This is a genomic window from Nostoc sp. (assembly GCF_036918245.1).
Taxonomy (GTDB): Bacteria; Cyanobacteriota; Cyanobacteriia; order Cyanobacteriales; family Nostocaceae; genus Nostoc.
Genome location: NZ_JBALEF010000001.1, coordinates 115,344 through 161,899, shown reverse-complemented (window position 1 = coordinate 161,899; position 46,556 = coordinate 115,344). Strand labels below are relative to the sequence as shown.

Below are 46,556 nucleotides of genomic sequence, written 5' to 3'. Positions count from 1 at the left end.
GCAAGAGCACAGGATGGAGCGCCACTCTCAACCTCTCTAACCTCAACGGCGCTAACGGCTTCGCTATCAACGGCATCAAGGAAGGTGACTACTCAAGCTCTGTCAGCAGTGCCGGAGATGTTAACTCAGACGGCATCGACGACCTGATTATCGGGGCAGAAGGTGCCGACCCCAACGGCGACTATTCTGGGCAGAGCTACGTGGTGTTTGGCAAGAGCACAGGATGGAGCGCCACTCTCAACCTCTCTAACCTCAACGGCGCTAACGGCTTCGCTATCAACGGCATCAAGGAAGGTGACTACTCAGGCCGCGTTTCTAGCAGTGCCGGAGATGTCAACTCAGACGGCATCGACGACCTGATTATCGGGGCAGAAGGTGCCTCCCCCAATGGCATCGCGTCAGGGCAGAGCTACGTGGTATTTGGCAAGAGCACAGAATGGAGCGCCACTCTCAACCTCTCTAACCTCAACGGTGCTAACGGCTTCGCTATCAACGGCATCAAGGAGTATGACTACTCAGGCTCCTCTGTCAGCAGTGCGGGAGATGTCAACTCAGACGGCATCGACGACCTGATTATCGGGGCAGAAGGTGCCGACCCCAACGCCTACTCTTCTGGGCAAAGCTATGTGTTGTTTGGCGGGACGAATATCGGCGGCACTCCTAAGCTCACAGGAACTCCCGGTGCAGACACTCTCCTCGGCACAATTGGCAACAATATCATCGACGGTAAAGCTGGTAACGATACCCTAACAGGCAACGGTGATTTAGATAAGTTTGTGATTCGCCCTGGCGATGGCAATGACATCATCACCGATTTTGATGGCGTAGGTAAAAGCAAAAAACCATCGCCAGATGGGATTGTTAACCCAGTCACAATTGTGATTCCTCAAGTAGACACGCTGAACTTTACAGGTAGTGGATTGACTGCTAAGAATCTGCAATTAACTCAAAATGCCAACAATCTAGAAGTCACTTTTGAAGATACAAGCAATACCAAAGTCATCCTGCAAAACTTTCAACTAGAAAACCTGGAAAATTTACCTGCGTCGGGTAGCGAACCAGCGCTCGGCAATATCCTGTTTGATAACCAGACCAACATCGTTGACAGTTTTGATGTCTTCGATGCCAACTCCACTCAAACTAACTTATTCAATAAAAACACAGTGACTTTCCTCAATGACCTTAACAATAACATCACAGGTTTTGACAACTCTGATGATGTGATTAATGGTCAGGGAGGTGATGACATCATCGATGGCAAGAGTGGCAACGATTATCTGCGTGGTGGCGCTGGCAATGATACCCTCATTGGTAGTGCAGGTAATAATACTCTTGTTGGCGGTGCTGGTGCTGATATATTCCTTTACAATACCAATGCTGCTTTTAACGGCTCTGTAATTGGTGTAGATATCATTAGTGACTTTAACAGTCTTGAAGGTGACAAGATTGTACTGGATAAGACTAGCTTTAATACAATTACTTCTGCTGCGGGAATAGGTTTTAGTAACACAAGTGATTTTGAAATCACTTCTTTTGCGGGGACTAGCATGGCGAAAATTGTCTATGACGCTGTGAGTGGACAATTGTTTTACAACCAAAATGGCAGCGCCGCTGGTTTTGGCAGTGGTGGTCTATTTGCAACTTTAACCAATGCGCCAACTCTGGCGGCATCTGATTTTGTGTTGCAAGCATAGTTCCGTTCAAAACACAAAACTACTAGCTCAGAACCTAGATATTGAATCCTTTACTAACACCTCTGGGCTATTTAGATAAACGAGTCATTTCAAACAATTGCTGGGCATTACTTCCTAAAAAAGCATCGAAAAGTACCTGCTTTCCAGATTCCACTTCTACTAGATAGCGCTGGGCAATTTCATAATAGGCGTAAGTCCAAGGGATTTGAATTTCTGCACCACTGTGATCATCTAACACTGTCACCATTTCCGTTACTGCTTGAGTTGCGGTTTGCCGCAAACCACAAGCAACATTTCCCTCTATCTCTGCTTTCATTGGTACACCCAGGTTAGCCAAAGCATTGGCGGTAGTATCAATATCTGGATATTCTGGGGTATTCTGTCCGTTAACGTAGCCTGTAAAGTGATTGACAGCATATCCGTGCAGCAATACCCAAGCCCCATACTGAGTAACCTGATTCACCTCTTCGACAACCGAACGCTGGGGAGGTAGCCAAGGGCGGGTGAAGACTTGCTGGAGTTGTTTGGCAATAGTTTCAAGGTTCCCGTCTTTTTGTAGAAGAGTAAGGGGTGAGGTCAGTTCGTCTGGGATTGAAGATACTGTTTTAAAGATGAGTTGGGCAATATTAGTAGGCAATTCATCGACAATCAACTCGCTGATAAACAACTTGGGTAAGTTAAATTCCTCTTGCTGCGGATGACGATAATGACGGGCGTACAAATGAGTTTGAGCAAAAGTATACTCTCCAGCCGCCACGTAACCCAAAGCTTCTGCAAGTTGCCCCAGGTGGTCAATTCCCAAGTTAAGTTGACTTTGTGGAGTATCTACTAATAAACGCAAAGACCGAAAGGCGAGGTGGTCGTTGGCGACAGTCCCACCAGCAGCAGTAATCATTTGCTGGTAAGTACGGGCATGATTTACCCTGGCGCTGTATTCTTGCCAAAGTAATTTCCATAAATTAAGGGCTATTTCAGGTTTCATAAAGTATTAGGGATTGGGGATTGGGCATGGGGCATTGGGTATTGGGCATGGGGCATTGGTTATTTCCTTCTCCCTTACTCCCCACTCCCTATGATTTTTTAAGAACTTACAGCTAATTTCAGGTAAATAGACCACGCGGTAGGGGCGCAAGGCCTTGCGCCCCTACAACAGATGTGGTTCAAATACATGAAAACTGCTGTAAAATCTCGCTGATAATCTCAAGGGCTATCTGAATTTGGTCGCTGTCGATAACTAGAGGGGGACAGAAACGAATTGCTGCTTTACCGCAACCTAGTAATAATAAACCCCGTAAAAAAGCTTCTTGAATAATGTGATCGCGCAATTTATGATCGAGATTACCCTGTTCATCCAATAAATCTACCGCTACCATCAAACCCTTACCTCGTGGCAACGATACTCTCCGAAATCTTTGATGCAACTGGGTAAGACTAGCTTGTAATAATTCTCCCATTTGGGTAGCGTTGGTCATCAAACCACTTTCTAGCAATCGCAGTGTGGCAATACCAGCAGCACAAGCTACGGGATTACCACCAAATGTGGTGGCGTGAGAACCGGGAGGCCAAGTCATCAACTCTGGTCTGGCAAGTATCGCTCCTAATGGCATACCACTGGCGATACCTTTAGCAGTAGTAATGATATCAGGCATCACACCCCAATGCTCGATCGCAAATAAGCGACCAGTCCGCCCCATCCCTGCTTGTACTTCATCCACTACCATCAGAATACCGTGGCGATCGCATATCTCCCGAATCCGCTGCAAAAAACCATCTTCGGGTACGATATACCCACCCTCTCCTTGAATCGCTTCGACAACGATCGCCGCTACTTCTTGCGGTGGTAAAATCGTCGTAAATAGCTGTTGTTCCAAGTAATCTAAGCTAGCGTGAGTGCCGTAGGGGATATGAGTCACCCCAGGAACTAAAGGCCCAAAATTAGCTCGTTGCACTGCTTTGGAACCAGTCAGAGACATTGCCCCATAAGTGCGTCCGTGAAATGCGCCTAAGAATGCTACGATTAGCGATCGCTTGGTGTAATATCGAGCTAGTTTGATTGCTCCTTCGTTGGATTCTGCCCCGGAATTGGTGAAAAATATCTTTGCAGGAAACGCAGTATCACTCTGTGGGTGGGGAAAGGGAGCGCGAATCGCTAATTGTTCCGCTAGTTCCACCATCGGCTCATAATAAAAATCTGTCCCTGACATGTGCAACAGACGCGCCGACTGTTCTTGAATTGCCTTGACGACTTCCGGGTGAGCGTGTCCAGTAGCGGTAACGGCAATACCTGCGGTCATATCCAGAAATACATTGCCATCCACATCTTCTACCATGCAGCCCTGACCGCGAGACACAACTAACGGGTAATCGCGGGTATAAGAAGGGGAAGTTACAGCGCGATCGCGTTGTACAATTGCTTGAGCGCGAGGCCCAGGTAAAGAAGTTACTAAACGGGGTATACGAGGTAAATTTAGTTTAATAGGAATACTTAACATAATTTTTTTCTATTTTTTAAAGATTACTGATGATTAAACGCTAAAGCTTGATTGCTTACAGTAGCATTTGATTCCATTGCTGTAATAATTACGTATTTACCGAAAAATCAGAGTACACGTCAGCGCTCAGGAAAAATACAGCTAATTTTTCCTGAATCTTCAGAAGTATTTAACGAAAAAGCTTGATGGTAAGCCGTTTCGTATTGTTTAAGACTCTTGCCCGTTTTTATAACACAACTTTTAGAAAATGTTCCCTACTCCCTATTCCCTATTCCCTCTATGGGAATAACCAACTTCCGCTATTGCTGTAGAACTGAAAGCGTCCAAAGCCAAGAAATTGACCGTGAGACTTTTCACCCACAGGGAATGCTGTAACACCCAATAAGTAAACACCAGAAAAGCTTGGATTACTCACAGGGCGGAGGGCGATTGTAATTGTCTGTCCTGGAGTTACAGGCGGGTCAAAGTTTACAGAAACCGTGCGTGTGTCGCGCTCGTTTGTGACTGGGCCTAGTTTCAGTTGTGTTTCTTTGCGAGCGCGTGTTCCGACAAATGCACGGGTATCATCAAGATTGTAGCGGATGTTTTCTGCTCCCTCTTTTTGGGCGATCGTTACCTTCTGGAGGGATTCTCCAGCATTTTCCGGCACATTGATGGTGAAATAGTAAGTTGCGCTCAAAACATTAACATCTTTGTAAGTAGTTGTCGCTTCAACAAGTTTCGGCGGTTGGACGAAATAGACTAGGCCATCTCTAAGCTGCACAGCTTGAGTCACCGGAAGCGTAACTTCTGCAATGCCTATTGCTAACGAGAGTGTTATTCCAAATAAAGTTGCAAGGCGCATGATTCAGATATAAAAAAACGCACTTATTCTCATTCTAGTTCCTTGGGAATCATTGACTTAGGAATGATAGAAGCTTGTTTTTCCCCAAACGAAGACTTTGTATACCACCAAGCCCAAGCAATTAAAACGGCTTGAAAAGGAAGTCTAACTACGTGTACCCAAGGTGAGTTTGGTATATGTTCTAGCTGAATGTGATTAACCGCCATATTGATATTGGCAGGGAAAACCGCAATAAAAAGAGCAATAAGTCCCCAAGCAGCAGCTTGACTTACAGGCGGAACTAATAACCCAATACCACCCAAAATTTCATAAAAGCCACTGAGATAAACTAATCCTAAAGGGTAAGGAAGTTGGGGTGGCATAATTTTGACATAAGGTTCTGGAATCACAAAGTGTGTCACTCCAACCACAATGATGGATATAGCAAGGATGACACGTAATATTTCCTTATACTTCTTCATAGTTTTTGCCTCATTATATACTTGCTCTATTACTTCAGTTTGACTGACGAATCTTAATCTGCATTGAGTCAATAGGAGTAAAAATCGACAAAATTTTCCAAAGTACTTACAAAAGCGATCGCAAGTATAAGTATAACTATCGCGCTATACCGTTTCTCGGTTAAGTGAGGTACAAGAACCCCACACCCAACCCCCTCCCCGCTGTTTCGTAAGAGTGGGGTATGATGTAACTTGCTATAATAATGCCAATAATAGTATAGTTTCCCCTAGTTTTAACTATGGGGAAACTCAGCGCGGGTTAAACCTTAGCTATCCGCTAACAGCACTCCTGAAGTTAAATCTAATTTTTCTCGAACTATTCCCTCATCTCTAAAGCCAACCAGCACAGCTGTTCCATCTTTGACGAAAAGTGGACGTTTGAGCAGCATTGCGTCGTGAGTGAATGCATCAACCCACTGTTCATCAGCCCAAGTCTTCTTTTCATCTCCTAAAGCGCGGTAGGATTGACCGCAGGTGTTTCGCATGGGAGCAAAACCCAAAGACTTTACCCAGTTTTGAATCATCTCACGAGTCGGCGGAGTATCTTTGGTGTTGATAAACTCATGGTTAATGTTGTTGTGTTGGAGCCACGTCAAAGCTTTTTTGCAAGTGCTGCAATTGGGAATTCCGTAGACTTGAATAGACATAAAAGAATTAAGCAACAATCTCTATATATAGACATAGCAGGTGGAACTTCTACTACCAATGCTCTTGTTTTTGAATCTCTACGACAGAATTTTAAGGGTAGCGATCGCTTTTAGCAATCGGTAATTCCAAGCATGGAACTCGTTGATCCATGATTCGAGGGTTCTGAAATACCAAGGAGTACTTTTACTAAAACTTTTATTCATAAAAAATATGAGCGATGCCTTTAGCCGACTTGCACCCTTCATCCAAGAATATATTTATCATCACCAGTGGACTGAATTACGTCCAGTTCAAATTGCCGCTTGTCAAGTTATATTTGACACTGATGCTCACTTGCTAGTTACTGCTGCAACTGCTGCTGGTAAAACAGAAGCAGCCTTTCTACCAGTTTTGACTCTATTACATGCCAACCCTGCTGCCACAATTGGCGCATTATATATTAGTCCAATCAAAGCTTTAATTAACGATCAATTTGAGCGTCTCAACGACTTACTCAAAGAAGCAGATATTCCAGTTTGGCACTGGCACGGCGATGTTTCACAAACTCGAAAAAACAAGCTTTTAAAGAATCCTCAAGGCATTCTCCAAATTACCCCAGAATCTCTAGAAAGTCTGTTAATTAACAAAAATAACGACTTACTTCGCTTATTTGGTGATTTAAGATTTGTGATCATTGATGAAATTCACGCCTTTATGGGTTCAGAACGCGGTTGTCAAATTATTTGCCAATTACAACGTTTAGCAAAGTTGACGCAAAAACAACCGCGTCGTATTGGTTTGTCGGCAACTCTTGGTGATTACTCAATAGCTGAAAATTGGCTGCGATCGGGAACAGATAAGCCAGTAATTACACCAAAAATTGACGGTATAAAACGCCAAATCAAAATAGCTGTAGAACATTTTTATATTACTGATGAAGTAGATGAATCAGAGGCGACAGCTGATGAACAATATATTTTCAACCTTAGCAAGTCTCGCAAATGTCTGATATTTGCTAATAATCGCACACGAACCGAATCTGTAATTGCATCTTTGCGACAAATTGCCACAGAACAAGGATTACCAGATATATATCATGTGCATCATGGGAGCATATCTGCTAGCTTGCGGCAAGCTGCTGAAAATGCGATGCGTGAACCCAACAATCCAGCTGTTACTGCCGCCACTCTGACTCTAGAATTAGGCATAGATATCGGTTATCTAGAGCGAGTGATTCAATTAGAATCACCCTTATCTGTAGCTAGCTTTTTACAGCGCTTGGGACGCAGTGGTAGAAGAGGTGAAGCTGCTGATATGCGTTTTGTATGCGCTGAAGAGAAGCCATTACCAGAAGCTTCTCTGCCAGAACAAATCCCCTGGCAACTTTTACAGTGTATTGCGATAATTCAACTTTATTTAGAGGAACAATGGATTGAACCAATCAGACCAATTAAATATCCTTTGAGTTTGCTTTATCACCAAACAATGAGTATTTTAACAGCAGCAGGGGAAATTTCAGCTAATGCCTTAGCTAAACAAATTTTTAGTCTGCCACCTTTTGCTGCGATTTCCCAAGAGGATTTACAACTATTACTACGCTATTTAATTGATATTGGTCATATTCAGCATACTGAACAAGGTAAATTAATCCTGGGTTTGGCAGGAGAAAAGGTGGTGAGAAAATTTCAGTTTTATGCTGTCTTTGCTGAACAGCAAGAATACATTGTTAAGCAAGGTTCAACAGAAATTGGCAGTATCGTTACGCCACTTCCTGTTGGTAATCAATTTGCTTTAGCTGGCAGAACTTGGGAAGTCGTAGAAGTTGACTTTCAAAAGAAGGCTATTTTTGTTAAGCAAGCTGAGGGTAAATCTAGTATTTATTGGCGTGGTGGTGGTGGGACTATTCATACCAAAGTTTTGCAACGAATGCAGCAAGTATTATTGGAAAATATTGAGTACAGTTACTTGCAAACAAATGCTTTGCAACGTTTACATCAAGTTCGCCAATTGGTGCAGCAAGTTGAATTAGATAAGCGGAATATTTTGCAACTGGAAAAAGGTAAATGCTGTATTTTTCCTTGGATGGGTACGGTTGCTTATCGCACCTTAGAAAGATTACTCAACTCGTACTGCCGAGAATCGTTGGAAATTACAAGTATTAGTGGAGTAAATCCCTATTATTTGACAATTAAATTAGGCAAGTATAAATTGAAATATCTTTATCGGGAGATTACTTCCTTGTGCGAAAAAAGAATTACATCAGAAGATTTAGTTAGGACTTCAGAAGCACCGAAAATTCAAAAATATGATGGTTTTATTCCTCATCCACTTTTATGGAAAGCTTTTGTTAATGATTATTTGGATATGACAGAACTGAAACAGCAAGTGGCATTGTGGAGAGAATAAAAAGATAATTTGAAATTATTTAAAATAAGCTATTTTTTAATTAGTTCCTGGAGCGAGCGCAAATCATAATTTAAGATTTTTCCGGTATTCAAAAGTTGATATCCGGCAAAAAATAAAGCAGATGCTGTCACAACAACTAAAAGATTAACTGACGCGAACACATTCCCAGTAAAAGTTATGACTACAATTCCTAGCGCTATCAAAACCCATCCTAAGTTAGGGTTTATTCGCTGCTGACAAAGGACGAAAATACCGGAAATACATAGTAATAAACCAGGAATACCAAAAAATATACCAACACGAATATTTGCAGTTAAAATGATGATGCCTGCAACCATCAAAGCAAAGCCTATATACCTGGTTGTTTGATTCACCGGAGTTTGTTTACTGTTCAGAGCAATTTGAGCCTGCATTTTTGTATAACTTGCAAGAGGAAGAAGATTTTGTTGAGATTGGATCTTATCTTGAAATATAAATGTAACTTTTTCTCCTTGACCAAGGTCTATTTTATCTCCTATATTTATTTGGCAGGGTGTTCTAGGTTCTAATCTAGTGTTGTTGACAAATGTCCCATTATAACTTCTTAAATCTTCAATAAAGTAATTATTTATATGGATTTGAATTCGTGCATGAATGCGAGAAACTACATCTACATCTGGCAAGTTAGAAACATCAATATCCGGCGGAATTTGGTCATTGGGTTTACCGATATGAAACACCGCAGTATTTGGTGGTAACTCAAAAGCAGTGTTGGTTTGGACATGAAAAAGCTCTAAACTCAGTCCTATAGCGTTGGATGTACTTAAATTTTGCATAGCTTTTAGTCAATAATTTCTCTAGACTTTTGATTCTTGCAAATTAGTAGACAATTTAAATCCGTTATGGCTTACCGATTCCCCCATCTGATGCAAAGGAATCTCAATCCAAACAAAACTCTATAGTAACGAGCCACGGTGCTACTAAGCACTTGTTCATAAAATTCAATTTAAATTATAGATAAGTAAGTCGGTGAGAATAATTCAAACTATATTAACTAATGTAAAAAATATTCAAATTATTTTGTACTGAGGGCTTCAGTCCTCAAAGTAGGGCTAAAGCCCTCACTACAAACCTTTAATTATTTACGTCGTCCTACTTAGTTGATCTTAGAGTACCGAACGACTAACTCACCTTAGTCCACATGAGCAGACTAAGGTCAGTTATCAGTTACGCATAACATGTGAGCAGAGGGCTATTTACATATTTTTTCTTAAACAAATGTCAAAGTACAGCTTTGTGTAAAATCGTGGTGTTTTTAAATGTAGAGTATTTTAAATTGGAATGTGAATCCAGAATTCTGTGCCTTTTCCTGGTTCTGATACACAATTCAAAATTCCACCATGTTTTTCTACTACAATTTGGTAGCTAATTGACAATCCTAGACCTGTTCCCTTTCCTACCTCTTTTGTGGTAAAAAATGGATCAAATAACCGCTTTTTAATGTCTTCTACCATTCCTAATCCGTTGTCAGCAATTCGGATGACAACAAATTTGCTCTCTAAAATTTCAGTATGAATTATAATTTGCGGTTTATGATTTGTTTTTATCCTGACCATTGATTCTTCTAATGCATCGATAGCATTAGTTAAAATATTCATAAATACTTGATTAAGCTGCCCAGGATAGCAATCAACTAAAGGCAAATCACCATATTCTTTAACTATAGATATATTTAAACCAATTCCATTATTTTTCCAACGGTGATGCAAAATTAATAATGTATTTTCAATTCCTTCATGAATGTCAACTAGTTTTTTGTCTGCTTCATCATGACGAGAAAAATTTCGCAATCCCAAAACAATTTCACGAATACGATTAGTACCCATATTCATCGAGGATAGGAGTTTAGAAAGATCGCTAGTAATGAATTCCAAATCAATTTTTTCAGCGAAATCTTCAATTTCTAGTTTCGCTTGGGGATAATGTTGCTGATAAAGGTGCAAGAGAGTTAACATCTCTTGAAAGTATTCGTTAGCATAGGTTAAGTTACCATGAATAAAACTAACTGGATTGTTAATTTCATGGGCCACTCCAGCGACTAATTGTCCTAAGCTAGACATTTTTTCATTCTGGATCAGTTGAGATTGAGTTTGTTGCAATTTATGCAAGGTTTCGGTGAGTTTTTCAGCTTGAGTTTGAGCCTCTAAAGTAGCAGCGCGACTTTGGGTATAAAGTTGTGCATGATCGATGGCGATCGCTAGTTGATCGCAAACAGCTTGTAGCAGGCTAATTTCACTGTTATTCCAAACGCGATCGCCACTACAATGACTGCACACAATTGCCCCAATCTCACCGGAATTACTCTTAACTGGTAGCATTAGTTGAGATGTGATCCCAAACTCAGTTAAAAGTTCTTGCATATCATAATCAAGTGATGATTTGCTATTAATATTTTCTATACAAATTAGCTCTTGAGAGAGAAGAGTTTGGGTTAAAAAAGTACTTTTTTGCAGTGGAATACTGCCTAACATACTTGCCAAGTTAGGGTTTCGCGCTTCATAGCTAATAGTCAGGCTTGGTTGAGATGGATGCGGTAAATAAGAAAGAAAGTAGCAACGGTCAATTTGTAATAAGCTGCGAATTTCATTCACAGCAGTTTCTAGAATCATATCTAGGTTAAGAGAACTGCGGATTTGGCTAGCTAAACGCAGTAATAAGGCTTCCCGACGACTGAAGAGTTCTTCTCGCGCCCAGATTCGGTCAATAGCTACAGCAATATTATTAGCAATCCAATTTAATAGGTTATGAGTTGGTTCGCTAAATAATTGCTTGCTAAATAAAGCGATTATACCGATTATTTGCTGCTCTACTATCAGAGGATAAGCAGAAAATCGAGAAATTGAAGATGTCGAATCAATAAGTTTGTCTGAATGATGAATTGATAGTTCTTCGTTAAAAATAGCTTGATGATTTTGAATCATTAAGCCAATAATATTATTGACTAAAGCGATATGCTCTGGGAAATCTTGGGTATCGCTCAAAGCACTACAAGTAATATCTGTGCAATGAACGCCAGCTTGCAATTGTAGCTGCCTTGTCTGGCGTTCAAATGTCCAAATACAAACAAAGCCGATATCAAGGTATTGGGAAATAGTATTTGTACAATTTTGCAGAATTTCTGGAAGTGTGCCACTTTGAGATAAAGCTAAACTGACTTCTGCACTCAATGCCGACAAGCGCGATCGCTCCAATAAAGCTAACTCTGAAAGCTTGCGCTGTGTAATATCTGTACGAATTGATACATATTGATAGGGTTTTCCATCTTGTCCCAACATTGGAGCGATCAAAGTATCTACCCAATAAAAAGTTCCATCCTTAGCTTTATTTTGAATTTCTCCTTTCCAGATTTTCCCTTGGACGATAGTTTTCCATAAGGTTGTAAAAAATTCTTTTGTGTGGTATCCAGAATTGATGATTCGATGATCTTGTCCTAGAAGTTCTTCTGGAGAATATTGAGAAACTTCACAAAATAGGTCATTGACATAGGTTATTCTTCCAGCTCTATCAGTAATAGCTACCAGTGAATGGGCATTTAAGGCAAATTTAAAAGCTTCTAATTCTTGGATAGAATTTTTTAATGCTATCTCATTCTCTTTGTTAAGAGTTATGTCACGAGCTACTGCATAAATCAACTTTTCTTCACTGAAACCAGTCGCATTCCACGATAGCCATTTGTAAGAACCATCCTGACAAAGATAGCGATTTTCAAAGCTAACTGCATCTACAGATTGTGTAATTTTTTGGGCTGCTACAATAGTGGATTCACGGTCTTCAGGGTGAATAAATTCGATAAAGGGTTTAGCAACAAGTTCATGAATTGACCAACCTAGTGTTTTTGTCCATACCGGATTTAAATACTTAAAATAACCATCAAAGTTAGCAATACACAATAAATCTATAGAGAGGTAGAAAAATCGAGAGTATTTTTCTTCAGATTTTTTATACTCAGATTTAACTAGTTTCATCAGTTTTTTAGGTATGAATCTTTTTGGAGGAAGCTTAAATAAGTTAGTACGTTTTTTCTGAAGTTTCACAACCATTTTGATAGGATATATCAATATAGAGAATCACCTAATTATCAGTTATGACGAAGACTGTTTCGCTTACGAATTAAAACGTAGTTAACTTAATGTAGATCCAATAAGTATCTACTAGTTTCTACTAAGTAAACTAGCTAGCGATGGACTTATTTCTCTACTAAATAAAGGTTTCCCTAAAAAGCTGTAAAGTAAACATTTATATTTTAAATTTAAGATAAGAAGTGTTACGTAAACTGAATTAATCTGAATTTTTATCTGTAATTGTCCTTAAGTAGCTAAGGCATTAGTACCGCAAAGCGTAATTCGTAGTTAAGAATTCTATTACGAATTACGTTAGCGTTAGCGAAGCGGCAGCCAGGTACGAGCGTCCGTAGGAGCGTCATTACAAATTATTTTAAGCAATACTCCCACGCTTTCTGGCTTCTTTGTAGGAAGTTCCCACGTTTTTCAAACCAGCTTTAATCATTTGTTGTTCGAGAAGAGCAAAGAAACGCGCTCTATCGCCACCTTTGACTACTGCTTGATTATGCGCTTCAGCGATCGCTACAGGATAACCATACCCTTTTTGAACTTGTGCTAACATCAGTCCCAGTGCTTGATCTAACATGGTTGCATTCTCTGCTACCCATGCCGGAACTTCGATTCGGGCGATTTCAGTGCCAACGTGGACATAGCAAAAGTAAATTGTTTGATCGCCGTAGAGTTCGAGAATGGGGGAATTGCTGCGCCACAAGGTACTACGTTGTCCTGGTTTGAGTCTGGTTGCCCAAACAGAAGTATCTCGCAACTGTTCAAAAATTTTACAAGGTACTTTTTCTAGCTGATTTGGGCAATGACTTTTACAGTCTGGCGCTGGATGGGGACAAGCTAATAACCGTAAAAAGTTCATGGTTTCGATGCTGCGAGAGGCGCTAAGATAGCCCATTAAAGGAATTTTCGCCTCACGCATCTGCTGCCAAGCTTCTAGGATGGGGGGTAAAATGCGATCGCGTGCATCCATCGGCAATTGTTCTAAAAACCAGTAAATTAGCGAACCATCTACCATTGCTAGCGCTGGCGTTTCCCCTTGTGCTGCATCACACGCAAGTTCTGCTAACACCGTTGTTTCTGAAGCAGTGCGGCGAAAACTCATCCATTCCTCAGTTCTAATTCCCCACTGCCGAGACATATATAAATCTTCTGGGCGGTAAAATACTTCTGGCAAACTATCGAGTAGCGGATGGCGATTTTGTCCGTAGTGCAAGACGACTCTGCCAATATTTAGCAGATAACAGTAAGCAATTTCGTGATGATTGGGGGCAATTTGGGAACCATCGGTAGCGATGACAGTATGAATTTTTGGCGGAACAGGGATATTAATGCAGGTTTCTAGTGGTTCTATTGGGGTAGCATTAGCAAAGAGAATGCGATCGCGCCATTTTTCCTGGCGATCGATTAAATCTTGTTGACACTCGTAAGCATTTTTTAAATGTTGTTGTGCCAGTTCTAAACGCTGACGACTGGCAGCAGCTTCTAAGGTAAGATGCTGACTTAAACCCTGCATTTGTCGCGCCAGTTTTGTTAGGTCAAGCATAAAAGTAAGTGCGATGTGAGGAGTGAATACTTATGAGTTATTATTTCACCTAAATTTACAAAACACATAGTTTGATTTATATAGATACGTCAATAAATTAAATATGCGTTATTCAAAACCCTAGTAGAGACGTAGCACTGCTACGTCTCTCTTTAACTAGATATTTAATAGATTAAAGCCAAGCTGAGAAATCCTTGGCAAACTGAGAAAGTGATAATAACTGAATTCGCGGATCATTTTGGGCAACTTCCCTTTCTGCTTGGGTATTATAGCCCCAGTCTGCAAGGAAAAGTTTCATATCCGCAAGGTCTGCTTGCTGTTGGACTAACTGTAATGCCTTGAGTCTATCTTCTACAAACCAGAGACTAACTGGCTTGTCTCCTGCTGACTGGATTAATTCTCGCAAAATATCATATTTTGGACGCTTGACTTCTTTCCCAAAAATTGCTTTCGGTGGTAAATTCACCCCTTCTTGTTGCAGCAACTGCTGCACAAAACGCCCTTCTTTAGTTGTCACAATGAATAGCTTAACTCCACTGTCAACAGTTAATTTGATTTTTTCTACTACACCCGGATAAAATCTATGCAGACTCAGCCAACCACCTAAATCCGTGGTAATCCATTGATCTCGCTGTTGATCTAGTTTCGCAGCAATTTCTTTTGCTTGTAGCTTGTCATCTAACAAAACTTGTGGGGCGATACTTGCCCATTCATGAAGAATCTTCTCATCAGCAATTCCATCTAACAAAGCTTTAATTAAAACGGGCATTTCCCAACCAGTTTCAATAACAGGGCGTAGACGATAGAATCTTAAAGCTAAATCATCTGGTGGTGTGTCATTAGTAGGAGACCAAATTTCACAGTAGGTACGCCATGCTACCTCAAAATATTCAATTAATCCGTCGCAAATCACTCCATCAAAGTCCAGGGCTAAAATTTTGGGACTACTTGTGGTCATTGGTTTGAGAATGAAACTGCTGTTGTCAGCTTACCCGACAAATTTAAATCATGCAGTAATTTTTGTTAGTCTTTTATAATTCATAAATTTGCTGAAAAAGTATGGTGGCATTGTTAAATTTGATTTTTTACTCGTAGGTTAACGAGGATCTACAGCAGGTTTGCGATCAACTAAACGAATTTGGTTTTGCTTGACTACTACAGTGATTAGTGGTATAGAGCGTTTAGCCGGACCATGAACAACTCGACCCTGAGAATTGTATTGAGAACCATGACAAGGACAAATAAAGTGATTCTTCTCAAGATCCCACTCGACTGTACATCCTAAAGAGTTGGGTGCAGATTGGACTGATAGCGTACTCAGCAATCTGTGGCCCGTCTTGAATAATCAGATAATCAACGCTACGATCTGGCAAGCCTTTTACCAGAATTGGAATTCCTGACTTTGCGGTTGCTAATAGTGCATTAGCCTCAATTTGCTTGCCATCTTCAGCCAGTGCCACCGATCCTGGAAGATAATTTTGACTAGCGTGAATTCTTTGGATAAAGTGAGCAAAGGGTTTCTAGGTCTATCTCACGACTTTGGCTGACTTTGGGAATATAGATATCCGATAGCTACTGATACAACTGTAGTACCTGGCATATAGGTTAAAAAATCCCGGCGCGTTTTTATCCTCGTTGGATTTTTGCCATTAGTAGAATAATATTCCATGATGATTCGATTTACCAAGAAAGGTCTACTAATATACTACGGTGGGATCGCATTAATATTAATGTACGTTTGTGTTTGCTATGGGTTAATTTTCATAAAATTTGCTTTTTTTAAGAGTTGCGCCTGAACTGTAGTTTTTAATTATTATTTATTCCTGGAGTATGAGGTTATTTATAAGCCTCAGAGCTAGGCTATAACCTAAGATATGTTCCTCACAAAATCTCTTCAAAATATATTCACAAACTCTCTCCAGAGAAAGAACTCTTTATACCTTTAATTTTTTAAGCTGTTGTTAGTCGAGTTCCATATTTAATAACTGAAAGCGCCATGAGTGAGAAAAATCAAGAAAATCAAATTAATCAACCAGTAACTGAAGATCGGGATTCTCGTGAGTTAGACGTGAACAAAGAAAATTTAACCGCGAATCCAGGAGATAGAATTTCTGATAAGCCTCAATCAATTGAAGAGAAGGCTAAACAGGCAGCGGTTGATGATGTACCAGACATTACAGGCGAGAGAATTTCAGTCCCAACTTACTTCGTTGTAGATGAACCCGACGGCGAAAAAAAGGCACTTCACCATGTTAAAGATGCTGAAGAGATTTCCGACGTAATTCGGCAAATGCGACTTGACGAAAATGGAAATCGAATTTGGTAGTAGTTGTTTATGGAAGACGCAGAGAGACGGAGAAGTTATCAAATACTTTCTCCGTTTTTTTGCATCTCCTACTCACTGGATCTTCTTTGTGCTTGTACAAATTCCTAGTCTGGATAAGCTTCAGCAAATGCCCGCACATACTTGAAGTTGTGAACCGGAAATCCTTCATCTCTGGAAAAGCTTTCTGCGAGTCATCTGTCAGACGATTAATAACTTTTGTGCCCCAACCATGCTGCTGTTAGCGATTAAGAATATCTCGAAATCATGGTTTCCATACTCAATGCCAGTATTTACACAAAAGCGAGTGCCAAAACTTCAACGTATTTTCATGTAAAATATTTTTTTGCGCTCAAAGAGCGATCGCAAGTGTTGGGATAATCAACACAATCCCATGTTTTGAATGAAGATTGCACTCAGAAAGTATACAAATAATTAGAACAATTGCCTAATTTGACAAAATAGGCTAATAGTCTTGGAATCAGATAAAAATGGATCTGTAACGCCGTGTGTAACTTTTACTCAAACCTAACCTCCCAGCCCCTTTCATTTGCTGATTGCAAAATAATCATCATTATATGCAGTTATCGCATTAACACGGATTTACTATAGCTTCACAGATGCGATTCTAAATGAGGGAATAAAGATGGATACCCCTGGTAAACACCAGGGGCTTTTTATTTGGCAGCTACGCCTTAAACGTCAACACCGGACTCAATCGCGCCACAACGTCTACCATTTCTGCTTCAACCTGCACATCAATCACAGACTGAATCGGTTTGTAGGCAGCAGGTGCTTCCTCAATTCGGCGTTCTTCACGCAGGGTGATGCAGTCTACCCCAGTTAATCCCAGTTCTGCTTCACTTTGAGATGCACCTTTACGACTGAGATCGAAGCGAGAACGAATTCTTCCCGCCCCATGTGACGCCGAATTACAAAATGCTGCATTGCCTCTACCTACCATCAGATAAGAATAAGCACCCATTGAACCAGGGATAATCACTGCTTGACCTAGATGGGCAGGACAAGCGCCCTTGCGTGTTACCCATCCTTCACCTTCTGCCAAGGTGATGTTATGGGGCAAGTCATAAACTAGAGGTGCTTCTACATCTTTGTATACTTCCCGCAAACGCAGACGTAGCAATTCTGCTAATAGCAGGCGATTGACAAAAGCATAGTTAGCAGCAGTGGCCTCAGCTTGCAGGTAACTAGCAACTAGTTCGGGGTGCGAATAAGTAGAGAGAGGAAAAATCTGAGAATCAGGATACTTCAAACCTTTTTGCCAAGTCGCCTTAGCTTTATCTCGCCACATTCCCCCAATAAACTTCCCCACGTTTCGAGAACCAGAGTGAATCATAAAAGCTAGCTGTCCCTTACGCACTCCCCAAGCGTGGGCAAGTAGGCGATTTTCAAACTTTATCAACCCGTTGCACTTCGACAAAATGATTACCGCCGCCAATGGTTGCCAGTCCGCCATCGCGTACTAGTCCAGTATCAGGAACCAATTCTTCAGGCGCTAGTTTCCAGTTACCATCCATTGAACCACCTAAGAAGATGCGTTCGCTCCTGGCGTTGGCGGAGCCATCGCTCTCTTGGGCAAGTTGCTGCAAATCAGATTTGACTACACTGCCTGTAGCCCGATCTAGCATGGCATCCAGCCAACCGGGAACACCGTATTGAAATAGAGCTTGCATTGCGTGAGCAGTCATCGTCACATCACGTGTACCGAAGAAGTAATCGCCCTTCATCCGTTCTACGAATTGGTCGCGCTTTGCCAGGAATTCCTCAATTGTCAAATCAACAACATGGAGGCGCATCCCACAATTGATGTCAGAACCGACAGCACCAGGAATGACCTGACCTACAGTTTCTATGACTGAACCAATGGCAACACCCGCATCACCTGGGTGAAAGTCAGGCGTAGCAGAGGCACGGCAAACGCATCCGCCTGACGGGTGGCGGACGCTTGCTAAATTTGCTAACTGCTTCAATGCTTTAGCTTCTACGGGAAAGTCTTCCGGTAGTAGTACTTCTGCTACAGGGGCATCAGGAGAATTAACTAAACGCACAGAATAAGTGCGATTTTTATAAGTTACATCTAAACCTTGCTGCTCTAAAGCACGCAGGAGACGTTTGAGATTTTTTGGCTGCATGAAAACTCCAAATAAGGTCTTAAAAAAGACCCTTTGTTGTGAAAAGATGAGGAGACTTGGGTTCAGCAGCCGCATCTCAATTAGTTCAGAGGATCATTTTCCCAAAATTGTGGGGAAAACAACAGGTTAATTCTGACTAAGGTGGTTATATATCCTTAATAACACACACTTTCATCGAATGACAAGTGTTTTGTAGTACGTTGTATTTTTGATGAGCAACGGTTACTCAGGCAAACCAAAGTTATAAAAAAATTTGAAGTTTAACGAAAAACTTTTAAAAATCTCTAGACTCTCCAGCCGGCTGGAGAGTCTAGGATAAATTCAAGGCGACTCTCAACCAGAAATTTCTGATGTGTGAGGGATACGTCTCAGTCATCCAGCTCGATCTGGCTAAGTTGTTCATTTTATCCCGTAAATCTATGACTCTCCAACTCACAGTTCCCAACATGGCTTGTTCTGCTTGTGCAAGCACCATCACCAAAACACTTCAGGCAGTCGATGCCAATGCTAGTGTTCAGGCCGATCCAACAACCAAGCTTGTCAGTGTAGAAACTCAGGCATCAGAAACAGCAATTAAGGAAGCATTGGCTGCTGCAGGTTATCCAGTTGCTTAATCTTTAAAAAAGAAAGGCAGGAGGCAGAAGGAATAATGCTCTGGAGCCTCCTGCCGCCTTAAGTCCCAATCAAAATTTATGATTTGGTGGCTTGGAATTAGATGGAGTTGAGAACAACAGATAATATATCTGCCTCCTGCCTCTTGCCTCCTGGCTCCTTCACGCTCCTCTCACACCAATCACAGGGGTTCATCTATTTATGGATACTCTCACACTCAAACTTCGAGGCATGAGTTGCGCTGCTTGCGCCAACAATATCGAAAAGGCAATTCGCTCTGTTTCTGGGGTAATTGACTGCAACGTTAACTTTGGAGCCGAACAAGCTACCATCAAGTACGATCGCTCTCTAGCGAATTTAGAGAAAATCCAAGCTGCGATCGCTGCTGCGGGATACTCTTCTGACTCACTCCAGGAAGAATTGCTCTTTGAAGAAGATGATGCTGAAAAAGCGAGTAGGCAAGCATTACAACGCCAACTCTCTCTCAAAGTAGTGGTGGGAGGTGTAATCAGCACTTTCCTACTTTTAGGATCGTTGCCCATGATGACTGGGCTAAATTTACCCTTAATTCCAAGTTTTCTTCAGAATCCTTGGGTGCAGTTAGTGCTGACAACACCCGTAATCTTTTGGTGTGGTGGATCTTTTTACCGGAATGGCTGGAAATCCCTCAAGCGCCATACGGCAACGATGGACACGTTAATTGCTTTAGGTACAAGTGCAGCCTATCTATATTCTTTGTTTGTCACCATTTTCCCAAGATTTTTTATTACTCAGGGCTTGATACCTCATATTTATTATGAAGTCGCCGCCATTGTCATTACCTTAATTTTGCTGGGGCGGTTGTTAGAAAATCGCGCTAGGGGACAAACTTCTGAAGCTATCCGCAAACTCATCGGACTGCAAGCTAGAGATGCCAGAGTTATCCGTGATGGTAGAGAAATTGATGTTCCCATCGCCGAAGTCAGAATCAACGATGTGATTTTAGTGCGTCCTGGTGAAAAGATTCCGGTGGATGGCGAAGTGATTGCAGGCGCTTCGACAGTAGATGAAGCGATGGTGACGGGTGAAAGTTTGCCAGTCAAAAAGCAGCCAGGAGATGAGGTGATTGGGGCGACGATTAACGGTGCGGGTGCATTTCAGTTTCGGGTGACACGAGTCGGAAATGATACATTTTTGGCTCAAATTGTCAAACTAGTGCAACAAGCACAAGGTTCTAAAGCACCAATTCAGCGTTTGGCAGATCAAGTGACAGGATGGTTTGTACCAGCTGTAATTGCGATCGCGATCGCTACTTTCGTGATTTGGTTTAATTTCACTGGCAACCTTACCCTCGCAACAATGACAACGGTGGGTGTACTGATTATCGCTTGTCCTTGTGCTTTGGGTTTAGCTACCCCCACATCTGTAATGGTGGGGACGGGCAAAGGTGCGGAAAATGGCATCTTGATTAAGGGTGCGGATAGCTTAGAACTAGCGCACAAAATTAAAACCATCGTTTTAGATAAAACCGGTACTTTGACTCAGGGTAAACCTACGGTTACAGACTTTGCAACTGTCAACGGCACAGCTAATGGTAATGAAACCCAGCTTTTACAAATAGCAGCAACGGTGGAACGCAATTCTGAGCATCCTTTAGCTGAAGCGGTTGTAAAATACGCCCAGTCTCAAGAAGTGAGTTTAATAGATGCAAAGAACTTCGTGGCTAATGCAGGTAGTGGTGTGCAAGCAGTTGTTTCAAATCAGCTTGTGCAAATTGGTACACAACGCTGGTTAGCAGAACTTGGAATTAACACCATGAGTCTCCAGCAATATAAAGATGCTTGGGAAGCGGCTGGTAAAACAGTCATTTTGATTGCTGTAGATGGCGAACTACAAGGAATAATGGGTATTGCCGATGCCCTCAAACCTTCGTCAGCAGCAGTGGTGAAAGCCTTACGGAAGTTAGGTTTAGAAGTAGTAATGCTTACCGGAGATAATCGTAAAACTGCTGATGCGATCGCTCTACAAGTTGGCATCCAGCGAATCTTTGCCGAAGTGCGTCCAGATCAGAAGGCGGCGATTATTCAAGCTTTGCAAGGGGAAATAGGGTACAGAGGGTCACAAAGAAAGAATTCTCATAAATTCTCACTCTTGACTCCTCACTCCTCACTCCTCACTCAGCACGGGCTAAACTTTAGCTATCCGCTAACAGCACGGGCTAAACGCCCCGCTACCGCTAATAGCACTCAGCACTCAATTGTCGCAATGGTAGGTGATGGGATAAATGATGCACCAGCGCTAGCACAGGCTGATGTGGGAATTGCCATTGGTACAGGAACAGATGTAGCGATCGCAGCTAGCGATATCACCCTAATTTCTGGAGATTTGCAAGGAATTGTGACAGCAATTCAACTTAGTCGCGCTACCATCAACAATATTAAGCAAAATCTCTTCTTTGCCTTTATTTACAATGTCATTGGTATTCCTATTGCGGCGGGAATTCTGTTCCCTATCTTTGGTTGGTTACTCAATCCAATTATCGCCGGGGCGGCGATGGCTCTTTCTTCGCTGTCTGTTGTTAGCAATGCCCTCAGATTGCGTAACTTTCAACCAAAAATTAGCTCATAATTGCAGGGTAATTTAGGAAATGTTCAGTCAAAAAACGCTTTGGGGAAGCCTGATAGCTTTAGTGCTTCTCACTGGAACATCAGGTATAACATTGGCAGAAATGCCAGCCCATTCATCAGAACAAACCAGCCAATTTCAACGTATTGAGCAACCTTTGGGCTTGAAAGTTGGTGTTGCGATCGCAGGTTTAGCTTTAATTGGACTAGAGTTGTGGTGGTTTCTTCTCTATAAAAGTCCTGATTCCTGATTGGTGTCAGTCCTGAGAGGTGTTTTGAATAATCGGACAAATTGTCTTCTCATAATGGTCGCTGATGTTCTTCCAGCCTGAAAGTAATCCTTTTATTTCAGAGCGTAAAGTTAAGAGCTGATCGATTTGGCGATCAATCTGCAAAACCTTCTCTTCAAGCTTTTCTTTGATTTCACCACAGGGAGTTTGCCCTTGGTCGTAAACCTGAAGAATATTTCCAATCTCTTCTAGGCTAAGACCAAGATTTTGCGCCCTTTTAATGAATGCTAGACGAGTTAGCACATCCAATGAAAACTGGCGAAAGCCTCCCTCTGTTCGTCTCAATGAATTGATTAAACCTAAACTCTCGTAATAACGAATTGTCCTGATGGGTATTCCAGTTAAATCTGTTACCTGACCAATTAAAAGCAGTTTTTTATCTTGAGTTAACATGGTAGATTTTCCTAACTCTTGTAATTATTATTACACATTTTGCTAAAGATCAAGTGCTTTGAGAGTTAAGCCAAATATTAGCATCAGTATTGAAACTTTTTATCTAATTAGAGATTTTACTAAGTTGTAAATTTTCAAATATCTATTCTAAATGGATATTTGGAATTTAGCTGATATTAAATTGGCATAATTTTGACATCTTTAATAATATTTGTTCAATATTTTACCTGATGATTTTTATCCATTTATTGGGTAGCTGTTTCTCATGGTACTGAAAGTAACTGTTTTTTTGAAGTTCCCATGTTACTTCTAGATCAACTGCTTCACTTCAAGTGAAACCATAAAAATGAATCTCAACTCGCAGACTTCTAGCTCAATCCGTAAACCTAAAATTTTCAATAATCCAGAGCGTTTTATTGAGGGATGGTATTGGGTAATACCCTCTCAAAATCTGCGGGTGGGTGAAGTAAAACCTGTCACGATTTTGGGTAGAGAATTAGTAATTTACCGTGGTAAAGATAAAAGAGTAGTTACCTTAGATGCCTACTGTCCACACATGGGCGCTCACCTTGCTGAAGGGAAAGTTGAGGGTAATGCACTACGTTGTTTTTTCCACCATTGGAAGTTTGATGCTGAGGGGATGTGTATTGATATCCCATGTTTAGATGTGCCGCCTTCCGTAAAGTTACAAACTTGGCCCACTGCTGAGAAGTATGGGATGATTTGGGTTTGGACTGGAGAAATACCACAACAACCTCTACCATTTGTTCCAGAGTTGGAACAGAAAGAGTGTGATGTAGCCATTCATTCCCACTTCTTGCTGAACTGTCACCCCAATGTGGTGATGATTAATGCGATTGATGCTCAACACCTCAATACAGTTCACCAATTGCCACTAGAAATTATTTTTGAAAGACACGAACTCAACGAGAATGCGATTATCTTCAGTAATACTACACCCATCAAAGACAATTTCTTTTTCATTAAGCTCATCCGTCTTTTCTACAAAAATGTTATAACTTACAGCATTTGCTATTGGTACGGTAGCATTGGCATTGTGACACTTGGCCCTGATTTTTTCCAAGTCCACATGATGGTTGCAGTTCGCCTCCACGAAGGGGGGAAAACTGAAGGTCAAGTTGTGTTGATGACTAAAAAACGTAAAGGAATTTTTGGTTGGTTATGCAATCGAGTTGTGCTATGGCTGACTAAGATTGCAGCTAAGTACTTTCTCATGGGTGACATCAAGATTCTTCAAACAATTCAGTTTGATTTGAAAACTCCTATTAAAGCAGATCACTCAATTATGCAGTTTATTAACCATGTTGAAAAACAGCAATCCCTAATGTGGGAGACTTGGAAAGAAGCGCGATCGCGCGATGTGGAGAGTAAGCCTAAGCGTGAGAGATGGCAAGATACAATGGGTAATGACTAATATCATGTCTATATGACAAGAATTCCGTCAGACTGCTGGGCCAAATAAACGCACATGATATCATAACTATTGTCAACAATCTTTGCAACACATGAATCGTTTGTAGGGGCGTATAGATGTACGCCTCTAGCAATGAATGTCTAGCAGATATTTGGCGAAATGGTATAACAATTAATAAAGGTTAAAAGTTCAACAAAGTTACTTTTAACTTTTAATCGATTTTTTACTGGACTACCAGATAAATAAAAAGAAGTGGCAAAGCCACTTCCTAATTCCCAGGTAGAACCTAAGTTATGAGTATAACGACTACAAAGAATTTAAATAGTATAAACAAACACCAATTAACTGAATATCTCTATTTTCCTTGTCTCTAGGTGAGTAAATCCTGATTTCCATGTACTAAATAACTGTATATTTACATAAATCTGATGATTGCAATCCAGACTCAATTTTATCCAGTTCATCGCTAAGATGTGCCAGTTTTGTCTGTTCATCAAGAAGCTACTGTTCTAATTGAAACTTAACTGCTTTACCAGCCTCAAAGCCTCAGTATGAGAACGTTGTCTTCATAGTTACTCTACGCCCTAGCAAGCAAACTAATGTTTAGTATATTACTACTCACTTGGATTCAATACAACGATAATTTCTGTAAGGCTAATTCCTAAAGGTTTCCAGTGGGGATTGCTGGAAGAAAAAGTACCATCCCCAGACACCGCTTGGTAGTCATTGGGGAACTTTTCAGAAGCATTAGGAGCCGTATCTACTCGTAAAATGAGTTTGCCTTGATAACGGGATAATTTACTAGTATCCAACAAAATCGTGCCACCGTAATCCCACGCCAATCCATAAAGTTTAAAATCACCTAATTTTCTACGTAATTCGCTCAAAGGGGTTCCAACACCGATACCTTCGCGGGTTTTCCAAGCTGAACCCAGGTTACGCACATCTAGGGGTTTGGTACGAGTATTATCACTCCAAACTACTAGCAGAGAGCGTCCCTGATTTAGATTTAACTGAGTAGCTGCAAAACTACCTATTCCTTCTGCACCAGAGATAGTTTTATCAACGAGATGGGATGCACCAAACAGTTTGACTAAATCCTGCTTGGTAGTTGTGCGTGTTATCGGCCCCACCCGTTCCCCAGGAACAATTAAGGTATCTTTTAAGGGTTGCAATTTAGCAACAGTAACTGGATGATTGATTTTTTGGGGTAGTGCAAAGGCTTGGTTGGCTGAATAATTTAGTAGTAAAGCTAAAGTCACTGTAGCAATACCTTTGATTGATGAATTCATCGATTCTATTTTGGGTAGCAAAATATGAGTGATAAGTACTTATAGTTTAACTACTACAATTTCCCAATCATAGATTCCCGATTATCCAAAAATTTTATTTCATCGCTCTAGTTGCGTTTAAAATTGCCAGCATTGCTACTCCAACATCAGCAAATACAGCTTCCCACATTGTCGCTATCCCTAAAATACCCAATCCAATAAATACACCTTTAATTGCTAACGCAAACCCAATATTCTGCCAAACAATTTTGCGGGTTTTTCTGGCGATTTGGATTGCTTCTGCCACTTTGGATGGTGCATCTGTCACGATTACAATATCCGCGGTTTCGATCGCTGCATCTGAGCCTAACCCGCCCATTGCCATACCAACATCTGCTCTAGCAATCACTGGTGCATCATTAATTCCATCCCCAACAAAGGCAACTTTACCATGCTTGCCAGCGGTGCTGAGTAACTTCTCAATGGCATTAACTTTTTCTTCAGGTAATAACTCTGCTTCGTAAGTATCTATGCCTAGCTGTTCAGCAATTCGAGAAGCGATCGCTTGATTATCTCCTGTCAACATTACTGTTCTCTCTACACCCATTCGCTTGAGTGCTTGAATAGCTTGTCTAGCATCTTCTTTGAGTTCATCAGCAATGACAATATATCCAGCATAAATATTATCCACTGCTAGATGAATAACTGTTCCCTCTAACTGGCAATTATCGTGAGAAATCTTCTCTCTATGCAATAGGCGATCGCTTCCTGCTATCACTACCCTATTTTGAACCTTGGCTTTAATTCCATAGCCTGCTATTTCTTCATAATCTCTGATCTCAAATTCATCGATTTTTCCACCATAAGCCTTGCAGATAGATTGAGCGATGGGATGATTTGAATGCGATTCTACTTTGGCAGCTAATCGCAGCACTTCTTGTTCATTCCAGCCATTTAATGGGACTATTTCTACTACTTTGAATACCCCTTTCGTTAACGTTCCAGTTTTATCAAAAACAACTGTATTAACTGCATTTAAAGTATCTAAAAAAGTAGAGCCTTTAACCAAAATACCACGTTTAGCTGCACCTCCCACACCTCCAAAGTAACCTAATGGAATACTGATAACGAGTCCACAGGGACAGGAGATAACTAGTAAAATTAGGGCACGATAAATCCATTCAGAAGAAGTAGCACCCGAAATGAATAAAGGAGGTAATATTGCAACTGCTAGAGATGTAAAAACTACTATTGGTGTATAATATCGGGCAAATTTAGTAATAAACTTTTCTGTTGCTGCTTTTTTGCTTTTGGCATTTTGCACCAAGTCTAAAATTTTGGCAATGGAAGATTCATCAAATAGTTTTGTGACTTTAATGACGAGCGCACCTATTTTATTAATCGTCCCAGCAAAAACTGTTTCTCCAATTTTTACCGTTCGTGGTACAGATTCTCCAGTTAATGCAGATGTATCAACTTGCGAATTACCATCTACAATTTCGCCATCTAAGGGAATCTTTTCTCCAGGCTTTACAACGATAATATCCCCAATCTTTACTGTTTCTGGCGATACTTTTTTCAGTTCTCCCTCTATTTGGATATTTGCATAGTCTGGGCGTATTTCCAATAATGATTTGATCGAATTACGGGAGCGACTGATGGCAATATCTTGAAACAATTCTCCAATTTTGTAAAATAACATGACTCCGACAGCTTCGGGTAATTTATGAATTGCGATCGCACCTAATGTTGCTACTGTCATCAAAAACGTTTCATCAAATACTCTACCTCTGACTATATTGCGCCCAGCAGTTTTTAAAACACTCCATCCACTTAATAAGTAAGCAGGAATGAAAAGCAGATATTCTCCTATTGAGTAGAATGTATTGTGTAGTTGATTTTCAAAAATTACACCAGGCGCATATAAACTTAAAATTGCTACCAAAGGCAATATCTCATTTTTCAGATTGAACTCTTCCCCGTGTTCATGATTGTGGTCATGGTTATGATTCTCATCATGATTGTGATTATGAACATGGTTATGATTCTCGTGATGGTCATGTTCACAGCTGCAACAATCTGAAGATTCTGAATGTACTTTCTGCTTCATTTTTTCTATGTAGGCTAGTAAACTAATTGAGATATGAGCCTTTTTTTTAATGTAATGAAAAAAAGAAATTTTTACAAGTTGATATTTTAAGAACGAGAATCTATCTCAAATTTATTGTTAATTACATACACCATCTTTTGATTAAAATTAAGATTTATAATCTTGTAAAGATAGCTATAGCGGCTTTCAATTGTATAAAATTATGTAAGATCCACCTTTTGTTCGTAGTGAGCGATTTATTGCTCTATATAAGAATTTAAAGGGCTACAGCTGCTAATTACTAGCTCTAATTTAATTAAGCTCTTATACTTACATCAAGCAAATAATAACCGTCTTGGGAATATACAGCGGATTGAAATTTGCTGAATTACATAACGTTACGTCTAAAAGCTAGACATCAAGCCTGTTTGATTGCTGAATTATGATGTAGTAAATAATTTCCGATTAAACTGGTGAAGAGATGGAACTTTCTTGGGTAACAAGTGTCTATCTAGCTATTCTCAGGGAAAATTCACTTGAAGTTTGAAAGTTAATCGAATACCCTAATCTAGTAGACAATTTTCTCAAGGAAATCTATGAACAAAAAAATTCTCCTAAATTTACTTTCCACTTCCTCAATTTTTGTGTCGATGATGTCTACGCTGGTGGCATTTCATCCTGCCCATGCTAGTGGTAGCATTACACAGAGATTACTGCACACACAAGACGGTCGTACCTGTATCACTAACCCACATGGTGGACAAGATTTTGTGTGCATTCGAGATTCAGAGAGAAAACGTCCGTATACCTCTACAAGTTCCTCAACTATTGTCACATCAGTATCAGATCGGAATATTGCCATGTTGAACTTTACTGAAGAGGAAAGTGACGCTGCAATTAGGGTATTTGGCTGCGACTGTCCATTATGTATAAATTCTTTGCGTCAGTTGCAGGGTACTGGAAACTTGGTGTACTAAGATTGAATAGCGCTGATAGCGACTATAACTTTTGTTAGATACACGTGATTAATCACGTATAAAAGATATACAAAACCAAAAAAGCATTTTTAACTACGTACCACTACTATTATTTGGCCAAATGTAAATTGATTGTTGGGGCGATTTGTAGGGGCAATTCATGAATTGCCCCTACAGCGTCTTTTTTTGTGTAAGTGTTGAGAGAAAAAGACGCACAGAAATTGCCACGTCCTATTTATTCAACCACCTCATTCACAGGGAATCTATCAATCAACTGCATCGCCCGATAGGCATTACGCTGGAAAGAGTCTTGCAAATGGGGAATGTGGGGTATCTGCGACAATAAATCCAAAGTCCGGCGTAAAATTCTCACTACATCGCCTTCATCCAAGGTAGTGTTCTCGCAGAGTTCCGTCCACTCCATTCCCAGCGCCCATTGTTCGACTATGGCAATTAACTCAAATTCCAACCATATAGGCAGCGCTACGTTATATCGCCGTTGTCGTTGGAACATTTGGTGGCGAATTCCCCGCAATTTTTTCAAGGCTTCTGCCACTTCATTACTAAGCTCAAAGTTAACCTTGCTATCTGGACGGGGCGTTTCCATCACCAAAGCTGCTGCTGCTGCTGCTAAATGGTGCGGATCTAAGTTGTCCAATTCACCACTAGCGAATACTAAACCCAGCCACAATTCATTTTCCCCGCGAATGGCGGCAGCGATTTGCCCTAATTTTGTGGGGACTAAGTTATCCAAAGCGTCAAAATGTTGCAGAATGGCGATTAAATTGAGAAATTCTTCCCAATGACGTTGTGACTGTTGCTCTATTTGCCCTTGCAACTGTTCGAGTTCGGCTTCTAGTTCGACATAGCGGGACCGGCGTTTGAAAAGCGTTGCAGCATTGCCTGATTGATGTAGGGGATGAGCCTCTAATTGCTCTTGAACAGCGGTAACGTGACTGAGTTGTTCTGCTACTTCTGGTGCTAGATGCAAAGACTCTATCGGATTGGGAATACGCACAGCGATCGCAAAGCTTTCTTCGTTACCACGGCGTGACTGTCCTGGCTTCAAAGGCATCTCTGGCGGTGGTAGTACATCAGGCGGCACTTCAATTCGCGGCAGCTCGGCATACAAATCGACTACATCCCCTGTCGTTGCCACATACCAACGGTTATCGTGTCCCAAGCATACCAAGTAAGGAGCTTGACCAGAACCAGGTGATTTTCCCACTAAAACTGCCGTTACCGGGGAAGACACCATGATATTTTTGCCCTTGAGACTCAACAGAGTTCCTGACACTGCAAAGCCCAACATCATCACCAATTCCTCTTGGCGGTCTGACTGTGCTTGCTCTTGCAAGGTTTTCAATATCTGGCGTTCCACCTTCAGGCGTTGCCGCAATTTTTCATAAACAGCCAGTTCATTTTCATTAACTGCGGCGATTTGTTCATGAAGTTGAGCTAATTGGGTTTGCAATTCGGCAATCTCATCGTATTCTGGCCGTAAATGCAAGGTTGCCATGTACTGCCCAAAACTGCGCTCTATCAGTTCCCTGGTTTGCTCTAGGGTATGGGTTTGCAGCAAGTTGAGTACCATGCCGTAACTGGGCGTAAACTGGCTTACTAGAGGGTCTGGCTTGGATGTTCCCAAATACGCGGCTTCTTTGGCTCCTTCAAAGGGAGTTTGAACTGTCACCACATGACCTTGTTTATCCATCCCCCGGCGGCCTGCTCGTCCCGCCATTTGCAAAAATTCGGAAGCGTTTAACAGGCGGTGTCCGGTGTCAGTCCGCTTGGAAAGGGTAGAAATTACCGTTGTCCGGGCGGGCATATTAATTCCCGCTGCTAGTGTCTCGGTAGCAAATACGACTTTAATCAGCCCTTGCTGAAATAGTTCTTCTACCAGTGCTTTCCAAGCAGGTAAAATCCCAGCGTGGTGGGCAGCAATTCCCCGATACAGGGGTGCAATTTGTCCAGAACGCCCTGCTTCAGGATTGCGAGCTAAAAAGTCATCAATTTGTTCGCGTAAAATTTGGGACTCTTCATTATTTACCAGCCATAAATCACCAACTTCCGCCACTGCTTTATCACATCCCCGGCGGCTGAAGATAAAGTAAATTGCTGGGAGCATATCGCGTTGCTCTAACTGGCTCAAGGTATAAATTATGCCTGGAGCTTCAGGTCTGCCATTTCTCCCCCGATCCCTTTCTCCCCCTTTCCCCTTTTTCTTCTGAAGCCGGGGATTGATTTTGGTTTTGCTATCATTCAGTAGGGGAAATAACCCTTTAGGATTGCAAAAGTGAAATTCTAAGGGGACTGGGCGAAAATCGGAGTAAATCAGGTCTGTTGGGCCGTGAACGCGATTTAGCCAATCAGTAAGTTGATCGCTATTGGCAACCGTTGCTGAGAGGGCTGCCAGTTGCACTTCACGGGGACAATAGATGATTGATTCTTCCCAAACTGTACCGCGCTGGCGATCGTTCATGTAGTGACATTCATCAAGTATCACTGCTTCAACGTCTACTAATGAGATGCCGACTTGCCCAATCGGTGTGCCATAGAGCATATTTCGGAAAATTTCTGTGGTCATCACCAAAATCGGTGCATCCCTGTGAATGGAAGCATCTCCAGTTAACAGTCCGACTCGATCAAACCCGAATTTTTCTCGAAAGTCACGTAATTTTTGATTCGACAGCGCCTTCAAGGGAGTAGTATAAAACACACGTTTTCCTCGCGCTAGGGCGCGATAAATGGCGTATTCCCCGACTAATGTTTTGCCCGAACCTGTGGGGGCACATACGACTACGGAGCGCCCAGCGTTCAGGGACGCGATCGCTTCTTTTTGAAACTGATCCAGTTCAAAGGGAAATATAAACCCTAAGTCAAGTTCTGGAGACGGTGCAGGATAATTCACTCAATCACATTTGCAACCAGATTGTTTACTATACTAACGAGTCTTTTGTCAACTTCGTTATTGGTCATTTGTCATTGGTCATTAGTCATTAGTTTTTCACAATTGGACTTTGGACAAATAACAAAGGACTCTTGATTATTTTCCCAGCTCTTGCGATCGCTCTGTGGCAGCTTTGACTGCTTCAATTAAAGCGGAACGAAATCCTGCCTGTTCTAGCTTGGCAATTCCCGCAATGGTTGTACCGCCGGGACTGGTAACACGATCTTTGAGTTCTGCTGGGTGCATTTTGGTTTCCTGCAACAGTTTCGCTGTTCCCAGTACGGTTTGCAAGGCTAGTTGATTGGCAATTACTCTAGGTAAACCTGCGGCTACTCCGCCATCTGCAAGTGCTTCTACCACGAGCGCCACGTAAGCCGGGCCGCTACCAGATAGCCCTGTAACTGCATCCATCAGCGCTTCTGACACTTCCACTACTTCGCCCACAGCAGAAAAAACTTGCTGTGCTATTTGGTAATGCTTGGCATTGGTATATGCACCTAAACAAATCGCGGTAACTCCTGCTCCCACTGTTGCCGGGGTGTTGGGCATTGCTCTAATCACTGGCAATTGCATAAATGCTGCTTCTAGCTGACTTAAGGGCACACCCGCCAAAATAGAAATGATTAGAGGTGAATGTTCTCTATTAAGAATATCAATATCTGCTAATTCTTGAGCGATCGCACTAAATACCTGCGGTTTCACTGCCAAAAATAGAACTTCTTTTGCTTCGGTGAAAACCTGGCTATTATCTGTCGTCACAGCAACACCGTATTGCTGTTTTAAAAAATCTAAGCGTGAAGATAGCGGTTCGCTAACTATGACTTCTGATGATTGATAAATTCCACGCGCGATAAGGCGGGATAAGAGTGCTTCTCCCATTACCCCACCACCAATTAAGCCAAATTTTATAGTCATTGGTCATTAGTCATTGGTCATTAGTCATTAGTCGTTTGTCATTTGTCACTACGATCAAAACCCAGGACAAATGACAAAGGACAAACGACTAAAAACTAATTTAACTTTATTGTGCCATGCGGTTAGTTTCGTTGCCCCAGGTTTGATTTGGAGTACCTGTTGTCGGACGAGAAGGACGTACTGGTGGTTGTGGTACTTCATGAAGAACGCCACCTTGGGTACTAACTTGGACACAGCTTGGTGTAAACAAAAAGATGCTTTCACCAATGCGCTCTTGATGTCCATCTAGTGCGTAAGTACCACCTGCAACAAAATCTACTGCTCGTTGAGCTTGATCGGGGTCCATGATTGTCAGATTTAATACCACTGACTTGCGTTCTCGCAACGCTTGAATTGCCTGGGGCATTTCTTCAAAGGTGCGTGGTTCGAGTACTAAAACTTCCGAAATTCCGTTAATTGCTCCTGGCATACCAATCACATTCCCCATTGGCTTTTGACCTGCTGTCATATCATCTCCCATTGTAGGCACTGGTTCCCGCCAGCGTCGATTTTGAGCGGCTGTACTCTCTTGTGGTGCTGGTTGGGGATTTTCTTGTTGATACAGATTTTGGTAATTATTATCTGTTTCTGGTTCTTCTTCGTAATACTCGTATTCTACTTGCTCATTTAGACCCACAAAGTCTCTGAGTTTGGAAAAAATGTTGTTCATTGCGTGTGTACTCTCCTGGTGCGAATAGCCAGTATTGACTTGGCTGAGGATTGATTGAGCTAGGAGCGATGCCTATATCAGTGGATACTTCAGCAACTGTATTGCTAGTTGTAGCCCATACTACGGGTTTTGGCGATGAACCGACGCTTATTGGAAAGGTCTGTGCATCGCCTAAACATAATAATGAGTCAAGATTATATCCTACGGTTTATCCGAAGGAAACTTCTTTATACCCCATTTTCTCTTGGCGATTGCTCTTGTCAATACTATATCCTTTGTTTCAGATTGCACCAGTCTGTTACAAAATTCTTGTCATCAAATCCTTAGCTTCGATTAATACTGCCCTACAAGGCTGATGATTAATCGGTTAAGAGCGATCGCCAAACAAGATTGTTCCTAATCGCACCATCGTTGCGCCTGCTTGCACTGCCAGTTCGTAGTCGCCTGACATACCCATAGATAGGTGCTGCATTTTTATATTCGACCAGTTTTGCTCCTGGATTTCTTTGGCTAGCTGACAATTGAGATTAAACACATTGAGAATTTCGGAATCATTTAATCCTGAAGGCGGAATTGTCATCAAACCTTGAATTTGTAAATTTTTGTATTGATTGAGTATGGGTAAATCAGCCAAAAGTTCTGGCACACTCCAACCAGACTTATTGGGATCGGGGAGAATTTTCACTTGCAGGCAAGCCTGGGGACTCACTCCTAGCTGTTGCGCCAATTGGTCTAAGCGCTGTGCCAGCTTCAAATTATCCACGGAGTGAATCCAAGGGAAATGCTCGATGGCTTTTTTGGCTTTATTGCTTTGCAAATGTCCAATAAAGTGCCAGGTAATATCCGGTAAGTCTTGCAACTCGGCTTGTTTGCTGGCAGCTTCTTGGATACGACTTTCCCCAAAATCACGAATTCCTGCGTTGTATGCAGACCGAATGGCCTGGGCAGAAACTTGCTTGCTAACAGCAATCAATTTGACTGAAGTTGGCAGGGAGGAACGAATAGTAACAATACGTTCGGAAATCGAACTGTTCATTGGAAGGTGCGCTGGAAAACACTCTGAAGCTGATCGTACTCCTGAGAATGCCCACTGCGCCGCAGGGTACGTAAGCGATTTTCCAACATCATTCTCGCCTCAGTACGTCCTAGAGACTGGAATTTAACACCTTTAACGTCATTTGCCACCAAAAAAAATAAGCGCTGGGCATAAAGTGTGGTGAACAAATCCTGGTTCTCATCAACCATACAGATTTTGTAGAGTAAACCCCAAGTTGGATGGTTTATGTAAGTTTCTGCGTTTTCTGGATTCATTTAAGAGTCAAGGTGTAGTCAAGGTGGAAGTATATATATCTTTTCGCAGTGAATTCCAAACATTCAGACGATAATACCAACATTCGTCAGAATATTTGGTTAAGATGCGAAACTGCGGTTACGAAGACCTTGATCTAGTTCCTAATGGGCAGATGAAGCTAGTGGTAGTGAAGCGCAATGGTACAACAGAAGCCGCGAAGCGTAGATTCAAAGAGTAGAGGCTGTTCGACAAATATCACCATCTGCTTTGGTGACTTCAATTTACTAATCTGTAGGGACAAGGCACAAAATATTCCTGATCCTCTGGTTGAAAGTTCGACGTGGGAAGGAAAAACACCCTTTGAAGTTCCCAACAGCAACAGCGAATTTTTCAACTTCTTTCCATACTGCCACAACTGTCGCCCAATGGCACAAAATTGGGGACTGGGGGCTGGGTACTGGAAAGAAAACTATCTTTTATTATTAAACTTCTTACAAAAGTCCCTAACACCCTACCCCCAACTCCTCCTCGCAGGCCTGCGGTGTATTGCTCATTGGTGTCAACTTAAGCTAAAACTCCTTTAAAACCTCGTTTCCAGCCTCTGGCGGGAGATGCACCTCATTGCGGCTCTGCCGCAAGTCAAGAGGCAGAGCCTCTTATAGGCATTCCCAGTCGGAGACTGGGAACGAGACAGTTTTATGCAAAAGGTCTATTGATTATCTAGCATTTTCAGTGGTGCAATATTTATGCCTGAGCGTTGTGCAGAGATTCATAGGGGAATCGGTAAAAAATATTGAGATTAGTTTGTATTGTTCGCATAACCCTGGTTCATACCAAAAATCTACGCTAAATGGTAGGGGATCAATTTTATGGCTGGGTAGCTGTTTAATTTCCCACACCACATCGTTACATATCGCTCAATACGTTTCAATTAAGGCTTAACTCTCAAAGTCAATTTTTGAACGTAGACGCAAAGCTGCTTACCGCAAGCTACCACAGAGGCATAGAGAAAATCGAGAGAAGAAGAATGTTTTACTTCTGACTCCTGAATTCTAACCGGAGGCGGAGCATCTCCGCCTCCGCTCCTGAATTCTGCTGTATTACCTCTTACCATTTTCTCGGTGCAAAATTAAACCTGAGTTCCTATAGCTAGCCGTATTCCCCAGAATAAAATTAAAGTTGCGATCGCCAGCCAGTCACGCCCTTTTAATCGTAAGTCGTGCCACTGGACTCGATGCTCATTGGGACTGGTAAAACCCCGTACCATCATTGCATTCGCCATTTGATCGGCTCGTAAGAGCAGATTTTCCAAAAGTCTCTCTGCTACTGTCATCCAAACCTTGAATGCTCCTTTTAATCCCAGCTTTTTCCAATTAATTGCCCTTGTCATCACGGAGCGAAATAAATTTTGCACTTCTTCTAAAACCAGGGGAATAAAGCGCAAGGACAAGGTTAAAGTTAAAGTAATTTCTGTAACGGGCAACTTGAAGCGTCGCAAGGGTTGCATTAAGCTTTCTATCCCAGATGTGATTTCTTCTGGTGCGGTTGTCAGTAGATAGAGGTTGGTGCTGTAAATCACGGTAAAGATAAGTGTACTCAGGCGTACTGCCAAACTTAAGGAGTAACGAGTCACTTTAACCGGGCCTTTGTGAAATAGCACGTAGCTGTATTCTTTTTTCTCAGCTGCTGGCTCTTGAAGAAGATTATTGGAATTTGCTGGCTGGGTTAAGATTTGTTCATTAGCTGGCAGACGTGATTGATAATCTACACCCAGTCCATCAGGACTGATGGCTGCGATCGCTAAGACAAAAAACGATAGCATTAATAGCCAACCCATTTGCTGCTGCCATACTCGTCGAGGAATTCTCGCAATCAAGGTGGCAACAATCAATATTACCACCAACAGCACCCGCCAAAAGTTATTAGCCAAAACATAGCTTGTTAAAAAGCTCATCAACCAGGCGAACTTGACTCGCGGATCGATTTTATGCAGCCAAGTTTGGGGTTGTTCTAAATAAAGTCCAAGTGGCAGCGATCGCAATAAATCCATTTTAGAGTTACGAGTGAGGAATGAGGAGTTAGGAGTTTTGACTTTAACTCATAACTCTTGTACAGACGCGATTAATCGCGTCTCTACTCCTAACTTATTTTGACGCGAGTTGCTCTATTAAGATTACCACTTTCAGCATCACGAACTTTTTTGCTTCGCCACAGTAAAATAATTGGCGTGCCTTTAAATCCTAGCTGTTGACGAAATTGCCGTTCAATGTAGCGGCGGTAGTTGTCGTTGAAGCGTTTGGAGTCGTTGACAAATAGGGCGATCGTTGGTGGTTGGCTACTTACTTGTGTACCATAATAAATCTTACCCTGACGCCCACCACGAGACGCTGGGGGTGAATGCCAACTGACGGCATCTGTTAAAACTTCATTAATTACTGATGTGCTGACACGGCGTTTGTGTGATTCAGCGGCCGTTTTCACCAATTCTAAAATCTTTTCTACCCGTTGTCCTGACAAGGCACTCACAAAGATTGTTTCTGCCCATTCGGTAAAATGTAACCGTGATTGCAGAGTTTTTTCGTAGTCGTAGATTGTGTAAGAGTCTTTTTCGACAGCATCCCACTTATTAACGACAATGATGCAAGCTCGACCTTCTTCGATAATCCGCCCAGCTAATTTTTGGTCTTGCTCGGTGACTCCATCTACGGCATCTATTACTAATAAAACCACGTCAGCGCGGCGAATCGCTTTGAAAGCACGGTTAATACTAAAAAATTCTGTACCGTATTCGATGTGTTTCTTTTTGCGAATACCGGCGGTATCAATCAAACGGTAGGTTTGTCCGGCTCGTTCAATGACAGTATCAATAGCATCGCGGGTAGTGCCGGAAATGGGGCTGACAATTGCCCTTTCTTCCCCAACAAAAGAATTGAGTAAGCTCGATTTGCCCACATTTGGGCGTCCCACAATTGCTACTTTGATTTCATTAGTTTCTGGAATGTCTTCAATAGCAGGGATGTGATTAACTAACTCGTCGAGTAACTCTCCTGTGCCACTGCCATGAATCGCGGAGATAGGGTAAGGTTCGCCCAATCCCAATTCCCAAAATTCAGCAGCTTGCATTAAGCCTTGTTCTGGCGATTCACATTTATTTACAGCTAGTAGTACAGGTACGGTTTGTTGGCGCATCCATTCGGCGATTTCTAAATCTGCCGATGTGGGGCCTGTTTGACCATCGACGACAAAAATAGCGCCACACGCTTCTGCAAGGGCTGTCATTGCCTGTTGGCGAATCAGTGGTAAAAATTCGGTATCATCATTAAAAACTAAACCACCGGTGTCTACCACTAAAAATTCGCGGCCATTCCAGAAAGCTGGTAAATAAGTGCGATCGCGTGTCACTCCCGGTTCATCATGGACAATCGCCGTTTGTTCCCCGGCGAGTCGATTAACCAGGGTGGATTTGCCCACATTTGGGCGTCCGATAATTGCAACAATTGGCAGTGCCATAAAACCAGGGTAAGTGAGAGGTGTAGTATATCACGTCCTTACATTTTACTCACTTTAAACTTGAAGTTTTAATAATTTCCCAATCATCTGAAGCGATGTCTACGATGGGCTGTTTGCTAATGCCATACTTTTAAAAATAAAAAAGGTAGGATTTCCTACCTTTTACCCAAAAAAAGCATTTTGTAACCAAATACCAAATTAAATATCACACATGCTTTTGACGTGTCTATTGCAAACTTATGACGAAGGTGTGACGCTTAATTTGTAGCTGATTTCGCGATTACTCCCAGTTGCAATCCAGCCGGATAGCTACCTTCTTCCTTGATGCGCTTAATTTCAGCATCGCTTATCTGCAAATTTAACTTTTGTGCCAGCGATCGCACAATATCCCCCCGATCAATTACACCAGCTACGGCACCAGCGGGAGAAAGTACGGTAATTCTAGGTAACTGCTCATTTTCTAATTTGTTAATTACCTCAGCTATTGATGTTGATTCTGCAACGGTAGGTATTTCTGTCAGCGGATGCACTATCCTGTGTAAAGTTTCGGTTTCCCATTCACTCCTTTGGGTTAAACGAAAATCGTCAATGGAAACTAGACCCCGATAACGTCCATCAGAAGCAGCAAAATAAACCTGTGAGGGAGTAGTTTCTAAGAGGTATAAATCGGCAAAGGAACGCAATGTCTGGTCAGCATCAATTACACGAAAGTCACGAGTCATCGCATCGGCCGCCACCACCTTGAGTAGGCTTTCTTGCAATGTAGTCATGTTGTCATAGGTGTTAGCGTTGCGGACAGCAAACCAACCTAACAGCGCAATCCACAAACCAACTACTAACTCTTTGGTAACAAAATCTACAATAAATCCGAGAGCGATCGCACTATAACCCAATATTTGTCCTGCCTTTGCAGCCCAGTGTACGGCTTGAAAACGATTACCTGTGATTTGCCACAGTGCTGCTTTTAACACTTGCCCCCCATCTAGAGGTAAGCCGGGAATCAGGTTAAATAGAGCTACTACTAAGTTAATTCTCGCCAAATCTCCGACCATGACACTGAGGGGATTAGTATCAGGTATCGCAAAAGCTGCCAGACGGAGCAGGACAAATAGTATGATACTCACCAAAGGACCAGCGATCGCTACTTGAAAGGCTTTGAAAGGAGTTTTAGATTCTTCTTCAATGGCAGCAATCCCGCCAAACATAAATAGGGTAATTGAATTAACTCTAATGCCTTGCGATCGGGCTACCAAGCTATGACCCAACTCATGCAATAGCACCGAACCAAAAAGCAGCAGTGCCATAACTATTCCAGCACTCCAAGCTATAACACTTCCCCACTCCTGGTAAGCTACCCCAAAATTCAGGGTTGCTAACCCTAAAATCACAAACCATAAGGGGTCTAAAAACAGGGGAATTCCAAATAATGACCCAACTCTCCAATTTGTTTGCATTACACTGCCCTAAAACTAGATATCGCCAGTATTTTTTATACTTATTTACTACGCATATTCGTATACACATCTATATTGAGCATCAATTCGGTAGTAACAAGTGACGAAATGCTCTTATTTCTAGAATAGACAATTAATGCCTATGAGCAAAACTCTGGAATTGGGAATTGGGATGGGGCAAAACAGTTCAGTGTTCCGAGTGCTGAGTAGGAAATCTCACTTCTTTACTCAGCATTCAGCACTCAGTACTCATAACTGGGCACTATTGAGGGGAATTGGGCATGGGTCATAAGTTATTTCTTCCTACTCCCCCTGCCCAAAATCATTTTTAGGAGTTTTGCATTGATAGCAGGGTTACTTGTAACCCTTCTGTAATTACAAAACTACAGGCGACCGATGTTAGTCAATCCTAAAACGATGCCAACGCCAATAATATGACCAAAAGCCATCGCTGCAACGAATGTTGGAATACTAATCGGCAGGATGGGGAACTTGGGGCCAACTAGGGGTTTTTCAATCCTAGTACTTAGTAAAAGAACTACTAAGCTACTGATGCTGATGATGATGCCTACTATAGGATTCCACGCAGGTGTTGCGGGAACAGTTGCAGCTGCTGCTAATAAAATAGAGGAAATCAAGCTTTTATCTCCTGAATGGAAAAGTTAATGTAGACCTACAAGATTATAAAATTACAAGGCCCAAAAATTTTTTAGATAGTTTAGACTTTTCAGATGATTAGTTTAAATTTGTTAAATATTCATGCGCGTTAAGATTTGCGGCATTACTCAACCACAGCAGTCTATAGCGATCGCCTCTCTAGGCGCAACGGCACTAGGATTTATTTGTGTGCCAAATTCACCTCGTTACGTAACTACATCCCAAATTCGGGCAGCAGTGGCAGAACTCCCAGAAAATATTGACACAATTGGGGTTTTTGCCAACGCCAGTATCCTTGAAATCAGTCAGGTAGTTGCTGATTCTGGGTTGACTGGTGCGCAATTACACGGAGATGAATCACCAAATTTTTGCTACCAACTACGTCAAGCTTTACCCCACATCGAAATTATTAAAGCATTGAGAATTCGTAGTCTTGAGCATCTTGATACAGCGGTTGATTACACAAAATATGTAGATACGTTGCTACTTGACGCCTACCATCCGCAACAACTGGGTGGTACAGGCAAAACTTTAGATTGGACGATGCTAAAACAATTTAGCCCTAGTTGTCCTTGGCTTTTAGCAGGGGGACTAACAGCCGATAATATTGTGGAAGCCTTAAATCAGGTTAATCCTAACGGCGTTGATTTATCTAGTGGTGTGGAACGGACGCCAGGAGATAAGGATTTAGATAAAGTAGCCAAGTTGTTTGAGAAATTGGGGGGTAGGGGGTAGGGGAAGATGAGGCAGATGATGCAGTAAGTCTTTCCCCTCTGCCCCATGCCCCATGCCCCATGCCCCATGCCCCATGCCCCATGCCCCATGCCCTATGCCCCATGCCTTAAAAGAACGCTGGTTGGTGGCGAATTAAGTTAAAAAATTCTTCGCGGGTTTTGTGTTCCTCTTGGAACACACCAACCATTGCGCTAGTGACAGTCCAGGAACCTGGTTTCTGAACGCCACGCATTACCATGCACATGTGGCTAGCTTCCATCACTACAGCAACGCCTTGAGGTTCTAGAATGGTCTGGATTGCTTCGGCAATTTGACGAGTTAACCTCTCTTGTACTTGTAAGCGACGGGAATACATCTCAACAATCCGGGCCAGCTTACTCAGTCCGACAACTTTTTGGTTGGGAATATAAGCAACGTGCGCTCTACCCATAAATGGCAGCATGTGGTGTTCGCACAAACTAAAGAAATTAATATCTCTAACAAGTACCATCTCGCTATGCCCTTCATCAAAGATGGCATCGTTAACGAGTTCTTCAAGAGATTGGTTGTAGCCACTGGTAAGAAACCGCATTGCTTCGGCTACTCGTTTGGGTGTTTTCAGGAGTCCTTCGCGTTCGGGGTCTTCGCCAACTCCCAATATTAGTGTCCGCACGGCGTCCTTCATTTCCTCCATCTGTTCCTCTTTTGGCGGGAACACATCCGGTTGTCGCCCGTTATTAGTATTGCGATCGGGTCTGGGAGTTATGGCTTCTGCCAAGTCGGGAATCAGAGGCGATTGAGAGCAATTGGAACCGTTGGAACTAGCAATAGTCATGATTCAGTCTTGGTTATGGTTTAGTCATTAGTCATTAGTAATTAGTCATTAGTCATTTGTAAAAGACAAAGGACAAAAGATCAAGGACTAATTAGAGTGCCCCAGCGCTGGGCATCAGGGTCAATTCATCAATCACTGCCTGTTGTGGTAACAGAACTGTGTAGAGAATTGACTGAGCCACAATTTCCGGGGTTAACATTTTAGAACGGTCTAAGTTGACATGGACTGTTTCTGTATCCCAAAGTTCGGTATTGACTGCGCCAGGACAGATAGCTGTGACACGAATGCCGTGAGTGCGTTCTTCTTGTGCCAGGGTTTGAGAGAGGGCTATCAAACCAGCTTTACTGACGCTGTATGCTCCCCAACCGGGAAAGGGTTGCTTGGCGGCAATTGAGGCGACGTTGATAATTGTGCCTGTGCCTCGATCGCGCATTGAAGGTAAAATCCCCACAATGCACTGAAACACGCTGGTGAGATTCAAGTCAATTACGTGCTGCCAGCCCTCTAGGGGAATTTCGCTCAGAGTGCCTGTATAAGCGATGCCAGCATTGTTTACCAGAATGTTTAGATCACCAAAGTCAAGAGCGATCGCTTGGATCTTTTCTTTGACTTCGGAGATTCGCGCTAAATCTACAGCGTAAGCTTTCGCTTCCACCCCAGTATGCTCTACAGCTTCTCTTACCGCCTCCAACTTATCCAAAGAACGGCTGACTAAGGCGACATCTATTCCCGCTTTCGCAAAGGCTAAAGCCGTTGCTTTCCCAATTCCACTACTTGCCCCAGTAATCAGGGCGCGTCGTTTTTGCTCAACACTCATGGTGTCTCCCAATTTTTTGACAGTTCCCAAAACCTATTACCACCCCATTATTCACACTTCTCGGTTTGGATAGATTAAAGGAATCTAAAAATATGATGATTTTCATTAAGCAAATGCTATAATGCAGCACAATAGTGCCCATATTGTGGGAGCAGTAAATACAACAAATTGTTGCCTGGAAAACCACGCCGTACATTCAAATTAGATTATTTACATAATACAAAACCCACTCAATCAATCAAATTGAGTAGATTTGCTAAACATGCAAATGCCTATGGCTAGATTGTTAAAAATCTTTAAGCACATAGGCAATTATAGCATTGCTGATTTGCTAATAAATCATTATGCAATGTCGTTAGTGGGCAACTTCTGTAAAAACACCAATTTTGCGGAATTTTTCATAGCGCAGTTGGCGGCGTTCTGGAGCGGTTAAACGATTGAGTTCGTCTAAATTTTCCATCAGCACTTGCTTGAGAGTGGTAGCGGCTTTTAAGGGGTCGGAATGAGCGCCACCAGTAGGTTCAGGCAGTATTTGGTCGATAATTCCCAACTTTTTCAGGTCATGGGAAATAATTTTTAGCGCCACAGCGGCTTGGGGAGCCTTACCAGCATCTTTCCACAAAATGGCGGCGCAGGCTTCGGGAGTGGCGACGGTGTAAACGGAGTGTTCAAACATGAGTAGGCGATCGCCTACACCAATACCGAGTGCGCCACCGGAACCACCTTCACCAATGACTGTGCAGATAATTGGCACATCTAAGCAAAACATTTCCCGTAAGTTGTAAGCGATCGCTTCTCCTTGACCTTGGTGTTCTGCTTCTACCCCAGACCAAGCTCCGGGCGTGTCGATAAAGGTTAGTATCGGCATACTAAACTTGTTGGCGTGTTCCATCAACCGCATGGCTTTGCGATAGCCGCCAGGGTATGGCATTCCAAAGTTACGGGCAATATTGTCTTTAGTATCGCGTCCTTTTTGATGACCCAACATCACCACAGGTTGCCCACTCAGACGACCAACACCACCAACTAAAGCCGGATCGTCACCACCACAGCGATCGCCATGCAATTCCATCCATTCATCACTAATTGCCTGAATGTAATCGAGAGTACTGGGGCGACGCGGATGACGAGCAACTTGTAATCGCTGGGACGGGGATAGACTAGTGAAAATTTCCTCACGTAGTTGCATGGCGCGTGCTTCTAGTTGACGAATTTGACCAGAAACATCGACGCCATTTTCTTCTGCAAGTTGCCGAATTTGATCGATTCGGGTTGCAAGTTCTGCTAGGGGCTTTTCAAAATCTAACAGTAGCGGTTTACGCTCGGTAGTTGCCATCGTAGGGGTTATAAGTACGAGTTATAAGTTATCTATCCTTTGTTCTTTGTCCTTTCTTTGTCTTTTGTCCTTTGTCCTTTGCAAATAACTAATGACCAATGACTAATGACAAATGACCAATGACTAAACCAGTAGCGGTCTAAATCCATGCTTCACAGATACCTTACCAATCTGCTCCATTTTGTCTACGGTAATCTGATTCCGTCCCCACGAAAAGTTCGTGTATAACTTCTCAAATTCCAGCAGCATTGATTCGGCAAAACAAGCAAACAACTGGCGGGCTGGCACGTCCATATTGACGATTTTCATAATTTTCCAGTCAATATCCAGGGAATGCTCTACAATTCCACCATTTAACACATATACACCAGGATGCTGAACTTTTGTTGCTAAGTTTTTAGGATAGCCACCATCAATCAATAAACAGGGTTGTTTCAAAGTGGTGGGGTCAATTTCCACGCCTCTGGGCATACTAGCAACCCAAACTACAACGTCAGCTTCAGGCAATGCTTCTGTCAAACCCATGATTTTTCCTCGCCCCAGTTCGCCTTGCAGTTCTTTGAGGCGTTCTTGATCGCGGGCGATCAACAAAAGTTCTTTGACATCTGTTTTCGCATCTAGCCAGCGGGTAACTGCACTACCAATATCTCCAGTTGCCCCACATATAGCAACAGTCGCTTTTGACAGATCGATTCCCAGTTGTTTTGAGGCTTCTTCCACCTGTTTACAAATAATGTAGGCAGTATGTGTGTTTCCTGTGGTGAAACGTTCAAACTCTAGTTTAATGTTGCGGACTTGGCTAAACTGGTCTAACTTAAAGTTTTCAAAAATAATCGACGAAAATCCGCCTAAAGCTGTAATGTTAATGCCATGCTTTTGTGCGTGAGCCATCGCGTTGAGGATTTTGCGCGTTGCGGCTTTGATGCGCCTACTGGCCAGCATCTCCGGCAAAAAGCAAGATTCTACATACCGTCCTTCAATTTTTTGCCCAGTTACACTGGTGACAATAATGGTATCGACAATTTGCGGTGGGGCGCTGCACCAAAAGTCTAGCCCTTGATCGGCATATTCTGGGTATCCCAATTCTTTAGCTACCGATTGAGCGTGTTCTAAACTAGTCAGATGTCCAATTAGACCAAACATGTAGTGATTATTAGGCTTGTGCTGTCTTGAGGCGTGGAATATGTTAAGTGGTTCAGCAGTCCTGAGTCCTAAGTCCTGAGTTCTGAAGTTCTGATAAATTTGAACTATTCAGCACTCAGCACTCGTTACTCAGCACTCTTTTAAGCGGCGATGAGTCCGTAGGCTGACAAGCGCATGATATCGCGAGTCGTGAAACCTATGTTACTTAATGCTTCACCGTATTGAATCATAAAGTCTTCTACCAAAGCATCTTTTTCCATTGCCATTGTGTGGGCATCACCCTCTACTTTGTTAAGCATTTTCCAGACGATGGGTAGGTTTTGGCGATTTGCTTGTTCTAGTTCAGCTTTGGATTCTGTGAAATGCTCTTTCAACCAAACTTCTCCAAAGTTGAGGTGGCTGTATTCTTCTTTTACTACTCCTTCCGTGATTTTGCGGGCAAAAGCGTCGGCGACGGGGATGTAAATGTTATATGCTGCGATCGCAAAACATTCGATAATCAAAGACTGAATTAACAGACAAGTGACGACCTTCCCGGACGCCGCTGCTGTTTGGAAATTCTGGTGTAATCCAGAGAAAAATTCCTTGGCAAATTGCAAATCTGGGGTAACATTCAAATTGCGTCCACAAGCTTCAAATCCTTTCTTGTGACGGCTTTCCATCTTGGATAGGCGAATCAATTCATCATGAGATTCTGGCAGCAGTTCGGCTAATGTGATGTAATTTTCATGGGCTTCTTGTTCCCCTTCAATCACGATCGCATTAATCCGGCTATAAGCATCTTTGTATGTTTCGCTCTTGAAATCTAATTCTTTAAATTGGTCTGCAAGCTGCTGCATGGTTATCTTTACTCCTGTAAACTTGAATTATTTGACACTAGGATTGAATTTACCCTATGAACTGAGGGTAACAATTACTGTGGTTTAATTTAACTTAACAAGTAGACTATGTTTATAGATTAATTGTTGCTGGGGGCAATGCTCTAGTACTAGCGAAATAAATGCTTTGCGGCTCAAGTTATGTCTAAACCAAACCCGAATGTAAAATCTGGTGATTTTTTGAGCCTAGTAATCTTACTGCTAGGGGCATTTATCGTTCTACTACCGCTATTTGTGGTCTTTATCACCTCCTTTGCATCGACAGCCGCCAGCCCAGAAAATTTGTCCAAAAATAACTGGTCTTTAGCAAATTACCGCGTTGCGTGGCAACAGGGGAAATTTTTGCTGGCGTTTGCTAATTCTACCTTGGTAGCGATCGCTGTGACGGCGTTTCAGATTGTCACTTCTGCTTTGGCTGGTTACGCCCTAGCACGGTTGAAGTTTCGGGGACGCCAAGCACTGCTATTAGTCGTTTTAGCAACTTTAGTAATTCCCTTTCAGTTATTGGTGATTCCCATCTTTTTGGTGTTGAAGTGGGGACACCTGATAAATACATACTGGGCGCTCATTTTACCCACTGCGGTTAGCGGATTTGGGATTTTCTTATTACGTCAGTATTTCCAGACAATTCCCGTGGAGTTAGAGGAAGCCGCAGCGATAGATGGGGCGAACCGACTGCAAATTTTGTGGCGGGTGATGTTACCTTTAGCCCGTCCGGCCTTGCTAACGCTGTTTTTGTTCACCTTCATCGGTGAGTGGAATGATTTGTTTAAGCCTCTAGTATTTACGACAAGACCAGAATTAAGGACAGTACAACTAGCGTTGGCTGAGTTTCAGGAGCAATTTACGAATAATTGGCCCTTGATGATGGCAGCAGTGACAATAGCGACAGTTCCAGTGATGGTATTATTTCTCATCGGTCAGCGTCAATTTCTTCAGGGTATTGCTGCGACGGGGATTAAGAATTAGTAGGGTAACAGGCGGTA

General features: G+C 42.2%; 41 protein-coding genes. 11 read left to right on the top strand and 30 right to left on the bottom strand.

Going from position 1 to position 46,556, the window contains the following annotated elements:
• A partial coding sequence (locus V7L12_RS00760) for a calcium-binding protein (RefSeq protein WP_335081183.1) occupies window positions 1-1,694 on the top strand: 1,694 nt, incomplete at its 5' end.
• A 67-nt stretch (window positions 1,695-1,761) separates the two neighbouring features.
• Here the strand turns inward: V7L12_RS00760 and V7L12_RS00755 are convergent.
• From V7L12_RS00755 to V7L12_RS00735, 5 genes are all read right to left on the bottom strand, one after another.
• Window positions 1,762-2,676, bottom strand: coding sequence for a DUF1338 domain-containing protein (locus V7L12_RS00755; RefSeq protein WP_335081181.1), 915 nt, complete (start codon window positions 2,674-2,676; stop codon window positions 1,762-1,764).
• Window positions 2,677-2,854: 178 nt separating this feature from the next.
• Window positions 2,855-4,186, bottom strand: coding sequence for an acetyl ornithine aminotransferase family protein (locus V7L12_RS00750; RefSeq protein ID WP_335081178.1), 1,332 nt, complete (start codon window positions 4,184-4,186; stop codon window positions 2,855-2,857).
• 277 nt (window positions 4,187-4,463) lie between these two features.
• Window positions 4,464-5,030: a DUF2808 domain-containing protein gene (locus tag V7L12_RS00745; RefSeq protein WP_335081176.1), complete on the bottom strand. Its 567-nt coding sequence runs from the start codon at window positions 5,028-5,030 to the stop codon at window positions 4,464-4,466.
• Window positions 5,031-5,059: 29 nt separating this feature from the next.
• A complete protein-coding gene (locus V7L12_RS00740; protein WP_334823229.1) occupies window positions 5,060-5,491 on the bottom strand; it encodes a DoxX family protein in 432 nt (143 codons plus the stop codon).
• A 305-nt stretch (window positions 5,492-5,796) separates the two neighbouring features.
• Window positions 5,797-6,177, bottom strand: coding sequence for a Spx/MgsR family RNA polymerase-binding regulatory protein (locus V7L12_RS00735; protein ID WP_335081173.1), 381 nt, complete (start codon window positions 6,175-6,177; stop codon window positions 5,797-5,799).
• Window positions 6,178-6,388: 211 nt separating this feature from the next.
• Here V7L12_RS00735 and V7L12_RS00730 point away from each other — a divergent pair, with 211 nt between their 5' ends.
• On the top strand, window positions 6,389-8,563 hold the full coding sequence (locus V7L12_RS00730; RefSeq protein ID WP_335081171.1) for a DEAD/DEAH box helicase: 2,175 nt from the start codon (window positions 6,389-6,391) through the stop codon (window positions 8,561-8,563).
• A gap of 29 nt (window positions 8,564-8,592) precedes the next feature.
• Here V7L12_RS00730 and V7L12_RS00725 read toward each other — a convergent pair whose 3' ends face one another.
• The 6 genes from V7L12_RS00725 to V7L12_RS00700 all read right to left on the bottom strand — a co-directional run bounded on the left by V7L12_RS00725 (window position 8,593) and on the right by V7L12_RS00700 (window position 15,675).
• Entirely contained in the window at window positions 8,593-9,378 is a 786-nt protein-coding gene (locus V7L12_RS00725; protein ID WP_335081169.1) for an FHA domain-containing protein, read from the bottom strand.
• A 495-nt stretch (window positions 9,379-9,873) separates the two neighbouring features.
• The gene (locus tag V7L12_RS00720) at window positions 9,874-12,567 is read right to left on the bottom strand and encodes a PAS domain S-box protein (RefSeq protein WP_335081167.1); all 2,694 of its coding nucleotides are present in this window, start codon (window positions 12,565-12,567) and stop codon (window positions 9,874-9,876) included.
• A gap of 469 nt (window positions 12,568-13,036) precedes the next feature.
• Entirely contained in the window at window positions 13,037-14,215 is a 1,179-nt protein-coding gene (locus V7L12_RS00715; protein ID WP_335081165.1) for a DNA double-strand break repair nuclease NurA, read from the bottom strand.
• Between the two features lie 172 nt (window positions 14,216-14,387).
• Window positions 14,388-15,173 (bottom strand): HAD family hydrolase, encoded by a 786-nt coding sequence (locus V7L12_RS00710; RefSeq protein WP_335081163.1) that lies wholly within the window; start codon window positions 15,171-15,173, stop codon window positions 14,388-14,390.
• Window positions 15,174-15,311: 138 nt separating this feature from the next.
• Window positions 15,312-15,539, bottom strand: a complete 228-nt coding sequence (locus tag V7L12_RS00705; protein WP_335081161.1) for a Rieske 2Fe-2S domain-containing protein — start codon at window positions 15,537-15,539, stop codon at window positions 15,312-15,314.
• Window positions 15,472-15,675 (bottom strand): hypothetical protein, encoded by a 204-nt coding sequence (locus V7L12_RS00700; protein ID WP_335081199.1) that lies wholly within the window; start codon window positions 15,673-15,675, stop codon window positions 15,472-15,474. The genes V7L12_RS00705 and V7L12_RS00700 overlap by 68 nt, the downstream gene beginning before the upstream one ends.
• A 536-nt stretch (window positions 15,676-16,211) precedes the next feature.
• On the opposite strand from V7L12_RS00700, the gene V7L12_RS00695 reads away from it, so the two are divergent.
• The gene (locus tag V7L12_RS00695; RefSeq protein WP_334824547.1) at window positions 16,212-16,541 is read left to right on the top strand and encodes a hypothetical protein; all 330 of its coding nucleotides are present in this window, start codon (window positions 16,212-16,214) and stop codon (window positions 16,539-16,541) included.
• 685 nt (window positions 16,542-17,226) lie between these two features.
• On the opposite strand, the gene V7L12_RS00690 is transcribed toward V7L12_RS00695, so the two are convergent.
• Window positions 17,227-18,015 (bottom strand): RtcB family protein, encoded by a 789-nt coding sequence (locus V7L12_RS00690; RefSeq protein ID WP_335081157.1) that lies wholly within the window; start codon window positions 18,013-18,015, stop codon window positions 17,227-17,229.
• On the bottom strand, window positions 17,948-18,691 hold the full coding sequence (locus V7L12_RS00685) for an RtcB family protein (protein ID WP_335081155.1): 744 nt from the start codon (window positions 18,689-18,691) through the stop codon (window positions 17,948-17,950). Before V7L12_RS00685 ends, V7L12_RS00690 begins: the two co-directional genes overlap by 68 nt.
• A 419-nt stretch (window positions 18,692-19,110) precedes the next feature.
• Here V7L12_RS00685 and V7L12_RS00680 point away from each other — a divergent pair, with 419 nt between their 5' ends.
• The 3 genes from V7L12_RS00680 to V7L12_RS00670 all read left to right on the top strand — a co-directional run bounded on the left by V7L12_RS00680 (window position 19,111) and on the right by V7L12_RS00670 (window position 22,157).
• Window positions 19,111-19,305 carry a heavy-metal-associated domain-containing protein gene (locus V7L12_RS00680; protein ID WP_094350009.1) on the top strand — a complete coding sequence of 65 codons (195 nt, stop codon included), beginning with the start codon at window positions 19,111-19,113 and terminating at the stop codon, window positions 19,303-19,305.
• 199 nt (window positions 19,306-19,504) lie between these two features.
• The gene (locus V7L12_RS00675) at window positions 19,505-21,910 is read left to right on the top strand and encodes a heavy metal translocating P-type ATPase (RefSeq protein WP_335081152.1); all 2,406 of its coding nucleotides are present in this window, start codon (window positions 19,505-19,507) and stop codon (window positions 21,908-21,910) included.
• A 19-nt stretch (window positions 21,911-21,929) separates the two neighbouring features.
• Window positions 21,930-22,157, top strand: a complete 228-nt coding sequence (locus tag V7L12_RS00670) for a hypothetical protein (RefSeq protein ID WP_335081150.1) — start codon at window positions 21,930-21,932, stop codon at window positions 22,155-22,157.
• A 6-nt stretch (window positions 22,158-22,163) separates the two neighbouring features.
• Here the strand turns inward: V7L12_RS00670 and V7L12_RS00665 are convergent, their stop codons facing one another.
• Complete coding sequence (locus V7L12_RS00665) at window positions 22,164-22,589, bottom strand: heavy metal-responsive transcriptional regulator (protein WP_334824558.1); 426 nt, start codon at window positions 22,587-22,589, stop codon at window positions 22,164-22,166.
• 346 nt (window positions 22,590-22,935) lie between these two features.
• Between V7L12_RS00665 and V7L12_RS00660 the strand changes: the two genes are divergently transcribed.
• Window positions 22,936-24,024 (top strand): aromatic ring-hydroxylating dioxygenase subunit alpha, encoded by a 1,089-nt coding sequence (locus V7L12_RS00660; protein ID WP_335081148.1) that lies wholly within the window; start codon window positions 22,936-22,938, stop codon window positions 24,022-24,024.
• A gap of 614 nt (window positions 24,025-24,638) precedes the next feature.
• Here the strand turns inward: V7L12_RS00660 and V7L12_RS00655 are convergent.
• Window positions 24,639-25,316, bottom strand: a complete 678-nt coding sequence (locus tag V7L12_RS00655) for a hypothetical protein (RefSeq protein ID WP_335081146.1) — start codon at window positions 25,314-25,316, stop codon at window positions 24,639-24,641.
• Window positions 25,317-25,410: 94 nt separating this feature from the next.
• Window positions 25,411-27,405, bottom strand: coding sequence for a heavy metal translocating P-type ATPase (locus V7L12_RS00650; RefSeq protein WP_335081144.1), 1,995 nt, complete (start codon window positions 27,403-27,405; stop codon window positions 25,411-25,413).
• Between the two features lie 575 nt (window positions 27,406-27,980).
• Here V7L12_RS00650 and V7L12_RS00645 point away from each other — a divergent pair.
• Window positions 27,981-28,361: a hypothetical protein gene (locus V7L12_RS00645; protein ID WP_335081142.1), complete on the top strand. Its 381-nt coding sequence runs from the start codon at window positions 27,981-27,983 to the stop codon at window positions 28,359-28,361.
• A 235-nt stretch (window positions 28,362-28,596) separates the two neighbouring features.
• Here the strand turns inward: V7L12_RS00645 and V7L12_RS00640 are convergent, their stop codons facing one another.
• From V7L12_RS00640 to V7L12_RS00630, 3 genes are all read right to left on the bottom strand, one after another.
• Complete coding sequence (locus V7L12_RS00640) at window positions 28,597-31,272, bottom strand: DEAD/DEAH box helicase (protein WP_335081140.1); 2,676 nt, start codon at window positions 31,270-31,272, stop codon at window positions 28,597-28,599.
• A gap of 135 nt (window positions 31,273-31,407) precedes the next feature.
• Window positions 31,408-32,226 carry a pyrroline-5-carboxylate reductase gene (gene proC, locus V7L12_RS00635; RefSeq protein WP_335081138.1) on the bottom strand — a complete coding sequence of 273 codons (819 nt, stop codon included), beginning with the start codon at window positions 32,224-32,226 and terminating at the stop codon, window positions 31,408-31,410.
• Window positions 32,227-32,332: 106 nt separating this feature from the next.
• Window positions 32,333-32,935: a cell division protein SepF gene (locus V7L12_RS00630; RefSeq protein ID WP_334824567.1), complete on the bottom strand. Its 603-nt coding sequence runs from the start codon at window positions 32,933-32,935 to the stop codon at window positions 32,333-32,335.
• A gap of 68 nt (window positions 32,936-33,003) precedes the next feature.
• On the opposite strand from V7L12_RS00630, the gene V7L12_RS00625 reads away from it, so the two are divergent.
• Window positions 33,004-33,291, top strand: a complete 288-nt coding sequence (locus tag V7L12_RS00625) for a hypothetical protein (RefSeq protein ID WP_335081135.1) — start codon at window positions 33,004-33,006, stop codon at window positions 33,289-33,291.
• Window positions 33,292-33,302: 11 nt separating this feature from the next.
• On the opposite strand, the gene V7L12_RS00620 is transcribed toward V7L12_RS00625, so the two are convergent.
• From V7L12_RS00620 to psaK, 6 genes are all read right to left on the bottom strand, one after another.
• Window positions 33,303-33,971 (bottom strand): YggS family pyridoxal phosphate-dependent enzyme, encoded by a 669-nt coding sequence (locus V7L12_RS00620; RefSeq protein ID WP_335081133.1) that lies wholly within the window; start codon window positions 33,969-33,971, stop codon window positions 33,303-33,305.
• Window positions 33,968-34,246 carry a transcriptional coactivator PipX gene (pipX, locus tag V7L12_RS00615; protein ID WP_069068710.1) on the bottom strand — a complete coding sequence of 93 codons (279 nt, stop codon included), beginning with the start codon at window positions 34,244-34,246 and terminating at the stop codon, window positions 33,968-33,970. Before pipX ends, V7L12_RS00620 begins: the two co-directional genes overlap by 4 nt.
• A gap of 1,109 nt (window positions 34,247-35,355) precedes the next feature.
• Window positions 35,356-36,276: an energy-coupling factor transporter transmembrane component T family protein gene (locus tag V7L12_RS00610; protein WP_335081130.1), complete on the bottom strand. Its 921-nt coding sequence runs from the start codon at window positions 36,274-36,276 to the stop codon at window positions 35,356-35,358.
• Between the two features lie 89 nt (window positions 36,277-36,365).
• On the bottom strand, window positions 36,366-37,736 hold the full coding sequence (gene der / locus V7L12_RS00605; RefSeq protein ID WP_335081127.1) for a ribosome biogenesis GTPase Der: 1,371 nt from the start codon (window positions 37,734-37,736) through the stop codon (window positions 36,366-36,368).
• 257 nt (window positions 37,737-37,993) lie between these two features.
• Complete coding sequence (locus V7L12_RS00600; protein ID WP_335081125.1) at window positions 37,994-39,190, bottom strand: site-2 protease family protein; 1,197 nt, start codon at window positions 39,188-39,190, stop codon at window positions 37,994-37,996.
• Between the two features lie 383 nt (window positions 39,191-39,573).
• On the bottom strand, window positions 39,574-39,828 hold the full coding sequence (psaK, locus tag V7L12_RS00595) for a photosystem I reaction center subunit PsaK (RefSeq protein WP_335081123.1): 255 nt from the start codon (window positions 39,826-39,828) through the stop codon (window positions 39,574-39,576).
• Window positions 39,829-39,949: 121 nt separating this feature from the next.
• Here psaK and V7L12_RS00590 point away from each other — a divergent pair, with 121 nt between their 5' ends.
• Window positions 39,950-40,582, top strand: a complete 633-nt coding sequence (locus V7L12_RS00590) for a phosphoribosylanthranilate isomerase (RefSeq protein ID WP_335081121.1) — start codon at window positions 39,950-39,952, stop codon at window positions 40,580-40,582.
• 106 nt (window positions 40,583-40,688) lie between these two features.
• Here V7L12_RS00590 and folE read toward each other — a convergent pair whose 3' ends face one another.
• The 5 genes from folE to V7L12_RS00565 form a co-directional block, all read right to left on the bottom strand.
• Complete coding sequence (folE, locus tag V7L12_RS00585; protein ID WP_335081119.1) at window positions 40,689-41,396, bottom strand: GTP cyclohydrolase I FolE; 708 nt, start codon at window positions 41,394-41,396, stop codon at window positions 40,689-40,691.
• Between the two features lie 91 nt (window positions 41,397-41,487).
• Complete coding sequence (locus V7L12_RS00580; RefSeq protein ID WP_335081117.1) at window positions 41,488-42,213, bottom strand: SDR family oxidoreductase; 726 nt, start codon at window positions 42,211-42,213, stop codon at window positions 41,488-41,490.
• Window positions 42,214-42,568: 355 nt separating this feature from the next.
• On the bottom strand, window positions 42,569-43,549 hold the full coding sequence (locus tag V7L12_RS00575; protein ID WP_094349744.1) for an acetyl-CoA carboxylase carboxyltransferase subunit alpha: 981 nt from the start codon (window positions 43,547-43,549) through the stop codon (window positions 42,569-42,571).
• Window positions 43,550-43,672: 123 nt separating this feature from the next.
• The gene (locus V7L12_RS00570) at window positions 43,673-44,692 is read right to left on the bottom strand and encodes a long-chain acyl-[acyl-carrier-protein] reductase (protein WP_334818000.1); all 1,020 of its coding nucleotides are present in this window, start codon (window positions 44,690-44,692) and stop codon (window positions 43,673-43,675) included.
• Between the two features lie 140 nt (window positions 44,693-44,832).
• Window positions 44,833-45,531, bottom strand: a complete 699-nt coding sequence (locus V7L12_RS00565; RefSeq protein WP_335081114.1) for an aldehyde oxygenase (deformylating) — start codon at window positions 45,529-45,531, stop codon at window positions 44,833-44,835.
• A 180-nt stretch (window positions 45,532-45,711) separates the two neighbouring features.
• Here V7L12_RS00565 and V7L12_RS00560 point away from each other — a divergent pair, with 180 nt between their 5' ends.
• A complete protein-coding gene (locus V7L12_RS00560) occupies window positions 45,712-46,539 on the top strand; it encodes a carbohydrate ABC transporter permease (RefSeq protein WP_335081112.1) in 828 nt (275 codons plus the stop codon).
• Window positions 46,540-46,556: the final 17 nt, after the last annotated feature.

Coding starts and splice junctions, on each gene's coding strand:
- V7L12_RS00755 (WP_335081181.1), bottom strand. CDS start 2,676: ATGAAACCTGAAATAGCCCTTAATTTATGGAAATTACTTTGGCAAGAA.
- V7L12_RS00750 (WP_335081178.1), bottom strand. CDS start 4,186: ATGTTAAGTATTCCTATTAAACTAAATTTACCTCGTATACCCCGTTTA.
- V7L12_RS00745 (WP_335081176.1), bottom strand. CDS start 5,030: ATGCGCCTTGCAACTTTATTTGGAATAACACTCTCGTTAGCAATAGGC.
- V7L12_RS00740 (WP_334823229.1), bottom strand. CDS start 5,491: ATGAAGAAGTATAAGGAAATATTACGTGTCATCCTTGCTATATCCATC.
- V7L12_RS00735 (WP_335081173.1), bottom strand. CDS start 6,177: ATGTCTATTCAAGTCTACGGAATTCCCAATTGCAGCACTTGCAAAAAA.
- V7L12_RS00730 (WP_335081171.1), top strand. CDS start 6,389: ATGAGCGATGCCTTTAGCCGACTTGCACCCTTCATCCAAGAATATATT.
- V7L12_RS00725 (WP_335081169.1), bottom strand. CDS start 9,378: ATGCAAAATTTAAGTACATCCAACGCTATAGGACTGAGTTTAGAGCTT.
- V7L12_RS00720 (WP_335081167.1), bottom strand. CDS start 12,567: ATGAAACTAGTTAAATCTGAGTATAAAAAATCTGAAGAAAAATACTCT.
- V7L12_RS00715 (WP_335081165.1), bottom strand. CDS start 14,215: ATGCTTGACCTAACAAAACTGGCGCGACAAATGCAGGGTTTAAGTCAG.
- V7L12_RS00710 (WP_335081163.1), bottom strand. CDS start 15,173: ATGACCACAAGTAGTCCCAAAATTTTAGCCCTGGACTTTGATGGAGTG.
- V7L12_RS00695 (WP_334824547.1), top strand. CDS start 16,212: ATGAGTGAGAAAAATCAAGAAAATCAAATTAATCAACCAGTAACTGAA.
- V7L12_RS00690 (WP_335081157.1), bottom strand. CDS start 18,015: ATGGCGGACTGGCAACCATTGGCGGCGGTAATCATTTTGTCGAAGTGC.
- V7L12_RS00685 (WP_335081155.1), bottom strand. CDS start 18,691: ATGCAGCCAAAAAATCTCAAACGTCTCCTGCGTGCTTTAGAGCAGCAA.
- V7L12_RS00680 (WP_094350009.1), top strand. CDS start 19,111: ATGACTCTCCAACTCACAGTTCCCAACATGGCTTGTTCTGCTTGTGCA.
- V7L12_RS00675 (WP_335081152.1), top strand. CDS start 19,505: ATGGATACTCTCACACTCAAACTTCGAGGCATGAGTTGCGCTGCTTGC.
- V7L12_RS00670 (WP_335081150.1), top strand. CDS start 21,930: ATGTTCAGTCAAAAAACGCTTTGGGGAAGCCTGATAGCTTTAGTGCTT.
- V7L12_RS00665 (WP_334824558.1), bottom strand. CDS start 22,589: ATGTTAACTCAAGATAAAAAACTGCTTTTAATTGGTCAGGTAACAGAT.
- V7L12_RS00660 (WP_335081148.1), top strand. CDS start 22,936: ATGAATCTCAACTCGCAGACTTCTAGCTCAATCCGTAAACCTAAAATT.
- V7L12_RS00655 (WP_335081146.1), bottom strand. CDS start 25,316: ATGAATTCATCAATCAAAGGTATTGCTACAGTGACTTTAGCTTTACTA.
- V7L12_RS00650 (WP_335081144.1), bottom strand. CDS start 27,405: ATGAAGCAGAAAGTACATTCAGAATCTTCAGATTGTTGCAGCTGTGAA.
- V7L12_RS00645 (WP_335081142.1), top strand. CDS start 27,981: ATGAACAAAAAAATTCTCCTAAATTTACTTTCCACTTCCTCAATTTTT.
- proC (WP_335081138.1), bottom strand. CDS start 32,226: ATGACTATAAAATTTGGCTTAATTGGTGGTGGGGTAATGGGAGAAGCA.
- V7L12_RS00630 (WP_334824567.1), bottom strand. CDS start 32,935: ATGAACAACATTTTTTCCAAACTCAGAGACTTTGTGGGTCTAAATGAG.
- V7L12_RS00625 (WP_335081135.1), top strand. CDS start 33,004: ATGCCTATATCAGTGGATACTTCAGCAACTGTATTGCTAGTTGTAGCC.
- V7L12_RS00620 (WP_335081133.1), bottom strand. CDS start 33,971: ATGAACAGTTCGATTTCCGAACGTATTGTTACTATTCGTTCCTCCCTG.
- pipX (WP_069068710.1), bottom strand. CDS start 34,246: ATGAATCCAGAAAACGCAGAAACTTACATAAACCATCCAACTTGGGGT.
- V7L12_RS00610 (WP_335081130.1), bottom strand. CDS start 36,276: ATGGATTTATTGCGATCGCTGCCACTTGGACTTTATTTAGAACAACCC.
- der (WP_335081127.1), bottom strand. CDS start 37,736: ATGGCACTGCCAATTGTTGCAATTATCGGACGCCCAAATGTGGGCAAA.
- V7L12_RS00600 (WP_335081125.1), bottom strand. CDS start 39,190: ATGCAAACAAATTGGAGAGTTGGGTCATTATTTGGAATTCCCCTGTTT.
- V7L12_RS00590 (WP_335081121.1), top strand. CDS start 39,950: ATGCGCGTTAAGATTTGCGGCATTACTCAACCACAGCAGTCTATAGCG.
- folE (WP_335081119.1), bottom strand. CDS start 41,396: ATGACTATTGCTAGTTCCAACGGTTCCAATTGCTCTCAATCGCCTCTG.
- V7L12_RS00580 (WP_335081117.1), bottom strand. CDS start 42,213: ATGAGTGTTGAGCAAAAACGACGCGCCCTGATTACTGGGGCAAGTAGT.
- V7L12_RS00575 (WP_094349744.1), bottom strand. CDS start 43,549: ATGGCAACTACCGAGCGTAAACCGCTACTGTTAGATTTTGAAAAGCCC.
- V7L12_RS00570 (WP_334818000.1), bottom strand. CDS start 44,692: ATGTTTGGTCTAATTGGACATCTGACTAGTTTAGAACACGCTCAATCG.
- V7L12_RS00565 (WP_335081114.1), bottom strand. CDS start 45,531: ATGCAGCAGCTTGCAGACCAATTTAAAGAATTAGATTTCAAGAGCGAA.
- V7L12_RS00560 (WP_335081112.1), top strand. CDS start 45,712: ATGTCTAAACCAAACCCGAATGTAAAATCTGGTGATTTTTTGAGCCTA.